Source organism: Streptomyces sporangiiformans, from assembly GCF_005768555.2.
Lineage (GTDB): Bacteria > Actinomycetota > Actinomycetes > Streptomycetales > Streptomycetaceae > Streptomyces > Streptomyces sporangiiformans.
The window spans coordinates 1-57,378 of record NZ_VCHX02000035.1 but is presented as its reverse complement, the minus strand read 5'-3'; the positions used below and the strand labels follow the sequence as shown (position 1 = coordinate 57,378).

Genomic DNA, 57,378 nt, shown 5'->3' with positions numbered 1-57,378 from the left:
CTGCGCGACTACTGGCTCGCCCTCGACGAACGAGCCGGCCGTCCGCCTCGTATCGGCGCGGAGATCGCCGGCACGGACGAGACGTACGAAGCGCTGGTGGACGGCCGTGGCGTCTGCCTTGTCGCGGTCGGGAACGCGCCCCTGATCAGCCTGGGCGGTGTCATCACCCGCCCCGTCCACGGTCTGTCGCCCAGCAGGCTGGCGCTCGCCGCCCGCGTCGACGACCATCGCCCGCTGGTGCTCGCCTGTCTGCGCGCGGCCCGGAAGGTGTCGAGCGTCGCCCGCTGAACGTCACCGGGCCGTCCACGAATCCAGGTAGGTTCATGCCGCGTGCCTGCCGCCACGGCGTCGCGCACGCCGGCGCCGGGTCATCGGGATCGCCAGCGCGGTCAGGCAGCCCAGTGCCGCCGCGGCCGCCCACCAGGCGAGGGGGAAGGAACTCTCGCTGCTCGCGTTCTCGGTGGCGGCGGACTTCGGGGCGTCGCCGGAGGGCTGCGCGGCGGCGCGGACGGCCGCGGAAGAGCTCGCGTCGGAGGCGGTCAGGACCACGTCGTTGCCGTCGCCGCCGCGGTAGCTGATCCGGTACTTGGTCTTGCCCACCTTGACCTTCGCGCCTTCCTTCAGGCCCTTGAAGGTGCCGGTCGTCTTCGTCTTGCCGGTGTGGTTGACAAGCGTGATCTCTTCCGAGGACTTCGAGGATTCCGAAGGCTTGGAGGACTTGGAGGACCCCGAGGCCTTCGGGTCGACTTCGAGCTCTCCGCCCAGCCGGACCTTGCCACCGACCTTCAACGCCCCGTCCCGTACGGTCAGTTCACCGTCGGCGCGCTGTGTGTAGTCCCCGGTCACGGTCACGCCGCCGGTGACCTTCCCCGTGCTGGTCACGGATCCGACGACCTTGCCCTTGCCGGACAGCGACGTGGTCAGGTTCAGCGCCCGCCCGCTCGCCCCGCGCACGTCCAGCCGCGCGCCCGCCGTCGTGAGCCGGATCGCCCTGCTGCGCGCCAGAGTCGTCCCGTCGAGCCGGAGCGTGCCCTTGGTGACGGTCGTCGTGCCGGTGTACGTCACCGCGCCGCCCGTCAGCGTCGCTGTGGCGGCACCCGACTGTGTGAGGGACCCGCTGCCGCTGATCTTGGACAGGGAGATCGGCTTGGCCGTGTTGCGGAGCACCAGCGAGCCGTCGTTGACCACCTTGTAGAGGTCGCCCTTGGTGTACAGCCCGCCGTCGCCGCCCCGCTTTCCGCTGCCCAGCCGCAGCACGGCGCCCTTCTGGACGGTCGTCGAGCCGTTGTAGTACTGGACGGCGGCGAAGGTGACGTCATTGCCCTTCGTGCCCTTGATGACGATGTCCCCGGCGCCGGGCGCGGACAGCGTGTCGTGGAACACGCCGCCGCCGATGGGTGCGCCCAGCGTCACCGGCCCGTTGTAGTTGAAGGTGAGCAGCGAACGGAACCTGGCCGCCAGCAGGTTGATGTAGACGGTCTCGGCGGTGCCCGGCATGAAGATCTTGCTCGTGGTGCCGTTGCCCCACTCGACGTTGGCGCCCTTGATGTTGGTGCCGCGCTTGTTGACGTTCTTCGTCGCGGGCCGCCAGTTCAGCGCCGGGTCACTGAGTGAGGGGTTGGTGTCCCCGCCCTGGTTCGACCAGCTGTACTGGCCGGTCAGCACCACCTTGCTGCCGGGCCGCGACTGCACGTTGATGTCGCTGCCGTACTCCCGCTGGTAGAAGTCCATCGGCATGGTGGTCGTCTGGCCCAGCGGGGTGTCGACGGTCCAGGTGCCCTGGTTGAGGACCTTGCGGACGTTCGGCAGAGCGACCGGGTACTCGGACTTCCCCGCGTGCAGCTGTGTCCCGTTGTCGATCACTCCCGAGAACGAGTGGGTGCCCGACAGGTCCCACATGCCCCACAGGAACCGCGGCTGCGTGATGAGCCCCGAGCCGCTGATCGTGCCGAGGTTGTAGGCGCTCTTCAGGGACAGGCGCAGGGTGCCGTCGACGCGGATGTTGTTCTGGTTGAGCCTGAAACCGGGTGTGTTGTACGGGAAGTGACCGAGCAGACCGGTGGTGCCGCCGTTCCCGTACTGAAGGGTGGCACCGCGCTCGACCGTGATCGCGGGCGGGTCCGGGTTGTTGACCACCGTGTACGGGTGGTTGCCGCCCGGCGTGCTGACCTTCTGCCGCTGCTGTGCTCTGGGCAGCGTGAAGTCGCTGTCCTTGGTCAGGATCAGGGTGCCGGAGCCGCGCACGGTGAGGGTGCCCTCGCCCCGGAACACTCCGTTGTACGTCGTCGTCCCGGCCGGCACGGTCACCACCGTGTCGCCGTCGAGTGTCACATCGCTGCCGTCGAGGACCGCGGCGGTGACGTCGTCGGCCCCGGCGGGCGCCGCTGCCGCCCCCGGTGCGACGACCACGGTTGCCATCACGGCCAGTGCCGCGCCTGCCCCTGCCGCCCGTACGCGAATGTTGTCGTTCACGTCCGTGGAGACGGGCGCACCGGGGAGCCGATAACAAAAACTTGCTCCGAAAGTGTTCGTCGTTTTCGACACTCCCGAACCGTTGACCTCCCTGTAACACCCCCTTACCGTTTCCGCGTTCGGAATGACAGATGCCGTTCGAAATACCGGTCGAAATATCGGATCACCAGCGGGTGGGGACGCACGCATGGGCCACCAGGTGCTGCGCTTCGAGATGAGGAGCCGACGACATGAGCCGCGACGACAACAGTCCCGAGGTCCCGAGCCGCAGACTCGTCCTGAAGGGAGCCCTGGCCGCGGGCGCCCTCACCGCCGTACCGTCAGTCGCGCAGGCCGCCACTGAAGACGCCGCGGACGGCGCGGACGCCGCCGGCCCGACCGCCTCGTACGTCAATCCACTCGTCCGCAACCGTGCCGACCCGCACATCCACCGCCATACCGACGGCTACTACTACTTCACGGCCACGGCCCCCGAGTACGACCGGATCATCCTGCGCCGCTCGCGCACCCTGCGCGGACTCACGACGGCCGACGAGTCCGTCATCTGGAAGAAGCACACGAGCGGTGACATGGGCGCACACATCTGGGCGCCGGAGATCCACCACATCGACGGCAAGTGGTACATCTACTTCGCCGCCGCGCCCGCGAACGACATATGGGCCATCCGCATCTGGGTCCTGGAGAACGCGAGCCGCAATCCCTTCGAAGGGACCTGGACGGAGAAGGGCCAGCTGAAGACGGCCTGGGAGACCTTCTCCCTCGACGCGACCACCTTCACCCACCGCGGCACCCGCTATCTCGCCTGGGCCCAGCACGAGCCCGGAATGGACAACAACACCGCGGTCTGGCTCTCGAAGATGGCCAACCCATGGACGCTGACGGGGCCGCAGGTCCGGCTCACCACCCCGGAGCTCGACTGGGAGGTCATCGGCTTCAAGGTCAACGAGGGCCCGTCGGTCATCCAGCGGGGCGGCCGCGTCTTCATGTCGTACTCGGCGAGCGCCACCGACCACCACTACTGCCTCGGCCTGCTGACCGCCGACGCCGACAGCGACCTCATGGACCCCGCGAACTGGTCCAAGTCGCCCACCCCGGTCTTCACCAGCAACGACACCACCAAGCAGTACGGTCCCGGCCACAACAGCTTCACGGTGGCCGAGGACGGCCGTACCGACGTCCTCGTCTACCACGCACGCCAGTACAAGGAGATCGTCGGCGACCCGCTGAACGACCCCAACCGCCACACCCGCATCCAGAAGCTCGGCTGGAATCCGGACGGCACACCGGACTTCGGCATCCCGGTCGCCGACACCCCGGTCCCGCCGGACAAGAAGAGCCGGTACACGATGACCGCGTTCACCGGCGCCAGCAACACCGACCTGTACGTGTACGAGTCCGAGGACGCGTTCACGTACAGCCTGCTGAAGGGACCGGCGTACACGCCGCCCGGTGGGCTGCTCCGCGACCCGAGCATCATGAAGCACACCGACGGCTCCTACTGGCTCGTGCACACCACGAACTTCACCGGGAACACCATCGGGTTCGCCCGTAGTGAGGACCGGGTGACGTGGCGTTCCGCCGGTCCGCGGACCCTGTCCACACCGGGGCTCGCGCGCACCTGGGCGCCGGAGTGGTTCGTCGACCGGGACGGCAGCGTGCACGTCGTCGTCTCGCTCGACACCGAGAACAACCAGGTCTTCCGGCCGCACCTGCTGACCGCCACGGACCGAAGGCTGCTCAACTGGTCCGTCCCCAGGCCCCTGACCGGGCTCGACCAGGCCAATTACATCGACACGTTCATCGTCCGGTTCCGCGGCCGGTACCACGCCTTCGCCAAGAACCAGACGACGAACTACGTGGAACACGCGGTCGCCGACCGGCTCGACGGGCCGTACAGGTTCACCGGCACGGACGACTGGGCCGGCTGGGGACGCTGGCGCCAGGGACAGGCGCTCGTCCGTCTCGACAACGGCGGCTGGCGGATCTACTTCGACGGCTTCACCGACCGCAAGTACTACTTCAGCGACAGCCTCGACGGACTGCGCACCTGGACCCCGGTCCAGCAACTGCCAGGACTCTCGGGTGTCGTCCACAACGTCACCGTGCTCAGGGAGCGCGTGTGAGCCGCGCTCCAGTCAAGCGTTCGACCCCTGCCCAAGGAGGTAGCGCGATGAGACATGCCTACGCGAGACGTGCCTATGCGATCCTGCTCGCCCTGTGCTGTGCGCTCGCCGGAGCACTGGCGACCGCGGGCCCGGTCCAGGCGGCACCCCAGACCATCACGAACGGAACGCAGTTCACGGACGTGGGCGGCAACCCCGTACACGCGCACGGCGGCGGGGTCATCAAGGTCGGCTCGTACTACTACTGGTTCGGCGAGAACCGGAACTCCGACAACACCTTCCGGTACGTGGACGCCTACCGCTCCACCGACCTGAAGAACTGGGAGTTCCGCAACCACGTCCTGACCGAGGCCACCGACCCGGAGCTGGCGACCGCCAACATCGAGCGGCCCAAGGTCATGTACAACGCGGCCACCGGCAAGTTCGTGATGTGGATGCACAAGGAGAACGGCGTCGACTACAGCGAGGCGCGCGCCGCCGTCGCCGTCTCCGACACCGTCGACGGCAACTACTCCTGGCGGGGCAGCTTCCGCCCGCTGGGCCAGCACATGTCCCGCGACATCACCGTGTTCGTCGACACGGACGGCACGGGCTACATGGTGTCCGCCGCCCGTGAGAACTACGACCTGCACATCTACCGGCTGACCAGCGACTACACCGGCATCGCCGCCCTCGTCGCCGACCCCTGGCACGGCGGCCACCGCGAGGCACCGGCCCTCTTCAAGCGGGGCGGCGTGTACTTCATGCTGACGTCGGGCGCCACGGGCTGGAACCCCAACCAGCAGCAGTACGCGACGGCCACCTCCCTCGCCGGTCCCTGGACGGCGATGAAGAACATCGGCGACTCGACGACATACGGCTCACAGACCGCGTACGTCCTACCTGTACAGGGGAGTTCGGGCACCTCGTATCTCTACATGGGTGACCGCTGGGGCAACTCCTTCGGCGGGACGGTCAACGACTCGCGGTACGTCTGGCTGCCGCTGACCTTCCCGACCTCCACCACGATGTCCATGTCCTGGTATCCGGAGGTCACCATCGACACGGCCGCCGGCACCGTCACCGGGCAGGGCGGCCCGTACCAGACGCTGACCGCCCGGCACAGCGCCAAGTGCGCGGACGTCACCAGTCAGTCGATCCTCGAAGGTGCCGTACTCAAGCAGTACACCTGCAACGGTGGCGGCAACCAGCGGTTCTGGGCCAAGGACCTCGGCAACGGATACGTCCAGCTGATGGCCCGTCACAGCTCCCTCTGCCTGCGGGAGAACGCCTCGAACGTGACGCAGCAGAACTGCTCCACGGCCACCACGCAGCAGTGGTCGCTCACCACGTCCGGCGGCTATGTGACGGTGAAGTCACGCGCCAGCGGCGAGTGTCTCGACGTGAGCGGCGCGTCGACCGCCGACTCGGCCGCGATCATCACGTACACCTGCAACGGAGCCACCAACCAGCAGTGGAGCCGGACGAGTTGACGTCACTCCGCCCGGTGGAGGAGCAGCGAGGCGGACTCCTCCACCAGGCGGCGCAGCACCGGCAGGTAGTCCTCGTCGCCCCCCAGTTTGCTCAGAATCCGCAGAGCGTCCTCGCGAAACCTGTCCAGGTCCTCCTGGAACCGGTGCAGCACGGAAGGCGCGAGAAGTGCTGTCGCGAGTTCCGATCGTGCCTGTTCACAGCTCCTCGAGGCGGAGTGCAGGTCCAGGAGTTCCTCGCTGGAGTGCGTGGACGAGCGCATGGATGCATGCTCGAGGGCGCATGCGAGGAGAAACGTTACTGTGCCGTTCCGCAGATCCTCGTTGCGGCCGGAAAGGATGTCTTCCTGATCGTTGAACATCTGCCACAGGACGCCGAAGACATAGCCGAACTCCCGCCACAGCTCTATTCGTTCGCTCTCCGCGTCGGCCAATATCGCACCCATCGCCGTTATCATGCCGAAGGGTGCGCCGGACTTTCCGCGGTAGGTCGTGACCACCGAGTCCCGCGTGGCGCCGCGGGCATCGCCCCGCAAGTCGCTCAACTGCCCTTCGGTGCCGACGATCCAGCATTTCGCGAGCTCGGCCGTCAGAGCGTTGTGCACGGACTCGGGAACCCGTTGTGACTGAATGATGTGAAGGGGAAGTGCGTTCCCGCTGATGACGGCGGCGAGCAGCGCCTCGTTCTCGCCGATTTCACGGGAAGTCCCGGCACCCTGCCCGTCCGCCAGGTCGTCGAGATAACACGCGGAAGTCCACCACAGCACATGTACCGCGGACAAAGGGACGGCGGGTTCGGGGTTGCCCGTCTCGATGGCGTGCACCAGGAGCGGCAGTACTTGCAGGGGGTACTTGAACTTCTGATGCCGCAAGAGTTCGGCCATCGCGTTCTTGACCGCGTCGTGCGAGGGGCCGAGTCGCTCGATGCCGCCTTCGATCTCCGTCTCGATGTCGACGGAGAACCGTTCGTACAGGTCCAGGTAGGAGGTGGAATTCACCCTTGTCTCCTTTGTGCCGGGATGTGCGTGTAACGATTTGATCACTCCGAATTGCGGAGTATCCAGAGCGATTTCCGGCCATGGCCGGTTTTCTCGTGCGGTGTGCGGGTCAAGATTCCGTCCTGAGCTCTAGAAAGCGCTTGCCATCGCGGGGTACGGTCCAAGCCACCAGGTCCTGACGTCTTGAGGAGGAGCCGCCCATGAGGCGTGCGAGACGTATGAGCCGCACCAGACGTATCCGCATCGCCGTGTCAGCCGCTGTCACCGTTGCCTCGGTCCTGTCCGCGACCCCCGCCCTGGCGGCCGCCCCGGCGCAGGCGGAGACGCAGGCGGAGGGGCGCGGCCGTGGGCCGGGCCTTAAGAACTGCACACAGACGGCCTGTCACTTCGACGTCGCGCCCGGCACATACGACGTACGCGTCCTGCTCGGCGGCGACACCGCCGCGAGCACCGGCATCGCCGCAGAGACCCGCCGCACGCTGCTGCCCGAGACGGCCACGGCGGCGGGGGAACGCGTGGCTCGCAGCTTCACCGTGAACGTCCGCACGCCGGAGGGCGAGCCCACCGGCCCCGCCGGTACGGCCGGCCTCGACCTCGTCCTCGGCGGCACGGCCCCCGCCCTCGCGGACATACGCGTCACCCCCGCCCGCCACGCCCGCCAGATCTTCCTCGTAGGCGACTCCACCGTGTGCGACCAGCCCGGCGACCCGTACTCCGGCTGGGGCCAGCAGCTGCCCCAGTACCTCCGCAAGGGCCTGTCGGTCGCCAACTACGCGGATTCCGGTGAGAGTACGGTCAGTTACCTCGCCAACCCGGCGCTCTTCGCGACCGTCCAGCCGTTGATCCGCCAGGGCGACCTGGTCCTCATCCAGCTCGCGCACAACGACAAGCAGACCGACGAGCCGACGTACCGCGCGAACCTCGAAACGCTCGTCGCCGGCGTACGCGACAAGGGCGGTCGGCCCGTGCTGGTCACGCCCATCGTCCGCCGCTGGTTCAACGCCGACGGCACCCTCAACAACGGCACGGCCCTGCTGGTGAACGGCCTCGGTGTCGACCACCCCGCGGTCACCCGCTCGGTGGCCGAGACGCACGACGTACCGCTCATCGACCTGACCGCCCAGACCAAGGCCCTGGTGGAGTCACTCGGCGTGGAGGGCTCCAAGGCGCTCTATCTCTACAACGAGAAGCGGGACAACACCCACACCTCCGTGCGGGGCGCGACCGCCTACGCGGACCTCGTCCGCGACGAGCTCATCGCCCAGCGCCTGGTCCCGAAGGGCCTGATGAGGTAACCCGAAGAGGTAGCCAGAGCTCCTGGGGCGTCCCGACCGGAACCGGGGCGCCCCAGGTACCCACCCGAACGACCCGAGCAAGACACAGCGTCGGAACCGAACGAGAAGAACCGCACGACCCGAGCGAGACAGGAAGCCCGACCCATGCCCGCTGGCGTTCCCGAGGACCGCACCCTCAGTCCGTTCACCGGCTACACCCGAGCACACTGGGAGGCGGCGGCCGACTCCCTGCTCGCGGCCGTGGAGCCCTTCGCGACCGAGGACCGCGCCCTCTACCACCTGCCCGGCGACCGGGAGAGCTGGTCGGGCCGGCTCTCCGACGGCCTGGAGGGATACGCCCGTACGCTCATGCTGGCGGCCTTCCGCCGCGACGAGAAGGCCCTGGAGCGGTACGCCGACGGGCTCGCGGCCGGCACCGCGGGCGTCTGGCCGCGCATCGAGGACCGCAGCCAGCCCCTCGTCGAGGCCGCCTCGATCGCGCTCGCCCTGCGCCTGACCCGCCCCCTGCTGTGGGACCGCCTCGACGACGCCGTACGGCAACGGGCCGCGGCCTGGCTCGGCGACGCCCTCACCGCCGAAGCCTGGCCCTGCAACTGGGAGCTGTTCCCGGTCACGGTCGGGGGCTTCCTGGAGGAGATCGGGCACGAGGCCGAGGCGTCGCGGGCGGCGGTCGAGCGGGGGCTGGACCGTATCGAGCAGTGGTACGTCGGCGACGGCTGGTACACCGACGGCGACGGCCGCAAGTTCGACTACTACAACGGCTGGGCGATGCACCTGTACCCGGTGCTGTACGCCTGGCTCGCGGACGACCCGCGACTGCTCGACCTGTACGGCGGCCGCCTGGAGACGCATCTCGCCGACTACGCCCGCCTGTTCGGCGCCGACGGCGCGCCGATGCACCAGGGCCGCTCGCTCACCTACCGTTTCGCGACGACCGTGCCGCTGTGGCTGGGCGCCCTGACGGGCCGTACGCCGCTGCCGCCGGGTGAGACGCGCCGCCTGGCCTCCGGAGCGCTGCGCTACTTCCTCGACCGGGGCGCCGTGAACGACCAGGGGCTCCTCACTCTCGGCTGGCACGGCCCCGACGCGTCCGTCCTGCAGGGCTATTCGGGCCCGGCCTCCCCGTACTGGGCGAGCAAGGGCTTCCTGGGCCTGCTCCTGCCCGCCGGCCACGAGGTGTGGACGGCGGCCGAGGAACCGGGCCCGGCGGAGCGGTCGGACGCGGTCACCTCCGTCCCCGCGCCCAACTGGCTGCTGCAGTCCACGTCGTCCGACGGCCTGGTCCGCCTCCACAACCACGGCAGCGAAGACGTCCGCTACGACCCGTACTACACGCGGCTGGCGTACTCGACGGTGACGGCGCCCTCGGAGGAATACGACAACTCGGGGGCGTACGACAACAGCGTGATCGTGGACGGGAATCCGAGCCGCACGGCCATCGAACCGCTGGGAACCGGTGACGGCTGGGTGGCCTCCCGGCACGAGGCGGGCGACGGCGCCCGGGTCACCAGCCTGGTGGTGGCCCGTGGCGCGGTGGAGGTGCGTGCCCACCTGGTGGCGGACGCGGCCCCCGGGACACCGGTGCGGGTCACCGGATGGGCGGCGGGGGAGGGGCGAGTACGGGCCGAACTCCTCCCCGTCTTCGGCCTGTCGGACACATCTGACCCGGTGGGCGCGGCGGGCGTCATGGGCGCGGCGGGCGAGGGCACCCTCTTCGTCGCCCTCGCCCGTCTCACCGGTGAACGGGACGCCCTCCCCCTCCAGGAGCTGGTGTCCGTGGACGTGGAGGGCGCGTACGACGTGTGCGTGCGCTGGGCCGACGGCCCCGAGGCGCGTTTCCGGTTCAGCGCTCCAGACGGGCGATCCGCAGCGTCTTGGTGGTCGGTGAAGCCCCGGTGAGCGCCGTCGTGTAGGACGGCGTGACGGGGGCGTACGCCCAGGTGAGGGAGCCGTCCGCGAGGACCGCGATGTCACCCGCGATACGCGCCTTGACGACCTTGTCCGGCGTCTTGAACTTGCCGTTCCAGTCGATCAGGCGCAGATGCGTGCCGGTGAAGGTGCCCGTGCATGTGCCGTTCGCGCACTTCGCGTTCTTCAGCGACTCCCACGAGACGAGGAGCCGGTCCTTGCCGTACGGGGCGACATGGACGTTCACATGCTCGGTGCCGGCGGCGCTCGTGAGGTAAACCGGCTTGCCCGCAGGCGTGTTGCGGTTCTTCAGGAAGGCGACGGCGACCTGGTGGGTCTTCGTCTTCGGCTTCACCGTCCAGCCGCGCCCGCTGGCGTCGTCCGGGTTCTTCGCGGCGGAGGCGGCGCCACGGGAGGCGAAGGCGGTGGCGTAGCGGCCGCTGGAGGACTTCACGAGCTCGCCGGTGCGGCCCGCGAACGTGCCGCCGCAGTAACCCGCCCAGCACTGCTCGCGCTGCACGACCGGCGCGTTGTCGGGCGCGCCGATACCGGTCGACACGAACAGGCCCGAACGCCAGTCGTCGAAGCAGAGGGAGGTGAACGCCCCGGTGGACTCGGCACGCAGCGCGATGCCCTCGTTGTGGCTGCAGCCCCAGCCCCAACCGCCGCTCTGCTTCGCGCCCTTGGAGCTGACGTACGCCATCTTGTCGCCGAAGTGGCCGTCGGCGAAGCCGCCCGCGCCGTGGACGACGAAGTACGCGCCGTACTTCTTGCCGTTCCAGCCGAGCTGCCCGTCCAGCAGCGGCGCCGTGTTGTGCGAGGAGGTGCCCGTGAGCTTCGTACGGAACGCCTGCTTGCCGTTCTTGTAGCGGACGAGCGCGGCGGCCGTCTCCTTCCACTTGTTGCTGTCGGAGACGCGGGTCAGCAGCGCGAACCCGTCGTTGTGCGCGACCAGACCGCCGACCTCCTTGGCGCCCTTGACCACCGTGTCGGCGCCGGAGCGCTTCCCGGCCTTCGTCAGCGGCGTGACGTGGATGCCGTCGGACGCGGGCCAGGCCACTCGGAGGGTCCCGTCGGGCGCCGCTGCCGTCGCCGTACGCGTCCACTCGCGGGTGTTGTCGTAGCCGGCCGACAGGTAGGGGAACTTGGCGCCGAGGTTCACCGTGGTGTTCGTGACGGTGAGCCCGGTGGTTGCTGCCTTCGGGGCGGGTGTGGCCGTGGCGGTCGCGTACCACGCCCCGGCCAGCACGACTGCCGCGGCGAGCGAGCCCACGACGGGCTTGCGGGCGACTCTGCGGCGACGGTGCGTTGTCATGGGTGTTGCGGAAGTCATGCCCCCGAGTCGCCGCCGAGCGGGCTGGAGGTTGCCGCGCGATCAAGAGCCCGCCCCGCAGGACGCTTCGGCCGGTACCGAAGCGTTGCGCTTCTAGCGTTGCGGCATGAGCGAATCCCCGCAGGAACCGGCGCAGGCCACCGAGGACAGTCCAGCCGCTGACGACAGCCCGGCCGTCGACGACAGCCCGGCCACCGACGACCGCGACCCCGCCGAGGCCGTCGTCGCCATGGTCGACCACGTCCTCGCCGTGGCGGCGACCTGGACCGCCTGGGACGGGAAGCCCGCCCACGTCGACGACCGGATGTACACCCCGCACAAGGCGATCCGCCGGGTCGCCGATCACCTGGTCGACCACCTGGCCGAACTGGAGGCGAGGCTCGTGGGGGAGGAGCCGCAACCGGACCACTGGCATGCCTCGGCGAGCACCACGGAGGCGGACTGCGCGCCGTTCACACAGGAAGACCTCGACGAGGCCCGCAGCCGTCTGACCCGGCTCGCCCGGATCTGGGCGAACCGCCTCGGTCAGCTGACCGAGGCACAGCTCGACCGCTCTCCCGGCGACGGCTGGTCCTTCCGCCAACTGGCCTGCCATCTCACGGAATCCACGTACTACGCCGATGCGGTGGGCGACCTCTCATGACCGCCTTCGCCGACCTCCACCACCGGGACGTGCCCCTGGTCCTGCCCACCGCCTGGGACCACGCCTCGGCGGCGGCGCTCGCCGCCCGGGGCTTCGAGGCGATCGGCACGACCAGTCTGGGAGTCGCCGCGGCCGCCGGACTGCCCGATGGCGCGGCGGCGACGCGGGACGCGACCCTGGCGCTCGCTCTGACGCTGGGCAACGGTTCGTTCCTCCTGTCGGTCGACGTCGAGGGCGGTTTCAGCGACGACCCGGACGAGGTCGCCGAGGTGGCCCGCGAACTCGCCGCCGTCGGAGCAGTCGGCATCAACCTGGAGGACGGTCTGGGCTCCGCGTCACGGCACGCCGCGAAGATCGTCGCCGTGAAGGCCGCCGTGCCGGGCCTCTTCGTGAACGCCCGCACCGACACGTACTGGCTGGGCGACGGTGACGAGCGGGAGACGTCCCGTCGCCTCGACGCGTACCAACAGGCGGGTGCCGACGGGGTGTTCGTTCCGGGACTGACCGACGAGAACCGCATCGCCGCCCTCGTGAAGGGCCTCGGCGTCCCGCTCAACATCCTCTACTCACCCGCCGGACCCACCGTCACCCGGCTCGGCGACCTGGGAGTGCGCAGGGTCAGCCTCGGCTCGCTGCTGTACCGGCGGGCCCTGGGCGCGGCTCTGGAGACGGCCGCCGATATCCGGGCCGGCCGGACGCCGAGGGGCGCCACCCCGGCGTACGAGGAGGTACAGGCGCTGAGCCCGAGCTTGCCGACGTAAACCTGGTACGGTTGAAGCTTTCGCGGGTATAAGACTCTTTGGACTCCGACCGGCAAGGGACCGAGGAACCATGGACATGGACATCCCCGGCGACAAGCGACTGGCCGCCGCCGTCGTGATGCACCAAGGGCGTGTGCTGCTGGTGCGTCGCAGCGAGACAGAGCGGTTCCTGCCCCGGGTCTGGGGCGTGCCCTGCGGGAAGCTGGAGCCGGGGGAGAGTCCCCGGGACGGGGTGCTGCGGGAGCTGAAGGAAGAGACCGGACTCCTCGGCGAGGTCGTCCGCAAGGTCGGCGAATCGTCGTTCGTGAGCGAGTACCGGGGCCACGAGGTCAAGAACTGGCAGGACAACTTCCTGGTCAAGGCCCTCTCCCTGCACATCACCCTGCCCGAGCCCGACCAGGCGTATGCCTGGCTGACGCCGGCCGAGCTGAGCAGCGTCGAGATCGACGAGTACAACCTGGACATCGTGCGGCAGGCGCTCACGAACTCCTGAGCGGGGCCGGCCGCCTCGGTCCGTCAGCTCCGGAGCAGCTCCGCCAACGCGTCGAGTTCGCCCAGATACTCCGCCACCTCCAGCGGCACCTTCGACACCGCACCCGGATGCGGTCCTGCCGCCGTGAACACATCGGTGTGCCGCCGCCGTCCGCTGCCGGTCTCCAGGAAGAGCGTCACCGTCGGCTCCGTCGTGTCGCTCCACGCGCGGTGCAGGGTGTCGGCGGGAAGGGCGTACGTGCTGCCCGCCGTGTACTCCGCCACCTGCGTCAGGTGCAGCCGGGCCGGGCCCGCGGGCTCCAGAAGCCAGTCGGCGGCCTGGTGGGACAGGGACTCCTGGTAGCGGTCCGCCTCGATTCCGCCGTCGCGCAGGGGCGCGTACAACTCCATCGTCAGGCGCCCGCGTACGACATAAGAGGCAAGTGGGGACCGGTGGTTGTGAATGTCCTCCTTGCCCACAGCGCCGCGCTCGGGGTGCCACAGGTGGGCACGCAGCATGTGGTGCGGTCCGCCGTCGATGAGCAGCAGCTTGTCGAAGCCGAGGACATGGCGGTACGAGAGCCGGGCGCACCCCTCCGGGTCGCCCTCACCGGAGGCGAGCTCTGCGGCCAGCTCCAACAGCCGGTCCGGGGAGCCCAGTTCGGCGACGACCGCACGGGCCGCCAACACCCGCTCGTGCTCGGGCAGTTCGCCGTCCAGTGCCCCGGCCAGCAGACGCCGCGCCGCCTGGACCTGCCGACCACCCATGCACGCTCCCTCCACTCAGCCCTGCGGCTGGTGTCCCCGCCCCAGCGATGCCGCTGACGCATCTGCCCGCCTCAGCCGGGCGGTTGGTACATCCATACGGCATGGGCCCGCAGCGCCGAAAGACCTTGATAGGTCATCCACATGGGGCGCCGCAGCTCTCCGGTGTCGTCGCGGACCCAGGTCCAGACGCCGTCCGTCTGCGCCGCCCATACGGCGGTGGCCGCGCCGTTCACCTGCTCCCGCCACTCCTCCTCCAGGCCGTCCTCGCGCGCTATGTCGCGGGCGCCGGGGGTGAGCAGAGCGCGGACGACCCAGGAGGCGGTGAAGTGCCGTACGTTCAGGACCTCGTGGCGTGAGGGGTCGTCGGGGCGCGGTCGGCGCACCTCCTCGCGGAGGTTGGACAGGTCGAGGCAGGAGTGGTGCGGGGCGTCCGGGCAGGCGAGGAGCCAGCGGATGCCGTCCTCACGGGCCGCGCGCGCGTTGCCGCTCTCGCCCAGGACTCGGGCCGCCCGGTCCAGGGCGAGCACGGCCAAGGCGGTGTGCAGCGGGGACGGCTGGCCGTGGACGGGCGCCAGCCGGTAGCCCCAGCAGCGCCGGTGCTGACGGCGCGGGTCGGTGATCGCTCCGTCGACGAGTGAGTCCCTCAAGAGCGGCAGCACGTCCGCATGGGGCGCGGCGCGCAGCAGCCCCCGCAGCACGGTCGTCACGACATGCGTCAGCTCCCGCCCCGTAGGGTCGAGTTCCAGGGTGAAGCCGGACGCGCAGTGCGACACCTCCGAGGCCAGCCGCGCCGGGTCCGCCCCGGCCCGGGCCAGCGCGCCGAGGACCAGCGCGGTCACCTCCGGGCGGGCCACGGTCCCCTGGGAGCGCGCCGACCAGCCGCCGTCCGGCAGACGCAGCCGCCACAGGGTCTCGACCAGGTCGCCGGTGCTCAGCCGGCCGTCGGGGACGCCGAGGTCGAGCGTGCTGTGCAGCCCGTACGCCGTGCCGACCGGCGTCGGCCTGCTCTGCGCGCTCTCGCCCAGGGAGTGCGGCCAGCCCGTGAGCCGCCCGGCGTCCGGGTCGTCGACCACGGAGACGTGCTCGGCGAGGGCGGCGTACGTCGCCGAGAACAGCTCGGGGAACGGGCCGGGCCCCGACAGCGGCGGGGCGGCGGCGACCACCCGGCCCGTGCCCACCGGGGTGTTCTCCCCGGACCGGGACCGCACCAGCGCCGCCGCCAGCCAGGCGGCGAGGGCCGTGCCGAGGCCGCTCACCGCGGCGATCGCATACCGCGCGGACTCACCCTCGATGCTGTCCGGCAGCACTCCGACCAGTGACTGGAACACGGCGTAACCGGCGGCCGCGCAGCCGAAGCCGCCCAGCCACCGTACGAACCGCGCGGGCCGAGGGCCGCTGGGCGGGGGTGGCTCGGAATCCGCATCCGTTCTCAACGGACCGCGTCCCAGCTGCTGTTGAGACAAGGCGCGCTCCCTCCCCCAGGGCGGCACACGTGGGTGTTGGCGAAGCTTCCAGTCTAAGTGGTCAGCGGGACGCCTGGGGTGGCGACCGGAAGCAGTCTCTCCGTGAGGTTTTCCGCAGGCTTTCCGCCGGTTTTCCGCAGGTTGTCCGCGGCGTGTTCCGCGGGCTTCCCGAAGGCGCTGCCGCCGGCTCGGCCGGTCAGGCAGCCTTCGTCTCGTCCCTGGGCCAGTGCTCCAGAAGCACGTGCAGGGCGTCGAGGGCCCTCTCCCAGGACGTCTGTACGCCGCGGGGGGCGCCGAATCCGCCACTGGCCTCCAGGCCGCAGTAGCCGTGGAAGGTGCTGCGCAACAGGCGTACGGCGTCCGTGAGATCGGGTTCCGACAGCCCGTAGCCGCGCAGCATTCCGTACGTCACCTCGGCGGTCCGCCGGAACACGCTCGACTCGGCGACGACGGCCGGGTCGATCCGGATCTGCGTGGCCGCGTACCGCCCGGGCCGCTCCAGCGCGTACGCCCGGTAGGCGTTGGCGAACGCGACGAGTGCGTCCTTTCCGGCCCGGCCGGCCACGGCGACCCCGATCCGGTCGATCATCTCGCCGCCCGCCAGCAGCGCGACCCGGGTTCGCAGGTCCTGCACGTTCTTGACGTGCGAGTACAGGCTCGCGTCCTTCACCCCGAACTGCCGTGCCAGTGCGGAGACCGTGACGTTCTCGAACCCGACGTCGTCGGCGAGATCGGCGGCGGCCTCGACCACGCGGGCGGCTGTGAGCCCTGCTCGGGCCATGGGGTGTCTCCTCCGGCAAGCTGCAACCTAACAGTCCTAGGTTTGCGCCTAATATACAGACCGGCTGTGGTCACTGGCGGGCCGCCAGCCGCCACAGCGACGTGACCTCCGCGGCGCGGGCCGTGTGGAGGGGATCGGCGGTGTCTGCGGCCCGTGCGTGCCGCGGCCGGGCGTCGGTCCGGTCCACCACGCGCAGCCCCGCCGTCTCGACGGCGGTCAGTAACTGGCGGCGTGTTCTGAGACCGAGGTGCTCGGCCAGGTCGGACAGGATGAGCCACCCTTCACCTCCCGGTTCGAGGTGGGCGGCGAGCCCGTCGAGGAAGCCGTGGAGCATGCTGCCGTCCGGGTCGTAGACGCCGTACTCAAGGGCGGAGGCCGGCCGGGCCGGGATCCAGGGCGGGTTGCAGACGACGAGGTCGGCACGGCCGTCGGGATAGAGAGCCGGACCGAACACCTCGATCCGCGCGGCGAGTTCGAGACGCTGGACGTTCTCGCGGGCGCAGGCCAGGGCACGCGGGCTGATGTCGGTGGCCACGATGTGATCGAGGCCCCGCCGGGCCAGAACGGCGGCGAGCACTCCGGTCCCCGTACCCAGGTCGAACGCGGTGAGCGGACGGGGGTGGCGGCGCTTCGGTGCGGGCAGGGGTGCTTGGGCGACCAGGTCGACGTACTCGTCCCTGGTGGGGGCGAACACACCGTAGTGCGCGTGGACGCGAGAGCCGAGGGCCGGTACGTCAACGCCCTTGAGGCGCCACTGATGTGCTCCGATCACGCCCAGCAGCTCTCTGAGGGAGACGGCCATTGCTTGGCCTGGGCGCGGCGGACCGTACGCCTCGGTGCACGCCCGGCGCACTTCGGGCGCTCTGCGCAGGTGCAGGGAGTGGTCGTCCTCCAGCAGGACGAGGAGCCTGCCCAGCACGCGGGCGCGGTGGTTGCGGGCCCGGCGCTGCAGATGGAAGGTCTCGGCGGGGCCGTCACCCGACCGGGGCGTCCTTCGGTCGATACGGCGGCCCATCGCTGTCAGCAGTTGACGTGCGTTGTGGAAGTCGCCCCGCCACAACAGCGCCGTGCCCTCGCAGGCCAGGCGGTGGGCGGTGTCGGCTTTCATCCGGTCGTCCGCGACGACGACTCGGCCGGGCGGCGGTGTCGCGCTCTCGGAATGCCAGCGGGCGGATCGTACGGTGCGGGACTCGGTCTGGGGCTGGGTCTCGGTCTCGGTCCAGTGGATCGTGGACACGACGTACTCCTCGTGATCGAACGTGCGGGGGCACGAAGAGCACTTCGACGAGGAGCGGGAGAAGCCGTGAAACCGCGCGTGCCGTGGCACGTGCGGGAGTAACTGGGCAGGCTGGGCTATCGCTCCCGCGTCGAAGCGCGAGAGGAGAAGTCGCCGACGACCATGCCGAGAACCATGCCGAGCGTCATGACCAGCCCTGTCAGAGAGGTGAACCAGAAGATTCGCACAGCTCTGTCCTGGCGAGCAAACAGTGTCCCTGGAAGGACACCATGAACGACATCGCTGCCAATGGCGCAGACTTCACCGCGTCCATCAACGGTCAGGAGTGGCTCGTTGCGTGGTATCCGCCTCCTGACCCACCGTCGGGTACGCCGCACGGCGCGGAGGCGGTGTGCGTCGCCGGAGATCGGATCGTCATGGTCAGCGGAGACGGGCAGCGGTGGGGTCTGCCCGCCGGTCGCCCCGAGCGGGACGAGCGGTGGGTCGACACGATGCGACGCGAGGTCCGTGAGGAAGCCTGCGCGGAGGTGACGGACTGCCGGCTTCTCGGTTTCAGTCGGGGCGTCTGTGTGCGAGGTCCGCAGAAAGGGCTGGTGCTGATCCGGTCGATATGGCGGGCAGAAGTGCGTCTGGCTGCGTGGGAACCGCGCTTCGAGATGGCCCACCGTCGTCTCCTGCCGGCTGAGCAGGCGTTCCAGCTCCTGACCGTTCCCAGCGGCCTCGGCCCCTTCTATCGACGGCTGTTCGCCGAAGCCGCCGTCTCCTGACCCGACATCGAGGGCCCGAGGTCACCAGAAAAGTGCCGTACGCACACGCGGGTGACCGGTGGCCTCCGCCCGGACGGAACGTACAAGACGTCTGGGCGGAGGCCCACATGAACCGCGGTCAGTCGATCGGTGCGTACAGCACTCCCAGCTTGTCGACCTCGGCGCCCGAGCGGCCCGTGAAGCCGACGATCTGCCAGCCGGACGGGGCCGTGTACGTCACGGTGTCCGAGGTGGCCGAACCGGCCGTCAGGGTGCGGGACTTGTCGGTGGTGAAGGACGCCGAGAAGATCCGGGTCCGGCCGTCCTTCTGGCCGCGTGTGAGCTTCACCGAGGTGAGGTGTTCGCCGGAAGCGAGGGTGAGGGACTTGGCCGTGCCGCCCGTACCGCCGTGCGTCAGGGGCGTACCGGTGTCGTGCGTCAGGGACACCGCGTCCAGGCGGGAGTCGCCGCGCAGCGTGAGCGTGCGGGGCGCGGGCGTGGACGGGAGGTTGTCCGCGTCGTTGAAGGCCGTGCCGTGCGGGCCGCCGAAGAAGTCGCTTGCGCGGAGCTTTGCGGGCAGGGACCAGGAGAAGTCGACCGTGTGCGGGAAGTGGTCGGAGAGATTGCCGCCCTTCGAGTCCAGGAATTTCGCCCACTCGTTGTTGTAGCGGGTCGCGGTGAGGTTCACCAGGTTGCTGCCGCGGTAGAGGACCTTGTCCACCACCTCGCAGTCGTTCGTCGGGGCCGTCTCGGAGCAGACGAGTGCGTCGCTGCCCTGGGCCGGCGCGCTGCCCCCGCGGACCAGCTTGACCCATGGGTCGGTCAGGCCGTTCTCGTTGACCAGCGTGCGGATGTTGTCGCCCGTGCGCGTGTAGCGGGTGTTGGTGTCGCCCATGACGATCACCGCGTTGCCGGCCGAGTTCGCCTGGATGAAGTCCGAGAGCTGCTCGATGTTGGCGCGGCGGGCCGCGAGCGCGTCATCCGTCGAGTCCGCGTTCGTGTGCACGTTGTAGAGGTCCACGAAGACGCCCTCGGCGAGCCGGACCCGGGCCTGTGAGAAGCCCTTCGGGGTGAGGCAGTTGGTGCCGGTGCAGTTCTTCCACTTCACCCGCTCGAAGTCCTCGAACGAGTGGTCCGAGAGGGTGTTGAGCCCGTCGCCGAAGGGGACCCCGCCGCTGGTCGCGGTGCGGTACGGGTGGTTGTCGCCCGCGTACAGCGCCGCGTGGTAGTTGAAGTCCTCCTGCACATTGACGATGTCGTACGGCGCGAGACGCGGGGAGATCAGCGGGGTGTTGGTCTTCGGATTGCCGGAGCTCAGCCCCTCCGGGAGGCCCGCGACGTTGTACGTCAGGACGTTGAAGGTGCCCGAGGAGGGGGCGGCGGCTGCCGCGGGTGCCGCAGCCGTGGCGGTGGCCGTGGCGGCGGTGGTGGTCGTGGCGGCGGTGGCGAGTCCGGCCGCGGCCAGCGCGCCTGCCACGAGGGTGCCGACGAGTTTTCTCATGGTGGGGGCGTCTCCAGTCGGAGGAAACGGGGGAAGGTGAACGGTGCTCAGGTTCGAGGTCAACCAGTGTGGCGTACAAGAGCAGTTGGGGAAACAGTGAGGGCAGGGACGAGGTGCCGCGTCCGGGTCGCCCGGTGATCACCCTGTTGTTGAGCGATGTTCATGTTTCGCGCGGAGTCTCCTCACGCGGCAGCAGCCGCGCCGCGGGACTGAGGAGGCCGACATGGGACACGGACACGGACACGGACACGGGCAGGCGCACGGGCATGGACATGGGCACGTGCATGGGCATCCCCACCATCATTCCGACCACGAGGCCACCGATCTCCCCGCCGCCTTCGACACCTCCGTGCCCGACGAGGCCCTGACCCCTGACCAGCACTCACGCCGCTCCATGTTGCGGCGGGCCGGTCTGCTCGGCGCCGGCCTGACGGCCGGGAGCGTTCTCGCACAAGGGGCCACGACCCCCGCGTACGCCTCCGAAGGCCGCCGGAGGAACGGTGGCTTCCTGTGGCTGGCCGGCGACCACCACATCCACACGCAGTACAGCAACGACGGCAAGTACCGCGTCTCCGACCAGGTCCGCCAGGGGGCCCGGCACGGCCTCGACTGGATGGTCATCACCGACCACGGCAACGAGACGCACGCGAAGATCGGCGTGGAGAAGGTCAATCCGGACATCAAAGAGGCTCGGGCGGCGTACGAGGACACGCTTGTCTTCCAGGGCCTGGAGTGGAACATCCCGGCCGCCGAGCACGGCACGGTCTTCGTCCACCCCGGCAAGAACGAGGTCGCCGTCCTCAAGGAGTTCGAGACCTCGTACGACGGCGGCGTGAAGAAGGCCACGGACTCGACGCCCGCCAACGAGGCCCTCGCCATCGCGGGTCTCAACTTCCTTGCGGAGCAGGTCCAGCGACGCAAGGTCAAGGACATCCTGATGCTCGCCAACCACCCCGCGCGCAAGGGCATCGACTCGCCGCACGAGATCCGGGCCTGGCGCGACGCCACGGGCTCGGGCCGCCAGATCGCGGTCGGCATGGAGGGCGCGCCCGGCCACCAGGCCGCCGGCATCGAGAAGTCCGTAGGCATGGGCCGCGCCCGTGGTCTGTACGACGGCAGCCCCGGCGCCAACTCCTTCGCCGCGTACCCCCTGGAGAGCTACCGCACCTGGGGCGGCTTCGACTGGATGACCGCCACCGTCGGCGGCCTGTGGGACAGCCTCCTGGCCGAGGGGAAGCCCTGGTGGATCACCGCCAACTCCGACTCCCACAACGTCTACACGGACACCGCGAAGCGCGGCGGCCCGGACAGCGACTACCTGGCCAACGGCAAGCACACGGACCCCGTTTACAGCGGCAAGATCGATCTCACCGAGGGTGACTACTGGCCCGGCCAGTACAGCCGCACCCATGTCGGCGCCGACGGCTTCACCTACGCCGCCGTCATGGACGGCATCCGCGCCGGCCGTGTCTGGGTCGACCACGGTCAGCTCATCAGCGGCCTCGACGTCCGTGTCTCGGGCGGCGGCCGGTGGGCCACACTCGGGGGCGCGCTGCACGTCAAGAAGGGCACGAAGGTGACCCTGACGGTCGAGGTCGCCCTCGCGGGCGCCCCCAACTGGGCCGGCTTCGTGCCGCAGCTGGCCCGGGTCGACGTCATCCGGGGCGACGTCACGGGCACGGTCGCGGACAAGGACACCTTCACCGCGCCCACGGCGAAGGTGGCGAAGTCGTACGAGGTCGGCAAGTCCACCGGCAGGGTCCGCCTCACGTACTCCCTCGGTCCGGTCGATCGTCCGCTGTACGTCCGCCTGCGCGGCACGGACGGCAACCGCTCCGCGACGGGCCTCATGGGCGCGGCGGTCGACCCGTCCGGCCCGGCCATCGACGTCGTCGGCGACGCGGACCCGTGGAACGACCTGTGGTTCTACTCGAACCCGGTGTGGGTCCTGCCCTCGTGACCACCGTCGGGAACACCTTCTGGGTCGACACCGAGACGACGACCCTCCGCGAGGCGGACCACCTTCTCCAGACCCTGGCAGCCGAACTCGCCCTCTCGGAGGACATGTTCGGCTGCACACACCTGGTACGGGGGGAGCGGCCGAGGATCGTGCTGTCGTTCACGGCGGCGGCGTCGGAGTCGGAGACGGTGACGGTGGCTGAGGCGGCCCGCCACCTCACGGCCAAGGGCTACGAAGTGACACCCGGCGCCCCCGACGAGGCGGGCCGCGCTGTCCTCTACCCAGGGGTCTCGCGGCTGACCGGCACGCTGACGATCGCGGAGCTGCTGTCGAACTCGGCTGTCGACCACGTCACCGTGCTCGGCTCGACCGGCGAACCCCCTCCGGACCAACGGGTCCTGACGAGAGATCACGTACGCCCGCTATGGCGTGACGGAGCACTGGTCCTGACCGCGATGCCGGCCGCGGGCGGCGTGCTGGTTCCCTTCGAGGTCCCGGACCCGACACCGTGCTGTGCGGATCACTGAGGGGACGGCGGGAAAGAGAGGGTGCGGCCGGCCGGGTCCAGGTGGTCCCGGCCGACAGTGCTCCCCCACAGAGCACGCTACACAGACGGCGTCGCGGTGACTCTCCACATCGTGCCCAGGTGGTCGCCGATTCGCGCCACGGAACCACGCAATGCCCCAGGTCGTCACAGAAAGTGAGATGCCCTTCACGGGGAAACGGCTGAGCGGGGGACACCTCCATGCACACCGGCGCCTTACACGTACACCACGCCACCGTCGGCCAGTTGCAGAGGGCGGCATCGTCGGTACTCGCACCGCTCGCGGTGACGGCTCCGGATGCCGGGGCGTTCCGTGCCGACATCGATGCGGCCGCGCTGGGGTGTGGAGCCGTTGCCCGGATTCGTGGCTCCGGACACGTCGTCTCGCGCCTGCCGCGTGCCATCACCTCCACGGACCCCGAACTGCTGAAGGTGACGTTGCACGGGTCGGGAAACGCGATCGCTTCCCAAGGTCGCAGCCAGTCCCCGGCGGGAAGCGGTGACCTGGTCGTTCTCGATATGACACGGCCGTATCGGCTCGCCGTCTCCGAAGGGTGCGACGTCATCGCAGTCGGCGTCCCGCGCGCCGCGCTCGGCCGCCACTGCGACGCCGTCGCCCGCCTCAGCGCCCAGCGTCTGCCGACCGACAGCGGTGCCCAGGCCGTGCTCGCGGCGTTTCTGTCGGGCCTCGGACGCCATCTGGACGAACTGGCCGCACCGGCCGACAGCCATGTCGCCGACGCGCTCGTCTCCCTGCTGGTCGCCGCTTTCACGGAGCGTGTGCCGGAGCAGGTGGACACCGCCACCGACCTGGTCGACCGCATCCGCGTCTACGCTCTGGCGAACATCGCGGACCCGTCCCTGTGCGTCGAGTCCGTCGCCGCGGCCCACGGCATCTCGGCCCGTCATCTGCACCGCCTCTTCCGGCACACCGGCACCACGTTCGCCGCGTGGCTGCGCAGCGAGCGCCTCGACCGCATCCGCCGGGACCTGCTCGACCCGGCCCACGCAGGGCGCACCGCCGCCGCCGTTGCCGCCCGCTGGGGCCTGCACGACCCGGGGCACATCGGGCGTGCGCTCAAGGCGCGTTACGGACAGACGGCGCGCGACCTGCGCGAAGCGGCCGCCACCGGGCCGGCATCATGAACCGTCGATCAGTTTCTTGACTTCAGGCGGAAGCCCCTGGCCGGAGCGGACGGCGACGAAGACAGCATCGCTGGGGGGTGCCTCCCACCGCGATGGCGACGCCGGGGTCCAGCCCTTCGACTTCATAGGCCGTCGTCGGGGTCGCGGTGCTGCCGTCGTCATCGTTGTTCGGTGTGTCGTCGCACGGCGGGTGGGTAGCGGTACCGAGCTTTTCCCCGACCGTGAAATCGACGTTGGCCACCTCCGAGTACCTTCGGGTCTCGTAGTCGACCAGAAACGCACAGGACGACGCGGACTCGACGCCACCGCTCGAAGAAGTGCAGGCGACGGACGCCGTCACGGTGACTGCCGCCAGCAGTGTCCACACGGATCCGCTCCGGCCGACCGGGAGTACAACTCTCATCGACACACCTTGTCTTGGAGCGTCAGCTCCTGCTCAGTGGATGCTGCGGAGGCCGAGGACACCGCCCTCCGTCCCGAAGAACGCGCCCGGCCTCATGAACACCGACGCAGCGGATGTCGCATTCGTTCGAGCCGCACTCCCTCGGATCGCGCCGCACCACCGGTGACCATCAGCGCCAGACGAAACGATGCCGTGCCGACTGCCGGATCCCGGCAGCCAGCAGTACCTCGGAGGCATGAAGGACGTCCGCCGCTTCAGCCAGTGGCACTGGGTCCGGCGTTGTCCTTGTGCCGCGATCGGCCGACCGCTGCCAGTACGAAGGTGATGCTGATCAGCAGCGTCCAGGCGCCGAACTTGTCGACTCCGACAGGCTGCCAGCCATCGAGCTGGTACGGGTAGCGCCAAGCGCCCAGATAGGTGGCGAGGTTCTCGGCCACCCACAGGAAGAAACCGATCAGGACGAACGACAACGCCACGGGCATGCGTCGGCGTACACCGCGCACCGTGTAACGCACCGAGGTGCCCGCAGTGACTGCGAGGAGCAGTACGGCCAGCGGCCGGCGCGCGTCGGGCAGCCAGTGATGGGTGAAGAAGTTGACGTAAATGGCTGCGGCCACAGCCGCTGTCGACCGCGGTCGGTAGCGGACCAGTTCCAGGTCGAACAGGTGCCAGGCCCGGCAGACGTAGCTGCCGACAGCCGCGTACAGGAATCCTCCGTACAGCGGCACGCCCGCGAATTTCAGCACGGCCGGCTCCGGATAGCTCCACGAGCCGAGGGACACCTTCACCAGCTCGAAGGCCAGGCCTATGACGTGGCAGACGGCGATGACGGCGAGGTCCCGCCCGTCCTCCCAGCCACGCAGCCAGAACAGCAGGGTGAGCAGCACGCCGTAGGCGACGAGCAGGTCGTAGCGGGCTACGGGGAGATCCGGCAACACGGTGGACGCCGCCACCCCGGACAGCAGCGCGATGGCGAAGGCACAGGCCCGGGTGTGTATCCAGGCGAAATCAAGCAGCTGGCGAACCGATGAGGCCAGGGGGCCGATGATGCTTGCGGTGAACATGGTGCCCTGTAGGACGGGCACGTGCCTTCCGGGGTTGGCTGCCAAGCGGCCGAAGGCCCAGACGTAATCCGGTGGTTCGCGGCGGCCCGGCCCGGCAGAGTGACCGCATGCCGACATCTCCCACCTCACCAACCAGCCCACGGCCTCCCTCACCCCCCGCCGCGTTCCTCCCCGGGCTCGAGCTCTCCCGGGTCCTGTACGAGGAGGCGGTGCGGCCGATCCTGGCCGAGGCGTACCCCGGGCTTCGGTACACGGCCGCGCGCGTCGGCTCGGGCTCGGAGGTGCTGGGCTTCGACACACCGCGGTCGGCGGATCACGAGTGGGGGCCGCGGCTGAACCTGTTCCTGTCGGCCGAGGACGTCACCGAGCACGGGGAGCGGATTCACCGGCTGCTGGCCGAGCGTCTGCCCAAGGAGGTGCGCGGTTGGCCCACCCACTTCCGCCGCCGGGACGACGACGCGCTGGATCCGGTGTCGGGGCACATGGAGCCGGCGGACGGGCCCGTCGATCACCGGGTGTCGGTGGACGGGCTCGGGCCGTGGGCCGTGACACAGCTCGGCGTCGACGCGCTCGCCGCCGAACCGACCACGCGGGACTGGCTGTCCATCCCCCAACAGCGGCTGGCCGAAGTGACGGCGGGCGCCGTCTTCCACGACGGGCTCGGGCTGGACGCCGTACGGCGGCGCCTCACCTGGTACCCGGACCAGGTGTGGCGTCACCTGCTCGCCTGCCAGTGGCAGCGGCTCTCCCAGGAGGAGGCGTTCGTCGGTCGCTGCGCGGAGGTCGGGGACGAGCTCGGCTCGGCGGTGGTCACCGCGCGGCTGGTCCGCGACCTGATGCGGCTGTGCCTGCTGTTGGAGCGGACGTACGCCCCGTACAGCAAATGGCTGGGCAGCGCCTTCGCGCGGCTGCCGGTGGCCGCGGACCTCACTTTGTCGCTGCGCGGGGCGCTCGCCGCGACGGAGTACGCGGACCGGGAACGGCACCTGTGCGACGCCTACGAGAAGGCAGGCGCCCTGCAGAACGCGTCCGGACTCGCGGAGCCGGTCGACCCCGCCCGCCGCCGCTACCACAGCCGCCCGTTCCTGGTATTGCACGCCGAGCGTTTCGCGCAGGCCCTGAGCCGCACGGTCACCGACCCGGAGCTGTGCTCCCAGCCGTTGACCGGCGGCGTGGACCAGTGGGCGGACAGCACCGACTTCCTCGGTCTCGTCGGTCGTCAGGCCGTCAGGCCGCCGGGTTGAGTCCGTTCGACAGACCGGTGTAGGACGGCTTCGCCGCGTAGCTCTCGTTGTACGGGAGGGCCGCGCCGTAACCGTTGAAGGTGCCCGGGACCCAGGAGTACTTGTCGGTGATGCCCCAGACCGTGATGCCGGCGCACCGGGGGACACCGAGGCAGTTCTCGGTCGCCGTCTTGTAGTCGGTGGACTGCTGGGCGAGTTCGGCGCTGGAGGCGGGCAGCGGGATGCGGATGTCGAGTTCCGTGACGGAGACTTCCAGACCGAGGTCCGAGAAGCGCTTCAGGTTCGCCTTCATCGAGCTCGGTACCCCGCCCACCACGAAATGGGACTGGAAACCGATGCCGTGCAACGGGACGCCCTGGGAGAGGAGTTGCTTGGCCAGGTTGTACAGGCCGTCGCTCTTCGCGTTGTCCGCCTCGATGTTGTAGTCGTTGATGTACAGCTTCGCGGCCGGGTCGGCGGCGTGGGCCCAGCGCAGGGCGTTGGCGATGTAGCCGGTGCCCAGCTTGTTCTGCCACAGCGAGCCGCGCATCGAGCCGTCCTCGTTGAACGTCTCGTTGATGACGTCCCAGGCGTAGATCTTGCCCTTGTAGCGGCCGACGGTCGTGTCGATGTGCTTCTTCAGGATCGTGTTCAGCTCGGAGGCGGAGAAGTTGCCGTTCTTGAGCCAGGACGGGAGCTGGCTGTACCAGGCGAGGGTGTGGCCGCGTACGCCTTGCTTGTGGACACTCGCGTGCGCGACGAGCCGGTCCGCGGCGCCCCAGTTGTAGCTGCCCCGGCTCGGCTCCAGCGCGTCCCACTTCATCGCGTTCTCGGCGGTGACCGAGTTGAACTCGCGGTCCAGCACGGTGGTGTACGCCGACTCGGTGCGCAGCGGTCCGTCGGAGACCGCGGCGCCGATCTTCACGCCGCGGGCATCGGCGTAGCCGCGCAGGGTCGTGGCGGCCGAAGCCTGGTCGGTGAACTGGGGGAGTACGACGACGGCGGTCGCCACGAGCGCGCCGGCGGCCAGGAGGGGGAGGGGACGGAGGGCACGGCGACGGTGGGTTCTCGGTGAGTGCGACACGGCGGCTCCTCGTGGGTGGGAGTGGTCGCACTCCAGTCGCCGCCGGTCAGTGGAACGTTGCCGTTACTCACACGACGGTTGGTAGATCGATATACCAAGTTCTGGCTCCACGCTTGCGCGAGCATGCGGCATCTGTCAAGGCGAATACCTGCCGTACCTGCGAATCAACGCATCTTTTCCGGAAACTTATGTCGCACCTCTTGACGCATGGACGCAACGCGGCCGACAGTCCTGTGCATCAGCAAGTAGACCGATCTACTAGGCAGTGGGGAAGAGATGCCAAGAGTCACCCTCAGCGACGTCGCGGCGGCCTCCGGAGTCTCCAAGGCCACGGTGTCCCTCGTGGTGCGGGACAGCTCCCGGGTGTCCGCGGCGACGAAGGCGCGCGTTCGCGAAGCCATGGAGCAGCTGGGTTACGTGTACGACCGGCGGGCGGCGAACCTGCGTGCCCAGCGGTCGATGACGGTGGCCCTCGTCGCGACGAACGTGCGCAACCCGTACTTCGCCGAGCTGACGATGGCGATCGAGCGTGTGCTGTACAAGCGCGGCTACACGCTGCTGCTCGGCTACAGCCACGACGACCAGGAGCGACAGACGCGGTTGCTGGAGGCGATGAGCGAGCACCGGGTGGACGGGATGCTGCTGGTTCCCTCGTACGACACCAGCGGCGACATGCTCCAGAAGTCCCTGGGCGCGTCAGGAACCCCCCATGTGCTGGTCACGCGCCATGTGCCCAGTCACCAGGCGGACTACATCGGGGTGGACAACCGGGCGGCGGGACAGCTGCTCGGCGATCACCTGGTGCGGTCCGGGCGACAACACGTCGCCTTCCTCGGTGGCCCGCCCCGTTCCACGGCACGAGTGGAGCGTGAGCAGGGGCTGCGCACCGCACTGGAGGGACATGGGCTCGCCCTCGACCCCGCCCTGTCGATTGCCACCAGCGCCGACCGCGACGGCGGCGAGCGTGCGGTCGAACTGCTCGCCGAGACCGGCCGACCGTACGACGCGATCGTCTGCTACAGCGACGTGGTGGCGTTCGGCGCGATCTCCGCGCTCCGGGCGCGGGGCGTCGAGGCGGGCCGGGAAGTGGCCGTCGCGGGCTTCGACGACGTCCCCGACGCCGCCCTGCAGCACCCCTCGCTCACCACGGTCGCCACGCATCCCGACCAGACCGGCGCCGAAGCGGCGGAGCTCCTGCTCCGCCGCATCGAGGAACCGGACCTCCAGCCGCACACCGTGCTCCTGACACCGGAACTGAAGGTGCGCGAGTCCACCCGGAGCCAGGACGGCTCCGCCCCGCACACCCCGGACACGCGATGAGAGCGCCCTCGACCGGACTCCGCTGGGGCCTGATCGGAGCCAGCGACATCGCGGCCACCCGGATGATCCCGGCCATGCGGGGGCTCGGCCACAGTGTCACCGCGCTCTGCTCTTCATCGGCACTGCGCGCCACCGTCTGGGCGGGTGTGCACGGCGTCCCCCACACCACCACCAGCGTCGAGGACCTGCTCGCCCGGGACGACGTCGACGCCGTCTACATCAGTACGACCAACGAACTGCACCTGCCCCACACGCTCGCCGCTGCCGCCGCCGGCAAGCACGTGCTGTGTGAGAAGCCGCTCGCGCTCTCCCTCGCCGACGCCTGGTCGATGGTCGAGGCCTGCCGGACCGCGGGCGTGGTGCTGGGTGTGAACCACCATCTGCCCGGTGCCGCCACCCATCGCCGCATCCGCGAACTCGTCGCGGCCGGCGCGGTGGGGCGGCCTCTGGCGGCCCGGGTGTCCCACGCCGTGGCGCTGCCGGAACGGCTGCGCGGCTGGCGGCTGCGTGACCCGGGCGCCGGAGCAGGGGTCGTACTCGACATCACCTGCCACGACGCCTCGGTCACCAACGCGCTGTTCGGCACGCCCGTCGAGGCCACGGCCCTGGCGGTGCGCCAGGGCCCGTGGGAGGCGGCGGTCGAGGACGCCGCGATGAGTGTCGTCCGCTACGGCGAAGGCGTACTGACCCAGACCCACGACGCGTTCACCGTCGCCCACGCCCGCACCGGCCTGGAGGTCCACGGCACCGGCGGGTCGATCACCGCGGTCGACGTCATGACCCAGAACCCGGTCGGCACGGTCCACCTGCACGACGCCGCCGGCTCCCGGGAGATCGACGTACCCGGCCGACGTGATCTGTACGAGGTCGTCCTGGAGGACTTTGCCCGCGCGGTCTGTGGCGCGGGGGAGCCGACCGTCACCGGCTCGCAGGGAGTGCACGCGCTCGCGGTAGCCCTCGCCGTCCAGGAGGCCGCCCGCACCGGGCGTACGACACCCGTCGACCTCGCCCCCGCCACAGCGCGCTGACCACTCGCCTGCCTGACCGTGCCCCCAAGAAGAAGGAAAGGCATCTCCATGCGAACTGTGCCCGCGGTGACCGCCGTCGAGGCGGCCGAGCTGATCCCGGACGGAGCGGTCGTCTCGGTGAGTTCCTCCTCCGCGCTGGGTTGCCCGGACGCCGTCCTCGCCGGTATCGGTGAACACTTCGCACAGACGGGTAAACCGTGCGGACTGACCACGGTGCACCCCATCGCGGCCGGTGACATGTACGGCGTCCCCGGCATCGACCACCTGGCGCAGCCGGGGCTGCTGTCCCGGATCGTCGCCGGCTCATATCCCAGCGGGCCGTCGTCCGCCGAACCGCCCCGCATCTGGAAGATGATCGAGGCCGATGAGGTCGAGGCGTACAACCTCCCCTCCGGCGCGCTGTTCCAGATGCACAGGGCGGGTGCCGCCCGCCAGCCGGGAATCCTCAGCGAGGTCGGCCTTGACACGTTTGTCGACCCCCGTCACCAGGGCGGCCGGATGAACTCCGCCACCACCGAAGATCTCGTCACCCTCGAATCGCGGGAAGGCCAGGAGTGGCTGTTCTACCCCGCGGTCCGCCCCGACGTGGCGATCGTCCGGGCGACCACCGCCGACGAGTGCGGCAATCTCACCTTCGAGGACGAGGGCTCCACGCTGGGCGCGCTGGACCAGGCATACGCCGCGCACAACAACGGCGGGATCGTCATCGCCCAGGTCAAGCGGGTCGCTGCCGCGGGCACCCTGGATCCCCGCCAGGTACGCGTGCCTGGCATCCTCGTCGACGCTCTGGTGGTGCACGAGGAGCAATGGCAGACCACGCAGACCGTCTACGATCCCGCGATCAGCGGCCAGATCCGCCGACCGCTGGAGGTCGTCGAACCGGCACCTTGGGGCCTGGAGAAGGTCATCGCCCGGCGAGCCGCGCAGGAGCTGTGCAAAGACGACACCGTCAATCTCGGCTTCGGCATTTCCGCCCTGATCCCCAGGGTCCTCGTCGAGGAAGGCCACGCCGACGCCGTCACCTGGGTCATCGAGCAGGGCGCCGTCGGCGGAGTGCCCCTCACCGGGTTCGCGTTCGGCTGTGCGCTCAATCCGCAGGCCCTGATGCCCAGCATCGACCAGTTCACGTTGCTGCAGGGCGGCGGCTTCCAGTGCGCCATGCTCTCCTTCCTGGAGATCGACCAGTTCGGCGACGTCAACGTGCACCATCTGCCCGGCCGCCGCCACGTCACCGCCGGCGTCGGAGGCTTCGCCGACATCACCTCCGCGGCGCCGAACATCATCTTCAGCGGCAACTTCACCGCCGGACGGCGCGACATAGCCATCGAGGAAGGCCGACTGATCATCCGCCAGGACGGCGCCGTGCCCAAGCTCGTGGAACGCGTCAGCGCGGTCACCTTCTCCGGCCGTCGTGCCCTCGCCCAGGGCCGCCGTGTCCGCTACGTCACCGAGCGCTGTGTGCTCGAACTGCGCGAACAGGGCCTCACCGTCATCGAGATCGCACCCGGTGCCGATCTTCAGAGGGACGTACTCGACAAGGCCGCCTTCCCGCCGGCCGTCGCGGACGACCTGCGCGAGATGGATGCGCGGCTGTTCCGCCCTGAACCCGTAGGCCTGGCACTCGACACCCCGCACCACACCAAGGCAGGTATGCGATGACCACCCCCTCGCCCGGGACATCCCCGTCGGGGATCTCCTTCCCGTCCGGCGCGGCCCGCACCGCGCTGACCGCTACCGAGGCGCACGTCGCAGACGCTCTCTTCGAACGGCTCTTCCCCGCGGACGACAACGGCCCCGGGGCCCGTGCCATCGGCGTCCTCGACTACGTCGACCGCGCCCTCGCCGGCCACGACAGCCGCCACGTCCCCCTCTACCAGGCCGTCCTCGCATCCCTCGACGCCTCGGCGCGCAGCACCTTCGGCCACGGTTTCGCTGACCTGCGCACCGACCAACAGGACGCGCTCGTACAGCACTTCAGCGAGGGTGGACTCGACGCACCGCTCGGCCCCGACGAGCAGCAGCTCGCCTTCGCGCAGATCCGCGCCCATCTCCAAGAGGGGCTGTTCGCCGATCCGGCCTACGGCGGCAACCGTGAGGAGGCGGGTTGGCGGCTGCTCGGCCACCCCGGCGTCTGGCTGGAGAACTCCGCCGAGGAGAACCTCTCCACGGAGCCGGTGACCAAGGACGGAGTCGTCCGCGCCCTGGCCGATGTCGCGGACACGCTGCCTCACGACGAGGCGGAGGAGGAGTGGACGCGCGAGGCGTACCGCAACGCCCTCTCGCCCCGGTCCACGGACGAAGTGGACGTCCTGCTCGTGGGCGTCGGCGCCATGGGCGGACTGGTCGCCCAGACCTTTGCCGAGGCCGGCCTGTCCGTCGTAGGCCTGGAGGCGGGCCCCTGGCGCGCCAAGGACGACTTCCGGCCCGACGAGCTCGGCGACGCCTACTACGCCCGCGCCGGACTCGGGCCCAAGTTCCAGACGGAGACGCCTCGTTGGCGCCAGGACGGGGACGACGCCGAGACCCTGGAGGCGACGTTCTCGCTCGGCCGGATGGTCAACGGCGTCGGCGGCTCGGCCGGCCACTACGGCGCCTGGCTGCGCCGCTTTCACCCCTGGCACTTCCGGCCGCTGACCCGCATCACCGGGCAGTACGGGCGAGACGTGCTCCCCGAGGACTGCACCCTCGCCGACTGGCCGGTCACGTATGACGAGTTGGAGCCGTACTACACACGCCTGGAGCACCTGATCGGTGTGGCCGGCGACGAGTCCAACCCGTACATCGAACGCAGCAAGCCGCTGCCGATGCCCCCGATGCGGCCCTTCTCCCTCGGCGAGCGGTTCCGTACTTCGACCGAGGCCCGGGGCCTGCATCCGCATGCCGTGCCCGTGGGCGTCAACACCGTCGAGTACGGCGGTCGGCCCGCGACGACCTACTCGGCGTGGAGCAACGGGCTCGGCACCAGCAGCGGGGAGCGGTGGCACCCCGGGCTCGGCCCGGTGCCGCAGGCTCTGCGGACCGGCAGGTTCGAGCTGCGCACCCACTGCCGCGTCACCCGCGTCCTGCTCGACTCCACCGGGAAAGCCGTCGGAGTCGAGTACCTCGACCCGAACGGCAGGGTGCGCACTCAGCATGCCCGTGCCGTGATCCTGTCCGCCTACACGTACGAGAACCTGCGGCTGATGTTCGTCTCCGCGGACAGCAAGCATCCCGACGGACTGGGTAACAACACCGGCCAGCTCGGCAAGCACTACATGACCAAGATGTTCGCCCACGTCAACGGCTACTTCCCTGGCGTGTACTTCAACCGGCACACCGGTCCGGCGGCCCAGGGCGTGGTGCTGGACGACTACGTCGCCGAGCAGTTCGACTTCGCGACGCACGGCTTCCTCGGAGGCGCCACCCTCGGCGCCGAGCAGCAGTTCCTGCCACTCCAGATAAGCCGGGAGTGCCTGCCGCCCGACGTCCGCCCCTGGGGGCGGTCCTACCGCGACCACCTGCTGCGCTGGCAGCACCAGGGCGTGGTGCGGATCCAGCCGGACTCGCTCCCGTACGCCGGGCACTTCGTTGACCTCGACCCACGACACCGCGACCGATCCGGCGTGGGCATGCCGGTGGTCCGCGTCACTTACCGGCTGCGCGAGAACGAGCGTCGGCTCGCGGCCTGGATGGGCGGGCAGGCCGACATGATCCTTCGCGAGATGGGCGCGGCCACCACGTGGGAAGGTCCGCACTTCACCGGCGTCGGCTCCAGCCACGACCTGGGCGGCACCCGTTTCGGCGAGGATCCCACCGGCACGGTCCTCGACCCGTGGCTGGCCGTTCACGACACCCCGGGCCTGCACGTCTACGGCGGCTCGGCCTTCCCCAGCTGCCCCGGCATCAACCCGACGCTCACCATCTGGGCGGTCGTCCTGCGCGCCGCCGAGAAGCTGGCCCGAGACCTCGGCGGGAGCGTCGTATGACCATCAACGATGGTGCGGGCGCCGTACAGGTCAAGACCGAAGGCCACGTCGCCACGATTCTCCTCGACCGGTCCGCCAAGCTCAACGCGCTCACTCCCGAGATGCTGGACGACCTCGAAGCGGCACTCCGCACCGTCGCCGCAAGTGACGCCCGAGTGGTCGTCCTACGAGGCGCCGGCCCGAAGGCGTTCTGCGTCGGCGCGGACATCAACCGCTTCTCCTCCCTCACCCCCGTCGAGATGTGGCGGGAGTGGACCGCCCGCGGCCACCGCGTCTTCGACCTGCTCGCTTCGCTGCGCCAGCCCACGGTGGCCGTGGTGCACGGGGTGGCCGCGGGCGGCGGGCTGGAACTCGCGCTCGCCTGCGACTTCAGGATCGTCACCGCGGGCGCCCGGCTCAGCCTGCCCGAGGTCGGCCTGGGAACCGTCCCCGGCTGGGGAGGCACCGAGCGGCTGACCGAGCTGGTCGGCCGGGCCCGCGCCAAGCAGGTCGTCCTGGCTCGGCAGCAGTTGGACGGGCCGACGGCCACCGCGTGGGGCCTCGCCACGGCGTGCCCGGAACCGGACGCTGCCGAGGCCGCCGTGACGGACCTGGTCGACCGGCTGTCCGCCGGTGCACCGACAGCCGTCCAGATCGCCAAGCAGCTGATCGACGCCGCGGCCGAGGGCGCCCCCAGCCGCGTACTGGAGGTCCTCGGCGGCGGCCTGACCTCGGCCACCGAGGACCTCGCCGAAGGGGTCCGCGCCTTCCACGAGCGCCGCGCCCCGCACTTTCACGGGCGTTGACCGCCACCACGCGGACGAGCACGAGATCGAGGTATTGAAAATGACCACCCATCAGATCACTGCCGTAGAACGGCTGATGGTCATCGACGGCAAGGACGTCGGTTCCGCGGTCGACGAGTGGTTCGAACGCGAGAGCCCGGCCCACGACGTGGTCGTCGGCCGCTACCCGCAGGCCCGGGCCGCCGATGTGGACAACGCTGTGCGTGCTGCCCGCCGTGCCTTCGACGAGGGCCCCTGGCCCCGGATGTCCGGTGCCGAGCGCGCCCAACTGCTGTACAGGGTCGCCGAGTTGATCCGCCGAGACGCCGAACAGCTCGCCCGCACCGAGGTGCTGGAGAGTGGGAAGCCGATCTCCCAGGCTCGCGACGAGATCGAGGGCAGCGCCGGACTGTGGGAGTACGCGGCAACCCTCGCCCGGCACTCCTACGGCGACGCCCACAACCAACTGGGCGAGGACGTCCTCGCGCTCGTCGTCCAGGAGCCGGTCGGCGTCGTCGGGGTGATCACGCCCTGGAACTTCCCGCTGCTGATCGCCAGCCAGAAGCTGCCGTTCGCGCTGGCCGTCGGCTGTACCGCCGTGGTCAAGCCCAGCGAGCTCACCCCCGGCACCACCGTGCACCTGACCCGGCTCCTTCTGGAGGCGGGCATCCCGGAAGGTGTCGTCAACACCGTGACCGGCGCAGGTGAGACTGGTTCGGCCCTGACCTCCCACCCCGGCATCGACCTGATCTCCTTCACCGGCTCCACCGCGGTCGGACGCCTGGTCGCCCGCACCGCCGGCGAGCAGCTCAAACGCGTCGAACTCGAACTCGGCGGCAAGAACCCGCAGATCGTCCTCCCCGACGCCGACCTCGACGCGGCGCTGGACGCCATCGTCTTCGGCATCTACTTCAACGCCGGCGAGTGCTGCAACTCCGGCAGCCGCGTCCTCGTCCACCGCGTCATCGCCGAGGAACTGCAGACTGCGGTCGTCGAGCGCTCCCGCCAAGTCCCCGTCGGCGATCCCCTCGACGAGACGACCAAGGTCGGCGCCATCGTCAATCAGCAGCAGCTGGACACCATCGAACGCTACGTCGGCGAAGGAAACGCCGACGGAGCACAGCTGCTGCTCGGCGGTGACCGGCTCAGCCTGCCGACCGGGACGGGGCGCTTCTACCAGCCCACCGTCTTCACCGGGGTCACCCCGGAGATGTCCATCGCCCGCGAGGAGATCTTCGGTCCGGTTCTGTCCCTGATCGCCTTCGACGACCTCGACGACGCGATCCGCATCGCCAACTCCACCATGTACGGCCTCTCCGCCGGCATCTGGACCCGGAACATCGACGCGGCGCTGACGGCCGCGCGCGGCATCCGGGCCGGCACCGTCTGGGTCAACCGCTGGATGGACGGCTACCCCGAACTGCCCTTCGGCGGCTACGGCGCCAGCGGCCTGGGCCGCGAACTGGGACGCCAGGCGCTCACCGCCTTCACCGAGACCAAGACCATCCAGCTCCAGGTCGGCCCCCGCACGGCCCGCTGGCTGCCCGAGGAGGCGTGACATGACGACGTACGCGATCCTGCCCGAGCCGCTGCCGCTCGCCCTCCCGGATGGCTGGACCGTCCCCGCCTCCTTCGCCCCGGCCGCCGACCGCGCCTGGCGGACCGCCGCGACGAAGGTCCGTGGCCTCGTCGAACGCCACCCCGACCGATTCCCTCTCTACACCCAGGGCGGGGCCTGGGCGGTGGACGCCGAGGCGTGGACCAACTGGTGCGAAGGCTTCCTCGGCGGGCAGCTGTGGATGCTGGCCGACCACACGGGCGACCCCTGGTTCCGGGAACGGGCCGAGCACTACAGCCGGCTCGTCGAGCACCGCAAGGACGACCGGAACGTGCACGACCTGGGCTTCCTGTTCTGGTCCACTTGGCGCCGCTGGTACGAGGCCACCGGCGACCCTGCCCGCGACGACGTCGTCGTGCACGCCGGGCGCACGGCGGCGTCCCGCTTCAACGAGCTGGGCCGGTACCTGCCCAGCTTCCTCGCCCCCGACAGCCTCTTCATCGACATCATGATGAACGTCGGGATCATCTTCCACGCCGCCCGCCGCACCGGGGACCCCGACCTTGCCCGCATCGCCCACGAACACTGCCTCACCACCCGCCGGGTGCTGGTGCGCGGCGACGGCAGCGCCTCCCATGAGGGAGTTTTCGACCTCACTGACGGCAGGTTCCTGCGCCAGACCACCCAGCAGGGCTACTCCGACGACGGCTCCTGGGCGCGCGGCCAGGCATGGGCCCTGTACGGGTTCGGCACCGTCTACCGGCACACCGGCGACCGCCGCTTCCTCGACACGGCCCGCGCCTGCGCCGACTTCTACATCGAACGCACCGGAGACCGGCTCGTTCCCCCCAACGACTGGGAGGAGCCCGACCCGGAGCGTCCCTACGAGTCGTCCGCCGCGGCAGCGGCGGCCGGCGGGCTGTGGCAGCTGGCCGGGCTGGAACCGGACAGCGACCGGGCCCGCGGCTATGCCGACTACGCCGTACGCATCCTCACCCGGCTGTGCGAGGACGACTTCCTCGCACACGACGACCCGGCGTGGGAGGGCCTGCTCAAGCACGGCAGCTACCACGAGGCCAAGGGCCTCGGCGTCGACGAGTCCGTGATGTGGGGCGACTACTGGTTCCTCGACGCCATCGCCGCTGTCGACGCCGTCGCCCGCCCCGCCAACTGATCCAGCAGTACGTGGAGTTACGAACGGCCCGTAAAGCCATGACCTAGGAGAGCCGCGTCATGAAGCACCGCATACCCAGATACCTGTCAGCTGCCACCGCGGTGGCAGCCCTGCTCACCGTGTCCGCCTGTGGCGGCGGGAGCAAGCCCGCCGGAAGCGGCGGATCCGACGCGAAGCAACTGGAGGTCTTCTCCTGGTGGACCTCCGGCTCGGAGGACGCCGCACTGAAGGAGCTGATCGCCGGATTCAAGAAGGACAACCCGGGCGTCAAGGTCGTCAACGGGGCGGTCGCGGGCGGAGGCGGCGGCAACGCACAGGCCGTCCTGCAGACCCGGCTGCAGGGCAGCAACCCGCCCGACACCTGGCAGACCCACCCCGGAGCGGCCATCGGCGAGTACATCAACTCACATCTGGTCGCCGACCTCAGCTCAGTGTACGAACAGGACAGCTTGAACAGTGCCATCCCCCGGGAACTGGTTACTTCGGTCAGCAAGGACGGCAAACCGTACGGTGTCTCCACCGGCGCCCACCGGGGCAATGTGCTCTGGTTCAACAAGAAGCTCACCGCCCAAGCGGGCGTCGAACTGACCGCCTCCACCACCCCGGACCAGCTCGTCGACGCATTCACCGAGCTCAAGGCCAAGGGCATCACCCCGCTGTGCCTGGGCGGCAAGGACGCCTTCGCCGCCGCCGAGCTCTTCGAGAACATCCTGCTTGGCGCGCTCGGCCCGAACGGCTGGGATTCCCTGACCTCGGGGAATACGGACTGGGACGACGCCAAGGTCAAGCAGGCGGCAAAGCTGTTCGCCAAGATGCTCCCGTACGCGGACCCGGACGCGTCCGCACTCTCCTGGGACCAGGCCACCAAGCGGCTCGCTTCGGGTGACTGCGCCGTGGAGAGCATGGGCGACTGGGCGTACGGCGAACTCGTCAAGGACGGCGCGAAGGACGGCACCGACTTCGGCTACATCCCGCAGCCCGGCACCAAGGGCACCTTCGTGACCGTGGTCGACACCTTCGTGGTGGCCGAGAACGCCAAGCACAAGGAGCTGGCGCTCAAGTGGGCCTCCGTGATCAGTTCACCGGAAGTCCAGCTGGCCTTCAGCAAGGACAAGGGCTCGACGCCGATCCGCGGCGACGTCCCCACCGACTCGCTGCCCGCCTATCAGCAGCAGGCGGCGAAGTCCTTCCGTGGCGACTCGCTCGTGCAGTCGATCGTGCACGGCGAGGCCATGAGCCCGCAGTTCCAGCAGTCCTTCTACGACGCCGTCACCCAGTTCGTCCAGTCCAAGGACGCGGACTCCTTCGTTCAGGCCCTGGCCACCGCCGCCAAGGGCTGACCCCCGTCCCACTCGGGTCACTGGCGGCGGGCCCAGCCCAGCCCGCCGCCCCACCCAGGAGGTCCCCATGCCGGTACTGACCCGGCCCGCCGCACCGGCGCCCCACATGACGAAACCGCCCGCGAAGACCTCGGCCGGGTCCTCACGGTGGCGGAAGCACCGCTTCAGCATCGCCGTCCTGACACCCAGCCTGATCATGATCGGGATCTTCGTCTACGGCTTCATCGGATACTCGGTCCGTGTCTCCGTGTCCAAGTGGCAGGGACTGAACCCCGACCTGTCGCCCCGTGATCCGCTGTACCAGACCTATGACGACATGTTCCACACTCCGCGCTTCCAGGCGGACCTGCGGAACGTCACCGTGTTCACGCTCCTCTTCCTCACCCTGGCCGTCGTGGTCGGTCTGGTGCTCGCCCTGCTGGTCCACAACGCGCTGGCCGGCCGGACGTTCTTCCGGGGCGTCTTCCTCTTCCCGTATGCACTGTCGTTCATCGTCACCGGCGTGGTGTGGCGGTGGATCTTCACCCCGTCGACGGGCGCGAACCTGATCCTTCAAGGGCTCGGCGTCGACCACGGACCCAAATGGATCACCGACCCAGCGGTGGCCGGCGATGTCTCATCCGCACTCGAACCGATCCTGCCCGGCGGGCACTTCATCCAGGTCGAGCTCGGCGTCCCGCTCGCCCTCATCCCGGTCGTCATCGCCGCGTCCTGGCAGCTCGGCGGCTTCGTGATGGCCAACTACCTCGCCGCGCTGACCGCCATGCCCGAGGAACTGCGCGAGGCGGCCAGCCTCGACGGCGCAGGAACACTGCGCTACCACTGGCACATCGTCCTGCCCTGGCTCCGTCCGGTGACGGCGGTCGTGCTCATTCTCCTCGGCCACATCAGCCTGAAGTCCTTCGACCTTGTCTACGCCATGGTCGGCCAGGGACCCGGCTTCGCCACCGACGTACCCGGAATCTTCGTCTTCGAGCAGACCTTCCGGGCGCTGCGCTACAACACCGGCGCCGCCGCCTCCGTCGTCATGTTCCTGCTGGTGGCCGCAGTCATGGTGCCGTACCTCTACCGCAGCGTCATCAGGGAGAAGAACTGATGAGTACCGCCCGTATCTCCGCCCCACCACGGCGCCGCCCTGTCCGGTACCCCGGGACCGGGCCGCTCGCGGGAGCGGTCGCCCTGGTCCTGCTCGCCGCGCTCTTCCTGGTTCCGGTCTACGTGCTGATGATGGCGGCCCTGAAACCCCCCGTCCAGGCCGACGCCGTCCACATGTGGGAGCTGCCCGAGAGCATCGACTTCAGCGGCGTCGAGCAGGCGTGGGAGAAGCTGTCCCCCAACGTCCGCAACAGCCTGCTGATGGTCCTGCCCGCCACGATCGTCTCCTCGCTCGTGGGAGCCCTGAACGGGTTCGTCCTGGCCAAACTCCCGTTCCGCGGGGCGAAGGTGCTGTTCGCCGCGATGCTGCTCGGGATGTTCATCCCGTACCAGGTGATCCTCGTTCCGCTGGTGCGCTTCCTCCAGTCCGTCGATCTGTACGGAACGCTGCCGGGCCTGATCCTCGTCCACATCATCTACGGCATCCCCATCACGACGCTGATCTTCCGCAACTACTTCAACCAGCTGCCGCACGAGATGGTGGAGGCGGCGCGCGTCGACGGCTGCTCCAACGCGGCGATCTTCCTGCGGGTGATGCTGCCGCTGTCCCTGCCGGGCTTCGTGGTCTGCGCGATCTTCCAGTTCACCAACATCTGGAACGACTTCCTGTTCGGCATCACCGTCGTACCGGATCCCACCCAGCAGCCCGTGACCGTGGCACTCAACAACCTCGCCGGGAACTTCTCCGTGCAGTGGAACACCGTCATGGCCGGCGCGCTGCTCGCCGCGCTCCCCACCGCCCTCGTCTACATCCTGCTGGGCCGCTTCTTCGTGCGCGGCCTGACCGCCGGATCGGTGAAATGACATGACGGGGCCTTTCGGAGCCTTCGCTGTCTTTGGACCGCGCTCTCCGCGCGTCGTCGGCGTACTGGACGACGACACAGTGCGGTGCGACGTAGCCGTCATCGGTTCCGGCATGGGCGGGGCCACCCTCGCCCACGCCCTGCGGGACTCCGGCGCCCGGGTCCTGGTCGTGGAGCGCGGCGACTTCCTGCCCCGCGAGGACGCCAACCAGTCGCCGACGGAGGTGTTCCTCCGCGGCCGATACAAGAACGCCGAGCAGTGGTACGACGCCGCCACCGGCCGACCGTTCCAGCCAGGCGTCCACTACTACGTAGGCGGCAACACCAAGGTCTTCGGCGCCTGCCTTCCCCGCTTCCGCGAGCAGGACTTCGGCACCGTCGAACACGAGGACGGTGCTTCCCCGGCCTGGCCGGTGACGTACGCCGACCTCGAACCGCATTACGCCGAGGCCGAGCGTCTCTACCGCGTCCACGGCGAGACGGGCCACGACCCCACCGAGCCGTGGCGCTCGGGCGGCTTCCCCTACCCGGCGTTGCCGCACGAGCCGCCCGTCGCCCGGCTGGCCGAAGCGATGTCCGCGCAGGGTCTGCGGCCGTTCCCCATGCCGGTCGGCGTCGACCTGCGCGAGGGCGGCACCTGCGTCCGCTGCCGTACCTGTGACGGCTTCCCGTGCCCGTACGGGGCCAAGAGCGACGCCGAGACATGCGCCATGCGGCCCGCGCTGAGCAGCCCCACCGTGCGGCTGCTGAACCGGACCACCGTCCGGCGGCTGCTCACCTCGGCGGACGGGCGCCGCGTCACCGAAGCCGTCGCCGAACGCGACGGCAGCCCCGTCCGTATCCGTGCCGACCGCTTCGTCCTCGCCTGCGGGGCCGTCAACACGGCTGCTCTGCTGCTTGCCTCGGCCTCCGAGCGCCATCCGCACGGACTGGCGAACTCCTCCGGACTGGTCGGCCGGAACTACATGGTGCACAACAGCACCTTCCTGGTCGCCGTGGACCCCCGGCGCCGCAACCCGGTCGACTTCCAGAAGACCCTGGGACTCAACGACTGGTACAACGCCGGACCCAGTACGCCCTACCCGCTGGGAAACCTGCAGATGCTGGGCAAGATCCAGGCACCCATGGTCAAGGCCGCCCGGCGCTCCGTACCCCTCCCGGTGCTGGACTTGATGACCCGCCGCAGTACCGACCTCTACCTCACCACCGAGGACCTGCCCGACCCCGCGAACCGGATCACCGTCGGTCCCGAGGGACGCATCGACGTGCACTGGCGACCCAACAACCTGCGGCCCCATCGAGAACTGGTGCGGCGGACCGCGCGCATGATGCGGCGAGCCGGCTACCCCGTGGTCTTCACTCAGCGGATGGGCATCGAGACCAACTCCCACCAGTGCGGCACCGCGGTGATGGGTGCCGATCCGGCGCGCAGCGTCCTCGACCCGGACTGCCGGGCCCACGACCTCACCAACGTCTGGGCCGTGGACAGCTCTTGCTTCCCGTCGTCCGCCGCGCTCAACCCCGCTCTCACCATCGCCGCCAACGCCCTGCGTGTCGCCGCGAAAGGAAGCGTCACCGCATGACTTCACCAACCGCCGGCACTGCCTCAGCGGCCGTTTCGGCCGAGTCCGTGTTCGCCCGCATCCGGCGCGCCCGGATCGTGCCCGTCGTCCGCGTACGGAACGCGGCAGCGGCCCTTGACCTCGTCGATCGGCTCACCGAAGCAGGCCTGGACGTCATTGAGCTCACCACCACCATCGAGGGATGGGACGACGCCGTCCGCGCCACCACGGCCCGGCACCCGGACGTCTGCGTCGGCGCCGGCACCGTCACCACACCTCGCCTCGCCCTGCAGGCCGTGGCGGCGGGCGCACGGTTCTGCGTCAGCCCATGCCTCGTACCCGAAGTCCGCGACCAACTCCGCGGCACCGACGTCCCGTTGATCGAAGGCGGTACCACGCCCACCGAGATCCTCGGCGCGGCACAGCACGGAGTCGCGAAACTCTTCCCGGCCCACCTCGGGGGCGTCGCCTACCTGCGCTCCCTCCTCGCCGTGGCTCCGGACGCCCGCATCATGCCCACGGGCGGCATCCCGCTCACCGACGTCGGTGCCTGGCTCGACGCCGGGGCCTTCGCCGTCGGCGTGGGCAGTGATCTGACCGCGACGGGCGACATCGCTGCCCGAGTCCGCGAGGTGCTGGACCGATGACCCGAGTGCTCTGCGTCGGCGAGTGCATGCTCGAACTGACCCACCTGGACTCCACCACCGCACGGCTGGGTATCGCCGGAGACACCTACAACACCGCGGTCTACCTGCGGCGGGTGGCCCAACTGCTGTGTGCGGAGGCCGAGGTCGGCTATCTGACCGGACTCGGCACCGACCAGTACAGCGCCGACATGCGCGCCCGGTGGCTGACGGAAGGCGTGGTCGACCACTCGCTCCCGGTCGAGGGCGGCATGCCCGGCCTCTACACCGTCCGGGTCGACGACGACGGGGAACGGCGCTTCTCGTACTGGCGCTCCCACTCCGCGGCCCGCAAGCTCTTCGCAGGCACCGACTGGGCCGAGCACATCACCGGCGACCTCGTCCACCTGTCCGGCATCACCCTCCAGATCGCCTCCGCACCAGCCCGCCAGGCTCTGTCGACCCGGCTGCGCGAACTGCGTCTGCGCGGCACCCTGGTCAGCTTCGACACCAACTACCGCCCCAGCGGCTGGTGTTCACCCGCAGACGCGGCCGACGCGATGGACCAGTTCACCGAGCTCGCCGACATCGTTTTCGCCTCCTGGGAGGACGAGACGGCCCTGCACGACTGCCCCAACCCGGCGGCCGCTGCCGCGCGGCTCGCCGCCCTCGGCCCCCGCGAAGTCATCGTCAAAACGGGGGCGGACGGCGCCCACCTGCTCACCGGCGGCCGACTTCAGCACACCCCGGCCGCGATACCGGCCCGTGTCCTCGACACCACGGCGGCCGGCGATTCCTTCGCCGGCGCTTACCTCGCCGCCAGGATCACCGGCAGGGCCCCCGCCGAGGCCCTTCGGACGGCGAGCGAGGTCGCCGCCGTGGTGATCGCTCACCCTGGCGCGATCACTCCCGGAAACGTTCCGTTGCTGTCGGCCGGGTGAGGCTCGTCACCCGTTCACCCCCGTGTAGTGCCCGAGACTCCACCTCCACAGCAGCCGCGCCCCCAGATACGCCAGCGCCCCCAGCAGCGGGGAGGCCGCCGCCAGCCAGTACGGCACTCCGGTGCTGTCGCCGTGCCCGGTCAGCACGGCCGCCGGGAAGTACGCTACGAACGCCAGCGGCAGCCCGAACGTCAGGAAGCCGCCCACCGCCCTCGGCAGCACGTTCAGCGGATAACTGCCGAACGTTCCGAGCAGCTCCTCCAGCCAGCGGCTCCAGTAGTCCGCGGCCGGGAAGCGCAGCGAGGCGGAGGCCACCACCGTGAACATGGCCGCCTCCAGGAGCATGCCGCCGATCAAGCAGGCGATGAGGTACGTGATCCGGCCGGCCGTCCAGTCGAGCTGACTGCGCGACAGGGCGCCCACCATGAGGCCGACCGCCACCGTCATGTCGCCGATCGCGTTCGTCGGGAAGAACTCCAGCTGGACCTGGCGGTGGACCGGCATGGGACGGACCAGATACGTGTCGATCCTGCCTTCCTGGATGTGCCGGCCAACGCCGTGCATCCGCCCCAGGAACAGCACGAACAGCGCGTGCGCCAGCATCCGCGTCGCCGGGATGAGGAGGACGTCCGAGCTGTCCCAGCCGCCCATCCCGGTGAACCGGCTCAGCAGGACCGTCGCGAACACGATCACCGACACCTGCCAGATCGCGCCGATCGCGATCATCATCAGGAACTCGGAGCGGTACTCCAGCTGGGCGCGGAAGTTGAGACGCGTGACGCGCCAGATGATGCGAAGGGCGTTCAGCGACATGACACCTCAGCCTCCCTGCGAGATCACGCGCCGGGCGGCCCGCCGCCACAGCAGCCGGGTGAACAGGGCAAGGACCACGACCCAGCCCGCCTGCACGGCGAGCTGGAAGCCCGCGTCCGACAACGGGATCCGGCCCACGTACAGCGACAGCGGCACGCTCAGCGTCGCCTGGAAGGGCAGGAAGGCGCTCAGCGTGATGAACCAGTCCGGGAAGAACCACAGCGGCGCGTACACCCCGGACAGCAGGTTCTGCGCGAAGATCAGGATCATGATCGCGGCGCCGTTGCGGAGCGTCCAGAAGCACAGTTGGTCGATGACCAGCATGACGTAGTACATCACCAGCTGGCCGAGCAGCAGACTGAGCGCGAACACCCCTGCCACGGCGGCCGAACCGGGCGGCCGCACCACCCCGGCGGCCAGACAGACCGCGTATCCGGCGAGCGCCCAGGCGAACCCGTACACCTGCTCGCCGAGCGCCCGCAGCGCGTAGTAGCGCTGGGGCGGCAGTGGACGCAGGTACCAGTAGACGATCGTGCCGAAGTGCATGTGCTGCAGGACGGTGTCGCGGCCCGAGTACTGGTCCAACTCCCTCACGCGGCTGGCCAGTACGGCCAGCACCGCGTAGGTGACGGCCTGGTCGCGGTCGAGTCCGGCGGTGGTGCCGGTCGCGTGGTACAGGCCGCGCCACAGGGACGCCACCAGCACGATCTGCACGGTGAGACGGAGCAGCGCCGCGGTCATACGGGGCGGGGTGTGCAGCTCGCCGAGCGGCGTGACCCGGGCGACCCGCCAGGCACTCAGGACGGCCACGGTCACGCCCCTCCCGCCCGGTCTTCCACCCGTACCTCCGACTGGACGTACGCGGCCCGCATCACGTCCTCCAACTCGGCCTCGTCCAGAGCGATGTCCGTCACCTCGTACCGCTCGATGACCTGCTTCAGCGCCTGGTGGACGGTCGGTGCCGTCGGTCCGTCGGGCCCGAACACCACCTGGGGTCCCTCCCGCCGCAGCAGCGTGATCCCCGGCAACGGTTCGACGGGTGTGTGCGGATCGGCGAGCGTGGCCCGCACCTGCCAGGTCGAGCCGAACTTCCGGCGGATCTCGTCAAGGGTGCCGTCCAGCACGAGCCGCCCGTGGTTGATCAGTACGACCCGCTCGGCGAGCCGCTCGACCTCCGTCATGTCGTGCGTGGTGAGCAGGACGGTGCGGCCGCGCTCCTCCACCTGGTGACGGAGGAACTCACGCACCTGTTCCTTGACCACCACGTCCATGCCGATCGTCGGCTCGTCGAGGAACACCACGGGCGGGTCGTGCAGCAGCGCGGCGGCCATGTCGCTGCGTACGCGCTGGCCGAGGGAGAGGTGCCGTACACGGGTGTCCCAGAAGGAGGACAGGGCGAGCAGTTCGTCGAACTCCTTCAGGCGTGCCGCGTGTTCGGCCTTCGGAACTTCGTAGATGTCCCTGAGGATCGAGAACGACTCGCGCACCGGCAGGTCCCACCACAACTGGGTGCGCTGCCCGAACACGGCCCCGATGTTACGGGCGTTGCGCTCCCGCTCCTCGTACGGCACCACGCCCGCGACCCGCGCCTCGCCAGCCGTGGGCGTGAGGATGCCGGTGAGCATCTTGATGGTGGTGGACTTGCCCGCGCCGTTCGGCCCCAGCAGGGCGAGGAGTTCACCGGGCGCCACGTCGAAGCTGATGTCGCACACGGCCTCCTTGGCGACCCGCTCCGGGTTCACCAGGGATCTGACGCCGCCCAGAAAACCGGGACGCCGCACGGTGGTGTGGAAGGTCCGGGACAGTCCACGGACCTCGATACTTCCGCTCATGCGGCGGTCCTCCTGGTCGCTCTGGTCACTTTTGTTCGGCCCGGTCGGGCACACGGTCGCGGCGAGACCCCGTCGATCCTGGAGGTAGCGAACACCCGAGCGCCAGCTCTTTTTGGCGTGCGCATGAGAACGACCGCGGTCGTCCGGATCAAGTCCCGGACGGCCGCGGTCGGTTGACGGTGTCAGTCACGCATCTTTCGAGAACACGAACGAGAACTCGGCGGGTGACGCCCGCAGTTCGTACTGCGGCAGCGGGCCCGGACCGCAGGACTGCGAGCCGATGCCCTGCTGGCCGTGGTCGAGATTGACCCACACGGTGTCGCCGGGCTCCAGGTCGGTCAGATGTCCGGCCGCGTCCAGCTGCTCGGTCGTCCAGCGCCTGGCCGTGAACCAGAACTCCGGCTCGCCCTCGATCCGCAGCCCGCCGAGCTCGGCCATGCGGGTGTCGGCCCGCGCGCCGTTCTCCTGGGGACGGACGTACGGGGTCTGCAGCTCGTCCACCGAGGAGTGCCAGAGTCCCAGCTTCGACGCCGACCTGGTGTCCGGGTACGCCTCGCCGGGGCCGCCGCCGAACCACTTGACCCGGTCCGCCCGCGGAAGCCCGAAACGGATACCGAGCCGCGGCAGCGGCAGCGTCCAGTCGCCCTCGGGCGCCACGGACACGGTCAGCTTCAGCCGCGAGCCGTCGGAGGTCCACCGGTAGACCGTGCGCAGGCCCACCTCCCAGGCGGCGGGCGCCACCCGGGTCCGTACGGTGAGCGCGTCATCGCCCAACTCGACGCCGTCCAAGCGGTGTTGCATACGGTGCATGCCGTACTTGCGCCAGAGCTCGCCGTAGCGTTCGCCGGTCTGCCAGCTCGCGCCCTCGTCGTTGTCGGTGGGCGCGCGCCACACGTCCAGACGCAGGCCCGTCACGTCGATGCCGCCGATGGTCAGCAGCGCCCCGGTACGGACATCGAAGGACGCCGGGCCGAGACGGATCTGTCGCTCGCTCGCCGAGGGGCCCTCGCTCGCCGGGACGGACGGCAACGACGACCGCTCGGTGATGGGCAGTTGCGCCCACGCCACCTCGTGATCCTTCTTCCCCCACGCGGTGTCGCCCGCGAGCAGCGCCCGTACCGTCCACTGTGTCTCGCCGCCCCGGCCGTGCGCGGGCGGCTCCGGCAGCTTCACCTCGGCCGACTCGCCCGGCGCGAGCGCGGGCACCGACAGGGCTCCCGCCTCGACCGTCTCGCCGTCGACGTCGTACGCCCACTCGAAGGCCAGCGCGGACAGGTCGGCGAAGTCGTACCTGTTCGTCACCCGTACGGTGCCGTCGCCGCCGTCGCCCTCGATACGGACCGGCTCGATCACCTTCTTGTACTCGGCCAGGCCCGGCGACGGCTTCCGGTCCGGGAACACCAGTCCGTCGCAGACGAAGTTCCCGTCGTGCAGTTCCTCGCCGAAGTCGCCGCCGTAGGCGTACCCCAGCTCGGGGTGCTTGATCCCGTGGTCGATCCACTCCCAGATGAAGCCGCCCTGCAGCCGGTCGTACGCCTCGAAGAGCCGCTGGTAGTCGGCGATGCCACCGGGACCGTTGCCCATGGCATGCCCGTACTCGCACTGGATGAAGGGCAGTCCGCGCCGCTGGTGCGGTCCGCCGTCCAGGCCCTGGCCGATCCGCTCGACCTCGGCGTGGTCCGCGTACATCCGCGAGTACATGTCCGTGTCCCGGCAGCCCCAGTCGCCCTCGTAGTGCACGAGCCGAGAGCTGTCCCGGCCGTGGATCCACTCGGCCATGGCCGTCAGGCCGCGCCCCGTGCCGGCCTCGTTGCCGAGGGACCACAGGACGATCGACGGGTGGTTCTTGTCGCGCTCGACCATGCGGGCCGCCCGGTCGAGGAGCGCCGGGGTCCAGCGGTCGTCGTCCACGGGGTTGTCGCGCCAGGCCTGCTCGGTGAAGCCGTGGGTCTCCAGGTCGCACTCGTCGATGACCCACAGGCCGTACTCGTCGCACAGGTCGAGGAAGGCCGGGTGGGGCGGATAGTGCGAGGTGCGGACGGCGTTGATGTTGTGCCGCTTCATCAGCAGCACGTCCTCGCGCATCGTCTCCAGGTCGAGGGCGCGGCCCCGTTCCGGGTGCCACTCGTGCCGGTTGACGCCCTTGAAGAGGATCGCCCTGCCGTTGACCTTGATCAGGCCGTCCTCCAGCGCGACCGTGCGGAAACCGATCCGCAGCGGCACGCGTTCGCCCTCCGTGACCAGCACGCCGTCGTACAGGCGGGGCGTCTCGGCGGTCCACGGCTCGACGGGGACGGTCGCGGACTCGCCGGTGGCGACATCGATGTCCAGGGAAGGCACGGTGACCCTGCCGTCCACGTCGGACTCGACGCGAAGCGTCCCGAGGCCGCCGACGTGGTCGTACGAGGCATGCACGAAGAAGTCGAGCGCGCTGCCCGCCGGCCGGTGCAGGAGCGTGACGTCCCGGAAGATGCCGGGCAGCCACCACTGGTCCTGGTCCTCCAGGTACGAGCCCGCCGACCACTGGTGGACCCGGACCGCGAGCACGTTCCCCGTGGGCTTCAGCAGATGGCCGACCGCGAACTCGTGCGGCAGCCGGGAGCCCTTGAACTCCCCGATGTCCGTGCCGTTCAGCCAGACCCGGGCGCAGGACTCCACACCGTCGAAGCGCAGTACCGAGCCGCCCTCCGTCAGCGCGGGCCAGTCGTCCGGCAGGTCGAAGACGCGCAGATGGTCACCGGTCGGGTTCTCGGTCGGCACGCGCGGCGGGTCGACCGGGAAGGGGTAGAGGTGGTTCGTGTAGATCGGCGAGCCGAAGGCCCCGTCGCCCTGAAGGACCCAGTGGCCCGGGACCGACACCTCGGCCCAGTCCCCGGCGTCGTACCCGTCCTCCGCGAACGAGTCGTCCTCGGCGTCGGCGGTCGCCGACAGGCGGAAACGCCAGCTGCCGTTGAGTGAAAGGGATGCGGCGTCCGATGACGCGTACCAGGCGCGGGGCGGCAGTGCCCCGTTCCCGGGCGAGAAATCCTCGACGTAGTCGACGGAGGGGGGCGTGCGGAAAGACATCGGTCTCCTAGCTCATCCCTTGATGCCGGTCTGCGCGACCCCTTGCACCAGCCATCGCTGGAGGAAGAGGAACACAAGCACCAGGGGCAGGATCGAAATGGCCGTGGCCATGAAGATCAGATGGAAATTGACGGTCTGGTTGGTCATGTACGAGGAGAGCGCGACCTGGACCGTCCACGCCTCCTGGTCCTGGCCGATGACCAGTGGCCAAAGGAAGGCGTTCCAGCCGCTGATGAAGGTGATGGTGGCCATCGCGGCGAAGAAGTTCAGCGAGTTGGGCACGACGATGCGCCAGTACGCGCCCCAGTACCCGAGCCCGTCCACCCGCGCCGCCTCCTCCAGCTCCTTGGGGAACCCAAGGAAGTACTGCCGGAACAGGAAGCAGGTGAAACCACTGAACAGCCCCGGAACGATGAGACCCTGCAGACTCGACACCCAGCCGAGCGACGAGACCAGCACGAAGCTCGGGACGAAGGTGACGGCGGCCGGCACCATCAGCGTCACCAGCACGGCGTAGAAGATCTTGTCGGCGTGCTTGTACGGAATGCGGGCGAGACCGTAGCCCGCCAGCGAGCAGACCAGCAGGGTGCCCACGGTGTGCAGGACGCCGACGACCGCGGAGTTCCAAAGGGACGTGGCGAACGGCACGGTGTTGTCGCTGAACAGCTCGCTGATGTTGCCCCACTGGATGTCGGTGGGGAAGAACTTCCAGTTCTCGCCGGTGATCTCGGCGTCCGTGGACAGGGCGTTGCGGACGATCAGATAGAAGGGGATCAGGAAGAGCAACGCGCAGACGGCGGTGGCGCAGTAGAGTCCGGCGCTGCTGATCACGCCGCGGCCCGGCTTCTTCCCCGCCTTGCGCAGGGTCCGTGCCTCCACCGGGTCGCGTACTTCGGTCGTGGTGCTCACTTGGACTCGTCCCCCCTTCCAAAGCCCATGAACTTGCCCTGGAGCAGGGTCACTGTGCAGATGAGCAGGGTCAGGATGACCGCGCCCGCGCTGCCGGCGCCGTAGTCCTGGTTGTCGCCCAGGGCGGTGTAGTACAGCTCGACGAGGGGAGGGCGGCCCCATGTCGTCTTGGCGAGCAGGTTGAAGAACTCGTCGAAGGCCTGGTACGCGGCCACGAGCAGCAGCAGGATCACGGCGGTCGACGTCGCCCGCAGCTGGGGCAGGGTGATGTGCCGGAAGGTCTGCCAGCCCGGCTTGGCGCCGTCGATGGCGGCGGCCTCGTACAGCTCCGGCGGGATGTTCTGCAGCGCCGCCAGGAACAGGATCATGTAGAAGCCGGCCTGCAGCCACAGACGGACGGTGACGATGACCAGCCAGTACCAGGGCGGGTTCGGGTTGGCCAGCCAGGCGATGTTCTCGATCCCGAACCAGCCGAGGACGGTGTTCGCCAGGCCGAAGCGGACACCGCTGAAGATGGACATCTTCCAGATCAGCGAGGCGGCGACGAAGCTGCACGCCGTCGGCAGGAAGAAGACCGACCGGAAGAACGCCTTCATGAAGCGCAGCCTGTGCACCATCAGAGCGAGCCCGAGCGACAGCGCCCAGGTGACCGGCACGATGATGACGGCGAAGACGGTGAAGGTGCCCAGCGACCTGACGAAGTCACCGTTGGTCAGCATCTGCTTGTAGTTGTCGAAGCCGATGAACGTGCTCGGCGTGACCGTGTACCGCGCCTCGAAGAAGCTGAGCCAGATGCTCCAGCCGATGGGGATGTAGACGAAGATCACCAGGCCTATGAGGAACGGGCCGGTGAAGAGCCAGAAGTTGAGCGTGCGCCCCTGCGCGCCCCGCCGCGGCTTGGTCGGGGAGACCTTGGCCGAGGCGGGGCGCGTGGCGTCACGCGTCGTGGTGGTCGACATGTCGTTACCTGTCCGCGGGCCTATCCGAAGAGCTTCTTGAGCTCACGGTTGACCTTCTTGTCGGCCGTGTCGAGGGCCTTCTCCGGGTCCACGCCCTTGCGGACCGCGTCGGCGATCACGCCCTCGAGCGCGGTGATCATCGCCTGGGTCCAGTTGATGTTGTCGAAGCGCCCGTAGTCGGAGAAGAGCTTGACGCCCTCAGCGGGCAGGCCCGACTTGAGCTTGGTCGCGGACTCGGCGATCGAGATGCGCGGCGGGACGTGGAAGCCGTAGCTGAGCGCCCAGTCCTCCTGGTACTTCTTCTGGTCGATCCAGAGCCACTTCACGTACTCCTTGGCCTCGTCGACCTTCTTGCCCTTGGCGTTGACGAACATCGACCAGCCGCCGTTGTAGACGGCGGGCTTGGCGCCGGACGCAGCCGAGGGGAAGGGGAAGATGCCGAGGTCGTCGCCGAGGGCCTTCTGCATCACGGGCATCGCCCACATACCGCACCACTGGATCGCGGTGAGGCCCTGGACCAGGGCCGAGGGGTCCCAGTAGTCGGCGGGGGCGTCCAGGAGCAGGTGGCCGCTGGTGAACATCTTGCGGTACACCTTCAGCGCCGCGGCCACCTCGTCGGTGTGGTACGCGATCTCGTTCTTGGCGTTGAGCTGGTCGGCGCCGGCCGCCCAGACCAGGGCGTAGTTCGTCGACACCATGTTGTTGCCGAGGAACAGGCCCTTGACCTTGTCGGTGGTGAGCTTTTCGGCGGCCTCGGCGAGCTCTTCGAGGGTCTGCGGGACGTCCACGCCCGCCTTCTCCAGCATCGACTTGCGGTAGAAGAAGAACTGCGGGTCGTCGATCATGCGGACGCCGTATATCTTCCCGTCGACCGTGTGCGACTTGATGTCGGCCGGATTGAAGTCGTCCTTGACCGGGTTGATGATGTCGTCCAGCGGCGCCACCTGACCGCTCTTGATGAGCTGGAGCTGCGGGTGGAACTCGAAGACGTCCGGCGCGTTCTTGGTCAGCAGGGCCGAGAACAGCTTGCTCTCGAAGTTGGTGCCGGTGATCCACTGAGTGGACACGTTGGCCTCTTTGTAGGCCTTCGCGTACCGCTTGATGGCCTCCTGCGTGCCGGCCTCGCCGTACGCGTGGAAGTACTGCGTGAGGACCTCGCCCGAACCGTTGGCGCGGCCGGTGTTGCCGCCGCACGCGGCCAGCGGGCCGAGGGCGGCGAGGCCGGCGGCGGCCCGCAGTACGGATCGGCGGTCCCAATTGTTGCTGCTCATTGCCGACATGCTGACGTCCTTGTCTCGAAGTGCGGCTGCGGCGCTACGGCTCACTGCCAGTTGGCTCGCGCCAGGTGGCTCAAATGGTGTTGCGGTGCGGGACGTTAACCTTCGGCTAAGGCTTCGGCAAGGGGTTGGACGAAGTCTGTTCGAAGCGTTGTGGAACGTTCGGGATGCCGGACATTCGGGGCGTGCGGGCCGCCGCACCAGCGGCCCGCACACCACTCCTCAGTGGGGTGACATGGTGCGCATCACACCTTCGACCAGGCCTGATTGACCCCGCCCGAGCAGCTGTAGAGGATCACCCTGCTGCCGTCGGCGGTCGCCTGGCCACTGACGTCCAGACACTTGCCGGACGCCTCGCCGACCATCTGGCCGTTCGCGTTCAACAGCCATTTCTGCTCGGGAGCGTTCGTGCACTCCGCGAGGGCGAGACCCGAACTCCCGGCCGTCAGACACCCGCCCGCGCTCTTCAGCGCGCCCTTGGCGTCGTACGACCAGTCCTGCGCGGCCTCACCCGTGCACGTGTTGACGGCGGCACCCGAGGCGTCCGCCGTCAGGCACTTGCCGGACTGCTCGCCCTGCCAGGCGCCCGTGACCGCCGAACCGCCGTAGCCCTTCTGGTCGAGGACGTACGTCGTGATCGAGCGCGGGGCGAGCTTGGCGGAGACCTTGCCGCCCTTCACGGACGGTTTGGCGACCGAGGCCCAGTTCTCCGTGGCCGAGGTGCGGACGGCCTGCCCGGCCGTCAACGGATCCTTGCTGTTGAAGTTCAGGTTCAGGGCCGTGTCCGTGGCGTTGTGGTTGTTGACCACGACCACCCACTTGCCCTTGCTGTCGTAGGTGGAGACCTCGACACCGTCCGGCGCGCCGGTCACGTTGTGCGCGACCGCACCCGGCTTCACGAACTTGCTGTACTGGCCGAGCGCGTAGTAGCGCTTGGTGAAGTACAGCGTCTGATTGCCGTTCGTGGCGTAGTCGGGGTCGTAGTAGATCAGGCCGTCGTTCCAGCCCTCGTCGTTTCGCGCGTACGGGTCGCTGCCGATCATCTCGGAGAGCGCGACCCACCAGTGGAACGCCGAGTCGTGTGCGGTCGCGAAGTCCTTGTACATGATCCGCGACAGGTTCAGGCCGCCGTCGATGGTCGGGTCGTACTCCTGCGCCCAGCCCGTGCCGCCCTTGCCGAAGCAGCAGATCTCGGTGGACCAGGACCGCTTGCCGACCGACTGCGACGTCTCGTAGATCTTCGCCCGCTGGCTGTCATCGGGGTTGTTGTACGTGTGGTGGGCCAGCTTCGACACGTACTGGGCTGTGCCCGGCTGCGAGATCCACTGCGGGACCTCGGTGTTGAAGCCGACCGTGCTGCTGGACTCGTCGGCGATGATGCCGGTCTTCTGGCCGCGCGCCCGCTGCTCGGCGCCCAGCGCCCGCACGATGTCGTCGCGCTGGTCGACCGGCACCAGCATGCCCTCCTGGCCGCAGCTGTCGAAGCTGTTGGTCGGCTCGTTGAAGGGGCTGATGTAGTCGAACTTCGCGCCCTGCCCCCGGAAGTGGTCGGTGACGTCGGCGATGTACTCGGCGAAGTCCCCGGTGTTCTCCGTCTTCAGATACCCGCCACAGCTCTTGCCGTTGGTCTTCCACTCGGCGGGCGCGCTGTTCACGAACGCGACCAGGTCCTCGACGCCGTACTTGGCCGCGTACGCGAGGAACGTACGGCCGCCCTTGTCCTTGCTCCAGTCGTACGTCCCGTCGGCGTTGTGGAAGTCCTCCGGCGCGCGGGACGGGGTGGTGACGTCCGTGCCGCCACCGCCGATGTTGTAGCGGTAGTTGCTCAGGTCCAGCCCGTCGGAGGAGAACAACAGCTTCGCCACCCGGGCCTGGACCTTGGGGTCGAAGTTCTTGAGATCGTTGACCCACCACGCGCCCGAGGCACCGATGTTGTCGATGGTCTGAGCGGCGTGCGGGGAGACCTCGGCGTCCGCCGGACCGGCGGCGCTCGCGGGCGGGGCGGATATCAGGGCCCCCGTGACAGCCAGCGCGGCCGAGGCCGTCGCGAGGATCGATCTGGTGGTGCGGGGCATGGTGCATCCCTTCCGTCGTCACGCAGGTGGTGCGGTACGGCTTCTTGCGGGGATGGTTCGGCGGTTGGACTTCTGGGTGACCGCCGACAGGGCGCCCTCGAGGGCGAACGTCGCGGCTCCCAAGCAGACCGGGTCGGTGGGGATGGGGGACAGGACGATCTCGGTGGCGGCGAACGGACGCTTCAGGGCGTGCCGGGCCACCGCCTCGCGCACTTCCTCGAGCAGCGGCTCGCCGAGCGTGGCCGCGACCCAGCTGCTGAGCACGACCACTTCGGGGTTGAGCAGGTTCACCAGGTCCGCGATGCCGGCACCGAGGTAACGGGCCGTGTCCCGGACCACCTTGATCGCCACCGGGTCATGGGCGGCGACGCCCCGGGCCAGGGCGTTGATGGTCGACGTCTGGTCCTCGGGATGGAGCAGGGGGCTGCGCGGGCTCATCTCCCGAAGGTTCAGCATGATTCCGGGCGCGCCCACGTACGTCTCCACGCATCCGTGGTTGCCGCAGTGGCACAGCCGCCCGTCCAGGACGAGCGTGGTGTGCCCCCACTCGCCCGCGCTGTTGCTGACCCCCCGGTGCAGGCCGCCGCCGAGCGCGAGCCCGGCACCCACTCCGGTGCCGAGGTTTACCACCACGGCATCGCCGCGCCCGCGGGCCGCCCCGAACCACAGCTCGGCCACCGCGCAGGCGCGCAACGGATTGTCCAGGTACAGGGGATATGTGATGTGCTCGGAGAGCAGGTCGAGCAGCGGCACGTCGTGCCAGTCCCAGTTCGGGGCGTACTCGGAGACGCCGCCCTCCCGGTCCACCTGGCCCGGCACGCTGACCCCGACCCCGAGGACGCGCGCGCCCTCGATGCCGGCCTGCGCGACCACCGAGCCGACGGCCGTGGCGACATGTCCGACGACCTGCGCCGGGTGGCTCTCACCTGGGCGCATGTCCTCGTCGGCCCGCGCCAGTACGTTCAGCGCCAGGTCGAACAGCTCGACGCGGACGTATGTCTCCGCGATGTCGACGCCGATCAACGCGCCCCCCGACGCGTTGACGGCCACGAGCCCTCGTGGGCGCCCGCCCGCCGAGTCCTCGAACCCGACCTCGGTGAGCAGGCCGAGGTCGAGCAGCTCGCCGACCAGTGTGGCGACCGTGGCCAGGCTCAGCCCGGTCGCGGCCGCCAGCTCCTGCCGGGATGTGGGCGACTCGGCGATGATCTCGCGCAGCACCCCATAGCGGTTCGCGGTGCGTATGTCGCGTGAAGTGCGCTTCACCGGGTGCCCCCTCGATCCTTTCAGGCCGATGCCGGGGCACGTCGGCCTCGGCGCGGCGCAAGGCTATGGCCTGCACCGACTTTCGACAAGGGGTTAGGAAAGGGGTTGTTGAAAGTCTTTCCGGCGGCGGGAGCCGGCCGCTGTGATGGCCGAAGCCGTTCGCGAGGTGCCGGCCGTCAGAGGCCGAGCATCTCCCGGACGAACTTGTTCCGGAACGTGCCCGCCGCGTCCAGCTCCTCGGCCAGGGCCGTGAACGCGCCCATCCGCGGATAGCGTTCGCGCAGCTCGGACGGGGGCGTGGTGAACACCTTGCCCCAGTGCGGGCGCGGATCGAAGGGGGCGAGCGCCCTTTCGACCTGCCGCACCACGGGCAGCACCGCGGTCGTGTCCTCGATCCAGGTGAAGTGGAAGGCCACGGTGTCCCGTCCGTACGAGGGGGTCAGCCACTGGCCGTCGGCGGCGACCGTGCGGACCTCGCAGATCTGCAGAACCGGGGCGATCGTCTCACGGATCGCGTCGAGGGCACGCAAGGCGTCCGGCGCGTACGGGCGCGGGAGCAGGTACTCCGACTGGAGCTCGGCGCCACTGCTCGGGGTGAACTCGGCGCGGAAGTGCGGCAGTCTCTCGTGCCAGGGGCCCGGCACACCGAACTGCTGGGTGCAGTTCTCCGCGGGCATGCCCGGCACCGGGTGCATGGCCACGGCGGCGGGCGCGGCCCATGGGAAGTCGTTCAGCGGCTGGTCGGTGCGCCGCTTGACCCACGCCTGGACGAAGCCCGGCTGCCGCCAGTCGGTGAACAGGCTCACGCTGTACGCCGTCGCCGACACGGCATCGAAGTCCAGCCCGGCCAGCGGGAGCTCGGTGAACACATGCTGGGCGACCTCGAACGCCGGCTCCAGGTCGAGGGTGAGCGCGGTGACCACGCCGAGCGCGCCCAGGGCGGTCACGGCACCGTCGAAGCGCGCGTCGCCACGACCGATCGTCAGCGTCGAGCCGTCGGCGGTGACCAGCTCGACCTCGCGTACGACCGAGGCCAGCGAGCCATTGGCGTTCCCCGAACCATGCGTGCCCGTCGCCACCGAGCCGGCCACCGAGATGTGCGGCAGCGAGGCCATGTTGTGCAGCGCGAGCCCGTGCTCATGGACGCGCCGGGCCAGCTCCGCGTACCGCACGCCACCCGCCACCCGCACGGTTCTGGCCGCCGTGTCCACCTCCACCGACGGCGGCAACGCGGTCAGCGAGAGCAGGACGCCCTCGCTGCCCGGGTCGGCGATCTCGTTGAACGAGTGCCCGCTGCCGAGCACCCGCACCCACGCGCTCCGCGCGACGAGCGTGCGGAGCGCGTCGAGCGAGTGCGGGCGTCGCAGTTCCTTGGCGGCGTAGGTGATATTGCCCGCCCAGTTGGTCAGGGGCCCTGTCGGCTCTGTCATCCCTGTCGTCCCTCCCCGGGAAGTTTTCTGTTATCGGTGGGTCCGCCACGGCGTCTCCGGTCCGTACGACGGAGCCCAACCTGATCCAAGTCCGGCCCTCGGTCCAACCCCCATACATTCCCACCCCC

At 69.6% G+C, this 57,378-nt stretch carries 47 protein-coding genes and 1 pseudogene (1 of these 48 only partly in view); 27 read left to right on the top strand and 21 right to left on the bottom strand.

Annotation, left to right across the window (positions count from 1 at the left end):
* Positions 1–288, top strand: the 3' portion of a protein-coding gene (locus tag FGD71_RS01855) for a LysR family transcriptional regulator (RefSeq protein ID WP_119098577.1). The gene continues 612 nt to the left of window position 1, outside the view; only the last 288 of its 900 coding nucleotides appear in the window; its start codon lies off the left edge, out of view; it ends in the stop codon at positions 286–288.
* 33 nt (positions 289–321) lie between these two features.
* On the opposite strand, the gene FGD71_RS01850 is transcribed toward FGD71_RS01855, so the two are convergent.
* On the bottom strand, positions 322–2,418 hold the full coding sequence (locus FGD71_RS01850; protein ID WP_119098633.1) for an autotransporter: 2,097 nt from the start codon (positions 2,416–2,418) through the stop codon (positions 322–324).
* 284 nt (positions 2,419–2,702) lie between these two features.
* On the opposite strand from FGD71_RS01850, the pseudogene FGD71_RS48335 reads away from it, so the two are divergent.
* The 3 genes and pseudogenes from FGD71_RS48335 to FGD71_RS01840 form a co-directional block, all read left to right on the top strand.
* Positions 2,703–3,794 (top strand): annotated as a pseudogene (locus FGD71_RS48335) (glycoside hydrolase family 43 protein); the annotation flags it as partial.
* Between the two features lie 24 nt (positions 3,795–3,818).
* Entirely contained in the window at positions 3,819–4,595 is a 777-nt protein-coding gene (locus tag FGD71_RS48330) for a family 43 glycosylhydrolase (protein ID WP_276147114.1), read from the top strand.
* Positions 4,596–4,642: 47 nt separating this feature from the next.
* Positions 4,643–6,067 (top strand): RICIN domain-containing protein, encoded by a 1,425-nt coding sequence (locus FGD71_RS01840; RefSeq protein ID WP_119098575.1) that lies wholly within the window; start codon positions 4,643–4,645, stop codon positions 6,065–6,067.
* A 2-nt stretch (positions 6,068–6,069) separates the two neighbouring features.
* Here the strand turns inward: FGD71_RS01840 and FGD71_RS01835 are convergent, their stop codons facing one another.
* Positions 6,070–7,062: a polyprenyl synthetase family protein gene (locus FGD71_RS01835; protein WP_119098574.1), complete on the bottom strand. Its 993-nt coding sequence runs from the start codon at positions 7,060–7,062 to the stop codon at positions 6,070–6,072.
* Positions 7,063–7,280: 218 nt separating this feature from the next.
* Here FGD71_RS01835 and FGD71_RS01830 point away from each other — a divergent pair, with 218 nt between their 5' ends.
* On the top strand, positions 7,281–8,357 hold the full coding sequence (locus FGD71_RS01830) for a rhamnogalacturonan acetylesterase (RefSeq protein ID WP_119098573.1): 1,077 nt from the start codon (positions 7,281–7,283) through the stop codon (positions 8,355–8,357).
* Positions 8,358–8,501: 144 nt separating this feature from the next.
* A complete protein-coding gene (locus FGD71_RS01825) occupies positions 8,502–10,256 on the top strand; it encodes a DUF2264 domain-containing protein (RefSeq protein WP_119098572.1) in 1,755 nt (584 codons plus the stop codon).
* On the opposite strand, the gene FGD71_RS01820 is transcribed toward FGD71_RS01825, so the two are convergent.
* Positions 10,201–11,598 (bottom strand): hypothetical protein, encoded by a 1,398-nt coding sequence (locus FGD71_RS01820; RefSeq protein ID WP_119098571.1) that lies wholly within the window; start codon positions 11,596–11,598, stop codon positions 10,201–10,203. The genes FGD71_RS01825 and FGD71_RS01820 overlap by 56 nt on opposite strands.
* A gap of 229 nt (positions 11,599–11,827) precedes the next feature.
* Between FGD71_RS01820 and FGD71_RS01815 the strand changes: the two genes are divergently transcribed.
* The 3 genes from FGD71_RS01815 to FGD71_RS01805 all read left to right on the top strand — a co-directional run bounded on the left by FGD71_RS01815 (position 11,828) and on the right by FGD71_RS01805 (position 13,495).
* The gene (locus FGD71_RS01815; protein ID WP_119098632.1) at positions 11,828–12,241 is read left to right on the top strand and encodes a hypothetical protein; all 414 of its coding nucleotides are present in this window, start codon (positions 11,828–11,830) and stop codon (positions 12,239–12,241) included.
* A complete protein-coding gene (locus tag FGD71_RS01810) occupies positions 12,238–13,002 on the top strand; it encodes an isocitrate lyase/PEP mutase family protein (RefSeq protein WP_119098570.1) in 765 nt (254 codons plus the stop codon). The genes FGD71_RS01815 and FGD71_RS01810 overlap by 4 nt, the downstream gene beginning before the upstream one ends.
* A gap of 70 nt (positions 13,003–13,072) precedes the next feature.
* On the top strand, positions 13,073–13,495 hold the full coding sequence (locus tag FGD71_RS01805; protein ID WP_119098569.1) for an NUDIX hydrolase: 423 nt from the start codon (positions 13,073–13,075) through the stop codon (positions 13,493–13,495).
* Between the two features lie 23 nt (positions 13,496–13,518).
* Here the strand turns inward: FGD71_RS01805 and FGD71_RS01800 are convergent, their stop codons facing one another.
* The 4 genes from FGD71_RS01800 to FGD71_RS01785 form a co-directional block, all read right to left on the bottom strand.
* On the bottom strand, positions 13,519–14,241 hold the full coding sequence (locus FGD71_RS01800) for a hypothetical protein (protein WP_119098568.1): 723 nt from the start codon (positions 14,239–14,241) through the stop codon (positions 13,519–13,521).
* Positions 14,242–14,312: 71 nt separating this feature from the next.
* On the bottom strand, positions 14,313–15,704 hold the full coding sequence (locus FGD71_RS01795; RefSeq protein ID WP_119098567.1) for a hypothetical protein: 1,392 nt from the start codon (positions 15,702–15,704) through the stop codon (positions 14,313–14,315).
* Between the two features lie 196 nt (positions 15,705–15,900).
* Positions 15,901–16,485: a TetR/AcrR family transcriptional regulator gene (locus FGD71_RS01790; RefSeq protein WP_119098566.1), complete on the bottom strand. Its 585-nt coding sequence runs from the start codon at positions 16,483–16,485 to the stop codon at positions 15,901–15,903.
* Positions 16,486–16,555: 70 nt separating this feature from the next.
* Positions 16,556–17,722: a methyltransferase gene (locus FGD71_RS01785; protein WP_240436341.1), complete on the bottom strand. Its 1,167-nt coding sequence runs from the start codon at positions 17,720–17,722 to the stop codon at positions 16,556–16,558.
* A 269-nt stretch (positions 17,723–17,991) separates the two neighbouring features.
* On the opposite strand from FGD71_RS01785, the gene FGD71_RS01780 reads away from it, so the two are divergent.
* Positions 17,992–18,489: an NUDIX hydrolase gene (locus FGD71_RS01780; protein WP_119098565.1), complete on the top strand. Its 498-nt coding sequence runs from the start codon at positions 17,992–17,994 to the stop codon at positions 18,487–18,489.
* Positions 18,490–18,607: 118 nt separating this feature from the next.
* On the opposite strand, the gene FGD71_RS01775 is transcribed toward FGD71_RS01780, so the two are convergent.
* The gene (locus tag FGD71_RS01775) at positions 18,608–19,969 is read right to left on the bottom strand and encodes a jacalin-like lectin (protein ID WP_119098564.1); all 1,362 of its coding nucleotides are present in this window, start codon (positions 19,967–19,969) and stop codon (positions 18,608–18,610) included.
* A 223-nt stretch (positions 19,970–20,192) separates the two neighbouring features.
* Here FGD71_RS01775 and FGD71_RS01770 point away from each other — a divergent pair, with 223 nt between their 5' ends.
* The 3 genes from FGD71_RS01770 to FGD71_RS01760 all read left to right on the top strand — a co-directional run bounded on the left by FGD71_RS01770 (position 20,193) and on the right by FGD71_RS01760 (position 23,619).
* Positions 20,193–21,929 (top strand): PHP domain-containing protein, encoded by a 1,737-nt coding sequence (locus FGD71_RS01770; RefSeq protein ID WP_119098563.1) that lies wholly within the window; start codon positions 20,193–20,195, stop codon positions 21,927–21,929.
* Positions 21,926–22,456, top strand: a complete 531-nt coding sequence (locus tag FGD71_RS01765) for a hypothetical protein (RefSeq protein ID WP_119098630.1) — start codon at positions 21,926–21,928, stop codon at positions 22,454–22,456. Before FGD71_RS01770 ends, FGD71_RS01765 begins: the two co-directional genes overlap by 4 nt.
* 218 nt (positions 22,457–22,674) lie before the next feature.
* Positions 22,675–23,619 (top strand): AraC-like ligand-binding domain-containing protein, encoded by a 945-nt coding sequence (locus tag FGD71_RS01760; protein WP_119098562.1) that lies wholly within the window; start codon positions 22,675–22,677, stop codon positions 23,617–23,619.
* 22 nt (positions 23,620–23,641) lie between these two features.
* Here FGD71_RS01760 and FGD71_RS01755 read toward each other — a convergent pair whose 3' ends face one another.
* Together FGD71_RS01755 and FGD71_RS01750 are read right to left on the bottom strand one after the other, a co-directional pair.
* The gene (locus FGD71_RS01755; RefSeq protein ID WP_240436340.1) at positions 23,642–24,022 is read right to left on the bottom strand and encodes a DUF6281 family protein; all 381 of its coding nucleotides are present in this window, start codon (positions 24,020–24,022) and stop codon (positions 23,642–23,644) included.
* A gap of 254 nt (positions 24,023–24,276) precedes the next feature.
* Positions 24,277–25,086: a DUF817 domain-containing protein gene (locus FGD71_RS01750; RefSeq protein ID WP_119098629.1), complete on the bottom strand. Its 810-nt coding sequence runs from the start codon at positions 25,084–25,086 to the stop codon at positions 24,277–24,279.
* A gap of 107 nt (positions 25,087–25,193) precedes the next feature.
* On the opposite strand from FGD71_RS01750, the gene FGD71_RS01745 reads away from it, so the two are divergent.
* Positions 25,194–26,330: a DUF4037 domain-containing protein gene (locus FGD71_RS01745; protein WP_119098561.1), complete on the top strand. Its 1,137-nt coding sequence runs from the start codon at positions 25,194–25,196 to the stop codon at positions 26,328–26,330.
* Here FGD71_RS01745 and FGD71_RS01740 read toward each other — a convergent pair.
* Entirely contained in the window at positions 26,314–27,393 is a 1,080-nt protein-coding gene (locus FGD71_RS01740; protein ID WP_119098560.1) for a glycoside hydrolase family 10 protein, read from the bottom strand. The two genes, FGD71_RS01745 and FGD71_RS01740, sit on opposite strands and share 17 nt — an antisense overlap.
* Positions 27,394–27,669: 276 nt before the next feature.
* Here FGD71_RS01740 and FGD71_RS01735 point away from each other — a divergent pair, with 276 nt between their 5' ends.
* The 13 genes from FGD71_RS01735 to FGD71_RS01675 all read left to right on the top strand — a co-directional run bounded on the left by FGD71_RS01735 (position 27,670) and on the right by FGD71_RS01675 (position 43,626).
* A complete protein-coding gene (locus FGD71_RS01735) occupies positions 27,670–28,713 on the top strand; it encodes a LacI family DNA-binding transcriptional regulator (RefSeq protein WP_119098559.1) in 1,044 nt (347 codons plus the stop codon).
* The gene (locus tag FGD71_RS01730) at positions 28,710–29,741 is read left to right on the top strand and encodes a Gfo/Idh/MocA family protein (RefSeq protein WP_119098558.1); all 1,032 of its coding nucleotides are present in this window, start codon (positions 28,710–28,712) and stop codon (positions 29,739–29,741) included. The genes FGD71_RS01735 and FGD71_RS01730 overlap by 4 nt, the downstream gene beginning before the upstream one ends.
* Positions 29,742–29,789: 48 nt before the next feature.
* Positions 29,790–31,400: an acyl CoA:acetate/3-ketoacid CoA transferase gene (locus FGD71_RS01725; protein WP_119098557.1), complete on the top strand. Its 1,611-nt coding sequence runs from the start codon at positions 29,790–29,792 to the stop codon at positions 31,398–31,400.
* Positions 31,397–33,706 (top strand): GMC family oxidoreductase, encoded by a 2,310-nt coding sequence (locus tag FGD71_RS01720; protein WP_119098556.1) that lies wholly within the window; start codon positions 31,397–31,399, stop codon positions 33,704–33,706. Before FGD71_RS01725 ends, FGD71_RS01720 begins: the two co-directional genes overlap by 4 nt.
* A complete protein-coding gene (locus FGD71_RS01715; RefSeq protein WP_119098555.1) occupies positions 33,703–34,491 on the top strand; it encodes an enoyl-CoA hydratase/isomerase family protein in 789 nt (262 codons plus the stop codon). Before FGD71_RS01720 ends, FGD71_RS01715 begins: the two co-directional genes overlap by 4 nt.
* Positions 34,492–34,531: 40 nt before the next feature.
* Positions 34,532–36,028, top strand: coding sequence for an aldehyde dehydrogenase family protein (locus FGD71_RS01710; RefSeq protein WP_119098554.1), 1,497 nt, complete (start codon positions 34,532–34,534; stop codon positions 36,026–36,028).
* Between the two features lies 1 nt (position 36,029).
* Complete coding sequence (locus FGD71_RS01705) at positions 36,030–37,202, top strand: glycoside hydrolase family 88 protein (protein ID WP_119098553.1); 1,173 nt, start codon at positions 36,030–36,032, stop codon at positions 37,200–37,202.
* A 59-nt stretch (positions 37,203–37,261) separates the two neighbouring features.
* Positions 37,262–38,542: an ABC transporter substrate-binding protein gene (locus FGD71_RS01700; RefSeq protein WP_119098552.1), complete on the top strand. Its 1,281-nt coding sequence runs from the start codon at positions 37,262–37,264 to the stop codon at positions 38,540–38,542.
* Positions 38,543–38,609: 67 nt separating this feature from the next.
* The gene (locus tag FGD71_RS01695; protein ID WP_205571074.1) at positions 38,610–39,638 is read left to right on the top strand and encodes a carbohydrate ABC transporter permease; all 1,029 of its coding nucleotides are present in this window, start codon (positions 38,610–38,612) and stop codon (positions 39,636–39,638) included.
* Positions 39,638–40,501 carry a carbohydrate ABC transporter permease gene (locus FGD71_RS01690; RefSeq protein ID WP_119098551.1) on the top strand — a complete coding sequence of 288 codons (864 nt, stop codon included), beginning with the start codon at positions 39,638–39,640 and terminating at the stop codon, positions 40,499–40,501. Before FGD71_RS01695 ends, FGD71_RS01690 begins: the two co-directional genes overlap by 1 nt.
* Position 40,502: 1 nt before the next feature.
* Positions 40,503–42,083 (top strand): FAD-dependent oxidoreductase, encoded by a 1,581-nt coding sequence (locus FGD71_RS01685; protein ID WP_119098550.1) that lies wholly within the window; start codon positions 40,503–40,505, stop codon positions 42,081–42,083.
* Positions 42,080–42,709: a bifunctional 4-hydroxy-2-oxoglutarate aldolase/2-dehydro-3-deoxy-phosphogluconate aldolase gene (locus tag FGD71_RS01680; RefSeq protein WP_119098549.1), complete on the top strand. Its 630-nt coding sequence runs from the start codon at positions 42,080–42,082 to the stop codon at positions 42,707–42,709. The genes FGD71_RS01685 and FGD71_RS01680 overlap by 4 nt, the downstream gene beginning before the upstream one ends.
* A complete protein-coding gene (locus tag FGD71_RS01675) occupies positions 42,706–43,626 on the top strand; it encodes a sugar kinase (protein WP_119098548.1) in 921 nt (306 codons plus the stop codon). Before FGD71_RS01680 ends, FGD71_RS01675 begins: the two co-directional genes overlap by 4 nt.
* A gap of 6 nt (positions 43,627–43,632) precedes the next feature.
* On the opposite strand, the gene FGD71_RS01670 is transcribed toward FGD71_RS01675, so the two are convergent.
* From FGD71_RS01670 to FGD71_RS01625, 10 genes are all read right to left on the bottom strand, one after another.
* Positions 43,633–44,439, bottom strand: a complete 807-nt coding sequence (locus tag FGD71_RS01670) for an ABC transporter permease (RefSeq protein ID WP_181359099.1) — start codon at positions 44,437–44,439, stop codon at positions 43,633–43,635.
* 6 nt (positions 44,440–44,445) lie between these two features.
* Positions 44,446–45,249 (bottom strand): ABC transporter permease, encoded by an 804-nt coding sequence (locus FGD71_RS01665; RefSeq protein ID WP_119098626.1) that lies wholly within the window; start codon positions 45,247–45,249, stop codon positions 44,446–44,448.
* Between the two features lie 2 nt (positions 45,250–45,251).
* Positions 45,252–46,271 carry an ABC transporter ATP-binding protein gene (locus FGD71_RS01660; protein ID WP_119098547.1) on the bottom strand — a complete coding sequence of 340 codons (1,020 nt, stop codon included), beginning with the start codon at positions 46,269–46,271 and terminating at the stop codon, positions 45,252–45,254.
* A 186-nt stretch (positions 46,272–46,457) separates the two neighbouring features.
* Positions 46,458–49,337: a glycoside hydrolase family 2 TIM barrel-domain containing protein gene (locus tag FGD71_RS01655; protein WP_119098546.1), complete on the bottom strand. Its 2,880-nt coding sequence runs from the start codon at positions 49,335–49,337 to the stop codon at positions 46,458–46,460.
* A gap of 12 nt (positions 49,338–49,349) precedes the next feature.
* Positions 49,350–50,216, bottom strand: coding sequence for a carbohydrate ABC transporter permease (locus tag FGD71_RS01650; protein WP_119098625.1), 867 nt, complete (start codon positions 50,214–50,216; stop codon positions 49,350–49,352).
* A gap of 26 nt (positions 50,217–50,242) precedes the next feature.
* Positions 50,243–51,205, bottom strand: coding sequence for a carbohydrate ABC transporter permease (locus FGD71_RS01645; RefSeq protein WP_119098545.1), 963 nt, complete (start codon positions 51,203–51,205; stop codon positions 50,243–50,245).
* Positions 51,206–51,225: 20 nt separating this feature from the next.
* Positions 51,226–52,485 carry an ABC transporter substrate-binding protein gene (locus FGD71_RS01640; RefSeq protein ID WP_119098544.1) on the bottom strand — a complete coding sequence of 420 codons (1,260 nt, stop codon included), beginning with the start codon at positions 52,483–52,485 and terminating at the stop codon, positions 51,226–51,228.
* Positions 52,486–52,727: 242 nt separating this feature from the next.
* Positions 52,728–54,557, bottom strand: a complete 1,830-nt coding sequence (locus FGD71_RS01635) for a glycoside hydrolase (protein WP_119098543.1) — start codon at positions 54,555–54,557, stop codon at positions 52,728–52,730.
* Positions 54,558–54,575: 18 nt separating this feature from the next.
* Positions 54,576–55,820 (bottom strand): ROK family transcriptional regulator, encoded by a 1,245-nt coding sequence (locus tag FGD71_RS01630; protein ID WP_119098542.1) that lies wholly within the window; start codon positions 55,818–55,820, stop codon positions 54,576–54,578.
* Positions 55,821–55,996: 176 nt separating this feature from the next.
* Positions 55,997–57,250: an FAD-binding protein gene (locus FGD71_RS01625; RefSeq protein WP_119098541.1), complete on the bottom strand. Its 1,254-nt coding sequence runs from the start codon at positions 57,248–57,250 to the stop codon at positions 55,997–55,999.
* Between the last annotated feature and the right edge of the window lie 128 nt (positions 57,251–57,378).

What these genes read in the sequence shown, in the direction of transcription:
- FGD71_RS01700 (WP_119098552.1), top strand. Translation starts at nt 37,262, where the DNA reads ATGAAGCACCGCATACCCAGATACCTGTCAGCTGCCACCGCGGTGGCA.
- FGD71_RS01750 (WP_119098629.1), bottom strand. Translation starts at nt 25,086, where the DNA reads ATGTTCACCGCAAGCATCATCGGCCCCCTGGCCTCATCGGTTCGCCAG.
- FGD71_RS01830 (WP_119098573.1), top strand. Translation starts at nt 7,281, where the DNA reads ATGAGCCGCACCAGACGTATCCGCATCGCCGTGTCAGCCGCTGTCACC.
- FGD71_RS01640 (WP_119098544.1), bottom strand. Translation starts at nt 52,485, where the DNA reads ATGTCGGCAATGAGCAGCAACAATTGGGACCGCCGATCCGTACTGCGG.
- FGD71_RS01675 (WP_119098548.1), top strand. Translation starts at nt 42,706, where the DNA reads ATGACCCGAGTGCTCTGCGTCGGCGAGTGCATGCTCGAACTGACCCAC.
- FGD71_RS01825 (WP_119098572.1), top strand. Translation starts at nt 8,502, where the DNA reads ATGCCCGCTGGCGTTCCCGAGGACCGCACCCTCAGTCCGTTCACCGGC.
- FGD71_RS01625 (WP_119098541.1), bottom strand. Translation starts at nt 57,250, where the DNA reads ATGACAGAGCCGACAGGGCCCCTGACCAACTGGGCGGGCAATATCACC.
- FGD71_RS01840 (WP_119098575.1), top strand. Translation starts at nt 4,643, where the DNA reads ATGAGACATGCCTACGCGAGACGTGCCTATGCGATCCTGCTCGCCCTG.
- FGD71_RS01720 (WP_119098556.1), top strand. Translation starts at nt 31,397, where the DNA reads ATGACCACCCCCTCGCCCGGGACATCCCCGTCGGGGATCTCCTTCCCG.
- FGD71_RS01780 (WP_119098565.1), top strand. Translation starts at nt 17,992, where the DNA reads ATGAACGACATCGCTGCCAATGGCGCAGACTTCACCGCGTCCATCAAC.
- FGD71_RS01770 (WP_119098563.1), top strand. Translation starts at nt 20,193, where the DNA reads ATGGGACACGGACACGGACACGGACACGGGCAGGCGCACGGGCATGGA.
- FGD71_RS01725 (WP_119098557.1), top strand. Translation starts at nt 29,790, where the DNA reads ATGCGAACTGTGCCCGCGGTGACCGCCGTCGAGGCGGCCGAGCTGATC.
- FGD71_RS01800 (WP_119098568.1), bottom strand. Translation starts at nt 14,241, where the DNA reads ATGGGTGGTCGGCAGGTCCAGGCGGCGCGGCGTCTGCTGGCCGGGGCA.
- FGD71_RS01735 (WP_119098559.1), top strand. Translation starts at nt 27,670, where the DNA reads ATGCCAAGAGTCACCCTCAGCGACGTCGCGGCGGCCTCCGGAGTCTCC.
- FGD71_RS01705 (WP_119098553.1), top strand. Translation starts at nt 36,030, where the DNA reads ATGACGACGTACGCGATCCTGCCCGAGCCGCTGCCGCTCGCCCTCCCG.
- FGD71_RS01790 (WP_119098566.1), bottom strand. Translation starts at nt 16,485, where the DNA reads ATGGCCCGAGCAGGGCTCACAGCCGCCCGCGTGGTCGAGGCCGCCGCC.
- FGD71_RS01660 (WP_119098547.1), bottom strand. Translation starts at nt 46,271, where the DNA reads ATGAGCGGAAGTATCGAGGTCCGTGGACTGTCCCGGACCTTCCACACC.
- FGD71_RS01645 (WP_119098545.1), bottom strand. Translation starts at nt 51,205, where the DNA reads ATGTCGACCACCACGACGCGTGACGCCACGCGCCCCGCCTCGGCCAAG.
- FGD71_RS48330 (WP_276147114.1), top strand. Translation starts at nt 3,819, where the DNA reads ATGACCGCGTTCACCGGCGCCAGCAACACCGACCTGTACGTGTACGAG.
- FGD71_RS01680 (WP_119098549.1), top strand. Translation starts at nt 42,080, where the DNA reads ATGACTTCACCAACCGCCGGCACTGCCTCAGCGGCCGTTTCGGCCGAG.
- FGD71_RS01715 (WP_119098555.1), top strand. Translation starts at nt 33,703, where the DNA reads ATGACCATCAACGATGGTGCGGGCGCCGTACAGGTCAAGACCGAAGGC.
- FGD71_RS01775 (WP_119098564.1), bottom strand. Translation starts at nt 19,969, where the DNA reads ATGAGAAAACTCGTCGGCACCCTCGTGGCAGGCGCGCTGGCCGCGGCC.
- FGD71_RS01815 (WP_119098632.1), top strand. Translation starts at nt 11,828, where the DNA reads ATGGTCGACCACGTCCTCGCCGTGGCGGCGACCTGGACCGCCTGGGAC.
- FGD71_RS01805 (WP_119098569.1), top strand. Translation starts at nt 13,073, where the DNA reads ATGGACATGGACATCCCCGGCGACAAGCGACTGGCCGCCGCCGTCGTG.
- FGD71_RS01635 (WP_119098543.1), bottom strand. Translation starts at nt 54,557, where the DNA reads ATGCCCCGCACCACCAGATCGATCCTCGCGACGGCCTCGGCCGCGCTG.
- FGD71_RS01670 (WP_181359099.1), bottom strand. Translation starts at nt 44,439, where the DNA reads ATGTCGCTGAACGCCCTTCGCATCATCTGGCGCGTCACGCGTCTCAAC.
- FGD71_RS01655 (WP_119098546.1), bottom strand. Translation starts at nt 49,337, where the DNA reads ATGTCTTTCCGCACGCCCCCCTCCGTCGACTACGTCGAGGATTTCTCG.
- FGD71_RS01695 (WP_205571074.1), top strand. Translation starts at nt 38,610, where the DNA reads ATGCCGGTACTGACCCGGCCCGCCGCACCGGCGCCCCACATGACGAAA.
- FGD71_RS01685 (WP_119098550.1), top strand. Translation starts at nt 40,503, where the DNA reads ATGACGGGGCCTTTCGGAGCCTTCGCTGTCTTTGGACCGCGCTCTCCG.
- FGD71_RS01810 (WP_119098570.1), top strand. Translation starts at nt 12,238, where the DNA reads ATGACCGCCTTCGCCGACCTCCACCACCGGGACGTGCCCCTGGTCCTG.
- FGD71_RS01755 (WP_240436340.1), bottom strand. Translation starts at nt 24,022, where the DNA reads ATGAGAGTTGTACTCCCGGTCGGCCGGAGCGGATCCGTGTGGACACTG.
- FGD71_RS01745 (WP_119098561.1), top strand. Translation starts at nt 25,194, where the DNA reads ATGCCGACATCTCCCACCTCACCAACCAGCCCACGGCCTCCCTCACCC.
- FGD71_RS01850 (WP_119098633.1), bottom strand. Translation starts at nt 2,418, where the DNA reads ATGGCAACCGTGGTCGTCGCACCGGGGGCGGCAGCGGCGCCCGCCGGG.
- FGD71_RS01760 (WP_119098562.1), top strand. Translation starts at nt 22,675, where the DNA reads ATGCACACCGGCGCCTTACACGTACACCACGCCACCGTCGGCCAGTTG.
- FGD71_RS01690 (WP_119098551.1), top strand. Translation starts at nt 39,638, where the DNA reads ATGAGTACCGCCCGTATCTCCGCCCCACCACGGCGCCGCCCTGTCCGG.
- FGD71_RS01820 (WP_119098571.1), bottom strand. Translation starts at nt 11,598, where the DNA reads ATGACTTCCGCAACACCCATGACAACGCACCGTCGCCGCAGAGTCGCC.
- FGD71_RS01710 (WP_119098554.1), top strand. Translation starts at nt 34,532, where the DNA reads ATGACCACCCATCAGATCACTGCCGTAGAACGGCTGATGGTCATCGAC.
- FGD71_RS01730 (WP_119098558.1), top strand. Translation starts at nt 28,710, where the DNA reads ATGAGAGCGCCCTCGACCGGACTCCGCTGGGGCCTGATCGGAGCCAGC.